Annotated in this window: 43 protein-coding genes, 4 tRNA genes and 1 pseudogene; 27 read left to right on the top strand and 21 right to left on the bottom strand. The window is 59.4% G+C overall.

All coding sequences use genetic code 11. The features are described 5' to 3' along the window. Window positions 1–537 precede the first annotated feature (537 nt). From AC19YQ_RS22350 to AC19YQ_RS22280, 15 genes are all read left to right on the top strand, one after another. Complete coding sequence (locus AC19YQ_RS22350; protein ID WP_339477645.1) at window positions 538–1,548, top strand: aspartate-semialdehyde dehydrogenase; 1,011 nt, start codon at window positions 538–540, stop codon at window positions 1,546–1,548. Window positions 1,549–1,677: 129 nt separating this feature from the next. Next, on the top strand, window positions 1,678–4,062 hold the full coding sequence (locus AC19YQ_RS22345) for a motility hub landmark protein FimV (RefSeq protein WP_500595976.1): 2,385 nt from the start codon (window positions 1,678–1,680) through the stop codon (window positions 4,060–4,062). Between the two features lie 110 nt (window positions 4,063–4,172). Continuing rightward, window positions 4,173–4,997 (top strand): tRNA pseudouridine(38-40) synthase TruA, encoded by an 825-nt coding sequence (gene truA, locus AC19YQ_RS22340; RefSeq protein WP_339477668.1) that lies wholly within the window; start codon window positions 4,173–4,175, stop codon window positions 4,995–4,997. Between the two features lie 56 nt (window positions 4,998–5,053). Beyond that, window positions 5,054–5,677: a phosphoribosylanthranilate isomerase gene (locus tag AC19YQ_RS22335; protein ID WP_500595975.1), complete on the top strand. Its 624-nt coding sequence runs from the start codon at window positions 5,054–5,056 to the stop codon at window positions 5,675–5,677. A 268-nt stretch (window positions 5,678–5,945) separates the two neighbouring features. Next, window positions 5,946–6,866, top strand: coding sequence for an acetyl-CoA carboxylase, carboxyltransferase subunit beta (gene accD / locus AC19YQ_RS22330; protein WP_095028327.1), 921 nt, complete (start codon window positions 5,946–5,948; stop codon window positions 6,864–6,866). Beyond that, a complete protein-coding gene (gene folC, locus AC19YQ_RS22325) occupies window positions 6,863–8,170 on the top strand; it encodes a bifunctional tetrahydrofolate synthase/dihydrofolate synthase (RefSeq protein ID WP_500595974.1) in 1,308 nt (435 codons plus the stop codon). The genes accD and folC overlap by 4 nt, the downstream gene beginning before the upstream one ends. Beyond that, window positions 8,154–8,783: an SPOR domain-containing protein gene (locus AC19YQ_RS22320; protein ID WP_338646885.1), complete on the top strand. Its 630-nt coding sequence runs from the start codon at window positions 8,154–8,156 to the stop codon at window positions 8,781–8,783. Before folC ends, AC19YQ_RS22320 begins: the two co-directional genes overlap by 17 nt. Before the next feature lie 106 nt (window positions 8,784–8,889). Continuing rightward, window positions 8,890–9,447 (top strand): CvpA family protein, encoded by a 558-nt coding sequence (locus AC19YQ_RS22315; protein ID WP_095028330.1) that lies wholly within the window; start codon window positions 8,890–8,892, stop codon window positions 9,445–9,447. A gap of 41 nt (window positions 9,448–9,488) precedes the next feature. Continuing rightward, window positions 9,489–10,994 carry an amidophosphoribosyltransferase gene (gene purF, locus AC19YQ_RS22310; RefSeq protein ID WP_133079406.1) on the top strand — a complete coding sequence of 502 codons (1,506 nt, stop codon included), beginning with the start codon at window positions 9,489–9,491 and terminating at the stop codon, window positions 10,992–10,994. Window positions 10,995–11,061: 67 nt separating this feature from the next. Then, the gene (locus AC19YQ_RS22305; RefSeq protein WP_339477634.1) at window positions 11,062–12,273 is read left to right on the top strand and encodes an O-succinylhomoserine sulfhydrylase; all 1,212 of its coding nucleotides are present in this window, start codon (window positions 11,062–11,064) and stop codon (window positions 12,271–12,273) included. An 8-nt stretch (window positions 12,274–12,281) separates the two neighbouring features. After that, window positions 12,282–13,049 (top strand): SDR family oxidoreductase, encoded by a 768-nt coding sequence (locus AC19YQ_RS22300; RefSeq protein ID WP_500595973.1) that lies wholly within the window; start codon window positions 12,282–12,284, stop codon window positions 13,047–13,049. A 108-nt stretch (window positions 13,050–13,157) separates the two neighbouring features. After that, a tRNA-Val gene (locus AC19YQ_RS22295) sits at window positions 13,158–13,233 on the top strand. 55 nt (window positions 13,234–13,288) lie between these two features. Then, window positions 13,289–13,365, top strand: a tRNA-Asp gene (locus tag AC19YQ_RS22290). A 102-nt stretch (window positions 13,366–13,467) separates the two neighbouring features. Then, window positions 13,468–13,544: transfer RNA gene (locus tag AC19YQ_RS22285), tRNA-Asp, on the top strand. A 166-nt stretch (window positions 13,545–13,710) separates the two neighbouring features. Continuing rightward, window positions 13,711–14,559: a DUF2242 domain-containing protein gene (locus AC19YQ_RS22280; protein WP_500595972.1), complete on the top strand. Its 849-nt coding sequence runs from the start codon at window positions 13,711–13,713 to the stop codon at window positions 14,557–14,559. A 238-nt stretch (window positions 14,560–14,797) separates the two neighbouring features. On the opposite strand, the gene AC19YQ_RS22275 is transcribed toward AC19YQ_RS22280, so the two are convergent. Together AC19YQ_RS22275 and AC19YQ_RS22270 are read right to left on the bottom strand one after the other, a co-directional pair. Then, complete coding sequence (locus tag AC19YQ_RS22275) at window positions 14,798–15,838, bottom strand: AraC family transcriptional regulator (RefSeq protein ID WP_326398172.1); 1,041 nt, start codon at window positions 15,836–15,838, stop codon at window positions 14,798–14,800. Between the two features lie 4 nt (window positions 15,839–15,842). Beyond that, the gene (locus tag AC19YQ_RS22270) at window positions 15,843–16,973 is read right to left on the bottom strand and encodes a carbon-nitrogen hydrolase family protein (RefSeq protein ID WP_500595971.1); all 1,131 of its coding nucleotides are present in this window, start codon (window positions 16,971–16,973) and stop codon (window positions 15,843–15,845) included. A 211-nt stretch (window positions 16,974–17,184) separates the two neighbouring features. On the opposite strand from AC19YQ_RS22270, the gene AC19YQ_RS22265 reads away from it, so the two are divergent. Then, window positions 17,185–19,221 (top strand): oxidoreductase, encoded by a 2,037-nt coding sequence (locus AC19YQ_RS22265; RefSeq protein ID WP_500595970.1) that lies wholly within the window; start codon window positions 17,185–17,187, stop codon window positions 19,219–19,221. A gap of 114 nt (window positions 19,222–19,335) precedes the next feature. Here AC19YQ_RS22265 and AC19YQ_RS22260 read toward each other — a convergent pair whose 3' ends face one another. The 6 genes from AC19YQ_RS22260 to AC19YQ_RS22235 form a co-directional block, all read right to left on the bottom strand. Beyond that, the gene (locus AC19YQ_RS22260; protein ID WP_257622807.1) at window positions 19,336–20,121 is read right to left on the bottom strand and encodes an amino acid ABC transporter ATP-binding protein; all 786 of its coding nucleotides are present in this window, start codon (window positions 20,119–20,121) and stop codon (window positions 19,336–19,338) included. 16 nt (window positions 20,122–20,137) lie between these two features. After that, window positions 20,138–21,379, bottom strand: coding sequence for an NAD(P)/FAD-dependent oxidoreductase (locus tag AC19YQ_RS22255; protein ID WP_219261349.1), 1,242 nt, complete (start codon window positions 21,377–21,379; stop codon window positions 20,138–20,140). A gap of 47 nt (window positions 21,380–21,426) precedes the next feature. Next, window positions 21,427–22,137 (bottom strand): ABC transporter permease, encoded by a 711-nt coding sequence (locus AC19YQ_RS22250; RefSeq protein WP_133079398.1) that lies wholly within the window; start codon window positions 22,135–22,137, stop codon window positions 21,427–21,429. Next, window positions 22,134–22,853 (bottom strand): ABC transporter permease, encoded by a 720-nt coding sequence (locus AC19YQ_RS22245; RefSeq protein WP_046810349.1) that lies wholly within the window; start codon window positions 22,851–22,853, stop codon window positions 22,134–22,136. Before AC19YQ_RS22245 ends, AC19YQ_RS22250 begins: the two co-directional genes overlap by 4 nt. A gap of 103 nt (window positions 22,854–22,956) precedes the next feature. Beyond that, window positions 22,957–23,712 (bottom strand): transporter substrate-binding domain-containing protein, encoded by a 756-nt coding sequence (locus tag AC19YQ_RS22240; protein WP_133079397.1) that lies wholly within the window; start codon window positions 23,710–23,712, stop codon window positions 22,957–22,959. A 13-nt stretch (window positions 23,713–23,725) separates the two neighbouring features. Further along, entirely contained in the window at window positions 23,726–24,601 is an 876-nt protein-coding gene (locus AC19YQ_RS22235; protein ID WP_133079396.1) for a MurR/RpiR family transcriptional regulator, read from the bottom strand. A gap of 131 nt (window positions 24,602–24,732) precedes the next feature. Here AC19YQ_RS22235 and AC19YQ_RS22230 point away from each other — a divergent pair, with 131 nt between their 5' ends. After that, the gene (locus AC19YQ_RS22230) at window positions 24,733–25,743 is read left to right on the top strand and encodes an Ldh family oxidoreductase (protein ID WP_133079395.1); all 1,011 of its coding nucleotides are present in this window, start codon (window positions 24,733–24,735) and stop codon (window positions 25,741–25,743) included. A gap of 140 nt (window positions 25,744–25,883) precedes the next feature. Here the strand turns inward: AC19YQ_RS22230 and AC19YQ_RS22225 are convergent, their stop codons facing one another. After that, complete coding sequence (locus AC19YQ_RS22225) at window positions 25,884–26,918, bottom strand: AraC family transcriptional regulator (protein WP_500595969.1); 1,035 nt, start codon at window positions 26,916–26,918, stop codon at window positions 25,884–25,886. After that, the gene (locus AC19YQ_RS22220) at window positions 26,915–27,835 is read right to left on the bottom strand and encodes a GGDEF domain-containing protein (protein ID WP_500595968.1); all 921 of its coding nucleotides are present in this window, start codon (window positions 27,833–27,835) and stop codon (window positions 26,915–26,917) included. Before AC19YQ_RS22220 ends, AC19YQ_RS22225 begins: the two co-directional genes overlap by 4 nt. Window positions 27,836–28,296: 461 nt before the next feature. Here AC19YQ_RS22220 and AC19YQ_RS22215 point away from each other — a divergent pair, with 461 nt between their 5' ends. From AC19YQ_RS22215 to AC19YQ_RS22190, 6 genes are all read left to right on the top strand, one after another. Next, on the top strand, window positions 28,297–30,831 hold the full coding sequence (locus AC19YQ_RS22215) for a TonB-dependent receptor (protein ID WP_500595967.1): 2,535 nt from the start codon (window positions 28,297–28,299) through the stop codon (window positions 30,829–30,831). Window positions 30,832–30,882: 51 nt separating this feature from the next. After that, the gene (locus tag AC19YQ_RS22210; protein ID WP_500595966.1) at window positions 30,883–32,799 is read left to right on the top strand and encodes a phytase; all 1,917 of its coding nucleotides are present in this window, start codon (window positions 30,883–30,885) and stop codon (window positions 32,797–32,799) included. Between the two features lie 55 nt (window positions 32,800–32,854). Further along, a complete protein-coding gene (tolQ, locus tag AC19YQ_RS22205) occupies window positions 32,855–33,565 on the top strand; it encodes a protein TolQ (RefSeq protein WP_500595965.1) in 711 nt (236 codons plus the stop codon). A gap of 14 nt (window positions 33,566–33,579) precedes the next feature. Continuing rightward, on the top strand, window positions 33,580–34,026 hold the full coding sequence (tolR, locus tag AC19YQ_RS22200) for a protein TolR (RefSeq protein ID WP_095024529.1): 447 nt from the start codon (window positions 33,580–33,582) through the stop codon (window positions 34,024–34,026). After that, window positions 34,023–34,802 (top strand): energy transducer TonB, encoded by a 780-nt coding sequence (locus AC19YQ_RS22195; protein WP_500595964.1) that lies wholly within the window; start codon window positions 34,023–34,025, stop codon window positions 34,800–34,802. The genes tolR and AC19YQ_RS22195 overlap by 4 nt, the downstream gene beginning before the upstream one ends. 255 nt (window positions 34,803–35,057) lie before the next feature. Beyond that, entirely contained in the window at window positions 35,058–36,548 is a 1,491-nt protein-coding gene (locus tag AC19YQ_RS22190; protein ID WP_133079386.1) for a DASS family sodium-coupled anion symporter, read from the top strand. A 93-nt stretch (window positions 36,549–36,641) separates the two neighbouring features. Here AC19YQ_RS22190 and AC19YQ_RS22185 read toward each other — a convergent pair whose 3' ends face one another. The 7 genes from AC19YQ_RS22185 to AC19YQ_RS22155 all read right to left on the bottom strand — a co-directional run bounded on the left by AC19YQ_RS22185 (window position 36,642) and on the right by AC19YQ_RS22155 (window position 43,843). Continuing rightward, window positions 36,642–37,013, bottom strand: a complete 372-nt coding sequence (locus AC19YQ_RS22185; protein WP_169917127.1) for a Na+/H+ antiporter subunit G — start codon at window positions 37,011–37,013, stop codon at window positions 36,642–36,644. Next, entirely contained in the window at window positions 37,010–37,288 is a 279-nt protein-coding gene (locus AC19YQ_RS22180) for a K+/H+ antiporter subunit F (protein WP_016780538.1), read from the bottom strand. The genes AC19YQ_RS22185 and AC19YQ_RS22180 overlap by 4 nt, the downstream gene beginning before the upstream one ends. Next, complete coding sequence (locus AC19YQ_RS22175) at window positions 37,285–37,773, bottom strand: Na+/H+ antiporter subunit E (RefSeq protein ID WP_095024533.1); 489 nt, start codon at window positions 37,771–37,773, stop codon at window positions 37,285–37,287. Before AC19YQ_RS22175 ends, AC19YQ_RS22180 begins: the two co-directional genes overlap by 4 nt. Further along, entirely contained in the window at window positions 37,770–39,452 is a 1,683-nt protein-coding gene (locus AC19YQ_RS22170) for a monovalent cation/H+ antiporter subunit D (RefSeq protein ID WP_095024534.1), read from the bottom strand. The genes AC19YQ_RS22175 and AC19YQ_RS22170 overlap by 4 nt, the downstream gene beginning before the upstream one ends. Next, complete coding sequence (locus AC19YQ_RS22165) at window positions 39,449–39,793, bottom strand: Na+/H+ antiporter subunit C (protein WP_019829081.1); 345 nt, start codon at window positions 39,791–39,793, stop codon at window positions 39,449–39,451. The genes AC19YQ_RS22170 and AC19YQ_RS22165 overlap by 4 nt, the downstream gene beginning before the upstream one ends. After that, window positions 39,793–42,735: a monovalent cation/H+ antiporter subunit A gene (locus tag AC19YQ_RS22160; RefSeq protein ID WP_095024535.1), complete on the bottom strand. Its 2,943-nt coding sequence runs from the start codon at window positions 42,733–42,735 to the stop codon at window positions 39,793–39,795. Before AC19YQ_RS22160 ends, AC19YQ_RS22165 begins: the two co-directional genes overlap by 1 nt. A 178-nt stretch (window positions 42,736–42,913) precedes the next feature. Continuing rightward, entirely contained in the window at window positions 42,914–43,843 is a 930-nt protein-coding gene (locus AC19YQ_RS22155) for a DMT family transporter (protein WP_257622808.1), read from the bottom strand. A gap of 93 nt (window positions 43,844–43,936) precedes the next feature. Here AC19YQ_RS22155 and AC19YQ_RS22150 point away from each other — a divergent pair, with 93 nt between their 5' ends. Further along, the gene (locus tag AC19YQ_RS22150; protein WP_133079383.1) at window positions 43,937–44,500 is read left to right on the top strand and encodes a helix-turn-helix domain-containing protein; all 564 of its coding nucleotides are present in this window, start codon (window positions 43,937–43,939) and stop codon (window positions 44,498–44,500) included. Window positions 44,501–44,692: 192 nt separating this feature from the next. After that, a tRNA-Cys gene (locus tag AC19YQ_RS22145) sits at window positions 44,693–44,766 on the top strand. A 98-nt stretch (window positions 44,767–44,864) separates the two neighbouring features. Here AC19YQ_RS22145 and AC19YQ_RS22140 read toward each other — a convergent pair. The 4 genes and pseudogenes from AC19YQ_RS22140 to AC19YQ_RS22125 all read right to left on the bottom strand — a co-directional run bounded on the left by AC19YQ_RS22140 (window position 44,865) and on the right by AC19YQ_RS22125 (window position 47,221). After that, window positions 44,865–45,914 (bottom strand): tyrosine-type recombinase/integrase, encoded by a 1,050-nt coding sequence (locus tag AC19YQ_RS22140; RefSeq protein ID WP_500595963.1) that lies wholly within the window; start codon window positions 45,912–45,914, stop codon window positions 44,865–44,867. A 1-nt stretch (window position 45,915) separates the two neighbouring features. Then, complete coding sequence (locus tag AC19YQ_RS22135; RefSeq protein ID WP_500595962.1) at window positions 45,916–46,152, bottom strand: DUF4224 domain-containing protein; 237 nt, start codon at window positions 46,150–46,152, stop codon at window positions 45,916–45,918. 45 nt (window positions 46,153–46,197) lie between these two features. Continuing rightward, window positions 46,198–46,645 (bottom strand): annotated as a pseudogene (locus AC19YQ_RS22130) (hypothetical protein). Window positions 46,646–46,711: 66 nt separating this feature from the next. Beyond that, the gene (locus tag AC19YQ_RS22125; RefSeq protein ID WP_500595961.1) at window positions 46,712–47,221 is read right to left on the bottom strand and encodes a hypothetical protein; all 510 of its coding nucleotides are present in this window, start codon (window positions 47,219–47,221) and stop codon (window positions 46,712–46,714) included. A gap of 65 nt (window positions 47,222–47,286) precedes the next feature. On the opposite strand from AC19YQ_RS22125, the gene AC19YQ_RS22120 reads away from it, so the two are divergent. Both AC19YQ_RS22120 and AC19YQ_RS22115 read left to right on the top strand, forming a co-directional pair. Next, window positions 47,287–47,613 carry a hypothetical protein gene (locus AC19YQ_RS22120; RefSeq protein WP_500595960.1) on the top strand — a complete coding sequence of 109 codons (327 nt, stop codon included), beginning with the start codon at window positions 47,287–47,289 and terminating at the stop codon, window positions 47,611–47,613. Window positions 47,614–47,758: 145 nt separating this feature from the next. Beyond that, entirely contained in the window at window positions 47,759–47,944 is a 186-nt protein-coding gene (locus AC19YQ_RS22115; protein WP_500595959.1) for a hypothetical protein, read from the top strand. Window positions 47,945–48,791: the final 847 nt, after the last annotated feature.

Here is a 48,791-nt window from a genome sequence, read left to right as displayed (position 1 = left end):
CCGCCCCACCTCAAGCTCGTTCAGGCATGTGATCAGCCGAGTGAAGCCCTCAAGGTCATTACTGACCTGAAACTGCGGGTAATTTGCAGGAAGAAACCCCACATCCACAGTCGCTTTCGAAACATCGAGACCAACGTAGTAGGAAATCATCGCCAAGTCCTCTTACACTCAAGAAGTGAGAGCACTCTGACCTATCCCTAGCTTGTGATTTCGAGTTTGCCGCTCATCCAACTGTTCGGGCTTCTGGTCAGAGTGAGAGGTGGATGGCGACTTGGCTCCCACTCGTGCTTTAAGCACCGCTGGCTTTCAGTCTGCCATCCACTGCTCTCACCCTTCTGAGTTTAAGAGACCTTGAAGACACAAGCTGGCTTGCCCGCGATAGCATCACCGCGGTTTACCTGGTGAACCGTGTGGGCCCCATCGCGGGCAAGCCCGCTCCCACAGTCAACTTGGCAGGATCAAATATGTCGGTTGCGTTGCCTGTCGCAGTTGCGACCGGTAAAGTGCCGCTCCCCACGTTTCGCCTGAGGTAGACACATGAGCCAGTCCTTTGATATCGCCGTTGTTGGCGCCACCGGCACCGTCGGCGAAACCATCGTACAGATCCTGGAAGAACGGGATTTCCCGGTTGCGGATTTGCACCTGCTGGCCAGCAGTGAGTCAGTTGGGCATTCGGTGCCTTTTCGCGGCAAGAACGTGAGAGTGCGCGAAGTCGACGAGTTCGATTTCAGCAAGGTTCAGTTGGCTTTCTTTGCCGCAGGACCTGGCGTGACCTTGAGCTTTGCCGCCAAAGCCAGCGCAGCCGGCTGCATTGTGATCGATTTGTCAGGTGCACTGCCTTCGGCTCAAGCGCCTCACGTAGTGCCTGAGGCGAATGCGCCGGTTCTGGCAACGTTGCAAAAGCCTGTTCAGGTCAGTAGCCCGAGCCCTTCGGCCACCGCCCTGGCAGTAGCCCTGGCCCCGTTGCGCGGTTTGCTGGACATTCAACAGGTGAGTGTGACCGCGTGCCTGGCAGTGTCTGCTCAGGGGCGTGAAGCGGTTTCCGAGTTGGCGCGCCAAACCACGGCGTTGCTGAACCTGCATCCGCTGGAAACTAGCTTTTTTGATCGCCAGATGGCGTTCAACCTGCTGGCGCAAGTCGGCAAACCAGATGCCCAGGGCCATGTTCCGCTGGAAAAACGCCTGGTGACGGAGTTGCGCGAAGTCTTGGGCATGCCAGCACTGAAAATTTCGGTCACATGCATTCAAGCGCCGGTGTTTTTTGGCGATAGCTTTAGTGTGTCCTTGCAACTGGCCGGTCCGGTGGACTTGGTCGGGGTCAATGCGGCGCTCGAAGCTGGCGATTGTATCGAGCTGGTTGAAGAGGGCGACTACCCTACAGCCGTGGGGGACGCGGTGGGTCAGGACGTGGTGTATGTCGGTCGTGTCCGTCACGGTGTGGACGACACTTCGCAGCTCAATCTGTGGCTGACCTCGGACAACGTGCGCAAGGGTGCTGCGTTGAACGCCGTACAGTTGGCTGAGTTGTTGATAAAAGACCTGCTGTAAAAGATACTTGGCGCCAATTTGTAGCAGGTTGTCACAGGGTTCCAGCGCCGGTCGTCGCAGTCAGGTTGCTTTCAGGCAGCAGCTCTACAGGTCTCGCGGGACGAGGCCTGTACCAATAAGGAAGAGGCTATGGTTCAGGTTCGCAAATTAGTGTTAGCAATCGCCGCCGCTTCGGCGCTGTCATCCGGTATGGCACACGCGCTTGGGCTCGGGGAGCTGACGCTCAAGTCGACCCAGAACCAGCCATTACTTGCAGAAATCGAGCTGCTGGACGTCAAGGATCTGACCGCAGCGCAAGTGGTGCCGAGCCTGGCTCCCGAGCAGGAGTTCAGCAAGGCAGGGGTGCCGCGTCCGGCATTTCTGGATGATCTGCGTTTTACTCCAGTGATCAACGCGGATGGCAAGAGCGTATTGCGCGTCACTTCCAGCCAGCCATTGTCCGAACCTTTCGTAAAGTTCCTGGTGCAGGTGATGTGGCCTAACGGCCGTTTGATGCGCGACTACAGCGTGTTGCTCGACTCTGCAAAGTTCTCGCCTCAGACCGCAGCGGCGGCATCAACCTCTGCGCCTGACTCTGCGCAGCCAGCGCATTACACGACATCGGCCCGTGACACCTTGTGGGAAATCGCGGCCAAGGCACGCAATGGCGGCTCGGTGCAGCAGACCATGCTGGCGATTCAGGCCCTGAACCCTGATGCCTTCATCAACGGCAATATCAACCGCCTTAAAACCGGTCAGGTGCTGCGCTTGCCGGACGCTGGTCAAAGCGTCCAGTTGCCCCAGGCCAAGGCCGTCAACGAAGTAGCCTCGCAAAATGCCGATTGGCGCAATGGCCGTCGCACGGTGCCGCTGGCTCAGCAGCTGGATGCAACCGGGCGCAAGCCTGAATCGACTTCTCCTGCCAAGGCTGTGGCGCGGGACGGTTTGAGCCTGGTGTCGGGCCAGGCGGGCAAGGCGGCAGGCAAAGGTGTTGCAGGGGACGCCAGCAATGTGAGCGACAAGCTGGCGATGACCCAGGAGGGGCTGGACACCAGTCGCCGTGAAAATGCCGAGCTGCAAAGCCGGATGAAAGATTTGCAAAGCCAGTTGGACAAGCTTCAGCGTTTGATCGTGTTGAAGAATGATCAGTTGGCCAAGCTTGAGGCTGAAAAAGGGCTACCTGCCGACCCGGCGGCGGCGATACCGGCACAGATCGTCGCCCAGGCGGCGGACGCGCCTGAAGCGGATATAGCCCCGGCGCTTGAGGGTGTACCCGCTACCGCAGTCCCACCAAGCCCTGTTGAAAGCACTGCACCGCCAAGCGCGGAGCGAAAAATCCAGGATCTGCTGGCAAGCCCGATGGTGCTTGGGCTGATAGGTGGCGGGGCGGTGTTGTTGCTGCTCCTTCTTCTCTTGATGGCGCGTCGGCGTAAAGCGCTGCAGGCAGCCGAAAGGCATGCGCGGATGGCTCGGGAACTCGAAGTAGAGTCCGATTTTTCAGTTGATCTGGACATGCCGCAGAGCAGTTTTGAAGGGTTGGAGACTCCATCGCGCAGCGTCAGGCTCGAGCCGGCACCGGCACCAGTGTCAGTGCCTGAAGCTGAAGTGATAGCGCCCGTGATTGCCCCCGTGTCGTTGGCCAAACCTGCTGCTGATGTGCTGGAACAGGCGGAGCAACTGATCAAGCAACGTCAGTTGACTGAAGCCGCAGCGCTGCTCAAGGCATCGATCGATCAAGCTCCGCAGCGCAGTGATTTGCGTCTCAAGCTGATGCAGGTTTATGGCGAGCTGGGTGAGCGTGAAGCCTTTGTCGCTCAAGAGCGCCAGTTGGTTGCCAATGGCAAGAACCACGCCGAGGTCGAGCAGCTTAAAAAGCGCTATCCGGGCATGCTGGTGGCTGCGGCGGCGGGCATCGCCACGGCGGCCGTGGCAACGCAACTTCAAGCACAATTCGTCCAGGAGATGATGCGTGACGATCGCGAGGTAGAGTCCGAGCCTGTGACTGCTCCTCCTGTAGATGAGTTTGATCACGATTTCGACCTGAGCCTCGACGAGCTTGAGGCCGCGTCACCTGCGGTGGTGTCTGCCGATCTGTCGGGCAAGGACAAGCCTGCGGTCGACAGTTTTGAAGCGGTTCTTGAACAACAGGCTGAAGCTCAGGCTGCCCGTGAAGAACTCTCGGACTTTGATCTGGGCCTGCCGGCGGATTTCGACTTGTCCCTGGCGGATGAAAGCGCCCCGGCGACTGTTGAACCTGACAGCTTTTCTCTGGAGCTGGACAAGGTCAATGCCGAGCTGCATCGACTGTCCCAAAGCCTTGAGCAGTCAACCCTGGCTGAGCCTTTTGCCGATGATGAGCCCGAGTTCGACTTCCTGTCGGGCGCCGACGAAACCGCCACCAAGCTCGATCTGGCCCAGGCCTATATCGACATGGGCGATGACGAAGGTGCGCGGGATATCCTGACTGAAGTCATGGAGGAGGGTAATGCCCAGCAGCAGTCTGAAGCCCTGGAAATGCTGGCGCGGTTGACCTGATTGGGTGAAATGTTTCATGGCGTCTTGCCGGGTGCGCCTTATAATGGCCACCTTTGCGTTTATGAGCAGGCTGTAAGTCCTTGGCAAATATAGATAACCCAGCCGCTGAAATGGCTGCCGACGGTTTTTTCCGAATCGCGCTTGGCGTGGAATACAAAGGCTCGCGCTACAGCGGCTGGCAGCGTCAGGCCAATGGTGTGCTGACTGTCCAGGAAACCCTGGAAAACGCCTTGTCAAAGGTCGCGGCCTCTCCGGTTTCGTTGATGTGCGCCGGGCGAACAGACGCCGGTGTGCATGCCTGCGGGCAAGTCGTGCACTTTGATACCCAGGCCGAGCGCTCGTTGAAAGCCTGGGTCATGGGCGCCAATATCAACTTGCCCCATGACATCAGTGTCAGCTGGGCCAAGGTCATGCCTGCGGATTTTCATGCGCGCTTCAAGGCCATTGCCAGGCGCTACCGCTATGTGATCTACAACGACCAGATCCGCCCCGCGCACTTGAATCAGGAAGTCACCTGGAATCATCGTCCGCTGGACGTAGAGCGCATGGCCGAGGCTGCCCAGTACTTATTGGGTGTGCATGACTTCAGTGCGTTTCGCGCCGGTCAATGCCAGGCCAAGTCCCCGATCAAGGAAATGCACCATTTGCGCGTGACCCGTCACGGGCGAATGATCGTGCTGGATATTCGCGCCAGTGCATTTCTGCATCACATGGTGCGCAACATAGCCGGTGTGCTGATGACCATCGGTACGGGAGAGCGACCGGTAGAGTGGATCAAGGAAGTGCTGGAGAGTCGAACCCGCCGCTCGGGTGGTGTGACGGCACATCCTTATGGCTTGTATCTGGTGCAAGTTGAATACCGCGATGAGTTTCAATTGCCGGAACGTTACATAGGCCCACATTTCTTGACCGGTTTTACCGAACTGGACGGCTGACGCCCGGATAAGCATTTGTTACCATCCGGGGCTTTCGCGTTCGGGGTGTTATCGAGATGTCCGTTGTTCGCAGCAAGATCTGCGGTATTACCCGCATAGAAGATGCTCTGGCTGCGGTCGAGGCCGGAGCTGACGCCTTGGGTTTTGTGTTTTACGCAAAAAGCCCCCGTGCCGTAACGGCGTTCCAAGCGCGAGCCATCATTGCGGCCCTGCCACCTTTTGTGACGACGGTCGGGTTGTTCGTCAACGCCAGTGCCTGTGAGCTCAACGAAACCCTGGATGCCGTACCGCTTGATTTGCTGCAGTTTCATGGCGATGAGACCCCGGAGCAGTGTCAGGGTTATCACCGTCCTTATATCAAGGCATTGCGCGTAAAGGCCGGTGATGACATCGCCGGTGCCTGCAACGCGTATGCAGGCGCCACCGGTATTTTGCTCGATGCCTATGTCGAAGGTGTGCCCGGTGGAACCGGTCAGGCGTTTGACTGGTCTTTGATACCGCAGGGTCTGAGCAAGCCGATTATTTTGGCGGGTGGCCTCACGGTCGAGAACGTTGCAGGAGCCATTGCTCAGGTGCGTCCTTATGCCGTTGATGTCAGTGGCGGAGTAGAAAAGAGCAAGGGCATCAAGGATCACGACAAGATTCGCGCCTTTATGCAGGCAGTGCGTGTAACAAACTGATGCCCGATGTGACGGCTGGCAGTCTGCCGCCGTCCATCATTACCGTTCTGCAAAGCAGGCGGGCCCGGTGGTTTGACGGGCAGAAATTAAAGTGGCGGCCGCTCTGGGGCGTGCTGTCGGGAGGCTGAGGGTTGCAGGGTTTCGCTGGTTTGCCGTGTGCTGACCGCAGTTCTTGCAATCATCGCCACACACCTAATGAATTTAGCTCAAGGGCATACACGGGGCCTGAACTCAACTGTTCTGGCCACCGGTACTGGAGAAAGAAAGCATGAGCAACTGGTTGGTAGACAAGCTGATTCCTTCGATCATGCGTTCCGAGGTCAAAAAGAGCTCGGTACCTGAAGGCCTGTGGCACAAATGCCCGTCTTGCGACGCTGTGCTTTATCGTCCAGAGCTGGAAAAGACCCTGGACGTTTGCCCGAAATGTAATCACCACATGCGCATTGGTGCGCGTGCCCGCATCGATATATTCCTGGATGCCGACGGCCGTGCCGAGTTGGGCGCAGACCTGGAGCCGGTTGACCGTCTCAAGTTCCGTGACAGCAAAAAGTACAAGGATCGTCTGGTCGGCGCGCAAAAGCAGACGGGCGAAAAAGACGCGTTGATCTCCATGAGCGGTACGTTGCTGGGTATGCCGGTGGTTGTGTCTGCCTTTGAATTCTCGTTCATGGGCGGCTCGATGGGCGCCATCGTCGGCGAGCGTTTCGTGCGTGCAGCCAACTACGCGCTGGAAAACCGTTGCCCGATGATCTGCTTTGCAGCCTCCGGCGGTGCGCGGATGCAGGAAGCACTCATCTCCCTGATGCAAATGGCCAAGACCTCTGCGGTGCTGGCGCGTCTGCGTGAAGAAGGTATTCCGTTCATCTCGGTGCTGACCGACCCTGTCTATGGCGGCGTTTCGGCCAGTCTGGCAATGCTGGGCGATGTCATCGTGGCTGAGCCTAAAGCCCTGATCGGCTTTGCCGGTCCGCGTGTTATCGAGCAGACCGTTCGCGAAAAACTGCCAGAAGGCTTCCAGCGCAGCGAGTTCCTGCTGGAGCACGGCGCAATCGACCTGATCATTGCGCGTCAGGAGCTGCGTCCACGCCTGGGCAACCTGCTGGCACAGATGATGGGCTTGCCGACACCTGTGTTCGTCGCGGCACCTGTTGAAACCATCGTTGTTCCACCGGCACCTGCAAACCTATGACCCAGCGCACCCTTGGCGAGTGGCTCGCCTATCTTGAACAGCTGCATCCGGCCGCCATTGATATGGGGCTGGATCGCGCACGCGAGGTAACGAACCGCATGGGGCTGCAAAAGCCCGCGCCTCGGGTGGTGACGGTTACGGGCACCAATGGCAAGGGCTCGACCTGTGCGTTTGTGGCAGCGTTGCTGCAGGCGCAAGGGCTCAAGGTGGGGGTTTACAGTTCGCCCCACTTGCTGCGCTATAACGAGCGTGTACAGATTGACGGGGTTGAAGTCAGCGACGAACTGCTGTGCGAGGCCTTCGCGGCTTTGGACGCGGGGCGGGGCGAGACTTCCCTGACTTATTTTGAAATGGGCACGTTGGCAGCGTTCTGGCTGTTTGAGCGTGCCCAGCTGGATGCCGTAGTGCTGGAAGTCGGCTTGGGCGGACGTCTGGATGCGGTCAATCTGGTGGATGCCGACCTGGCGCTGGTGACCAGCATCGGTGTCGATCATGTCGAGTACCTGGGCAATACCCGCGAATCGGTGGCTTTTGAGAAGGCCGGGATTTTCCGTGCGGGCAAGCCAGCCCTCTGTGGCGACCTCAATCCTCCTCACACCCTGCTCGACAAGGCCAGGGAGCTGGGCTGTCCGCTGTTCTTGCGCGGTCGTGACTTCGATCTGGCCAGTTCAGAGCAGGTGTGGCACTGGCGTGGCCTGGATGCGAAAGGGCAAGTTCTGGAGCTGCGTGACATTGCGCTGCTGGATTTGCCCATGGAAAACGCAGCGCTGGCGGTACAGGCCTATGCGTTGACCGATTTGCCGTGGGAGCCGGCGCGCATCATCAGTGCACTGGTTGGCACTCGCGTCACGGGCCGACTGGATCGCCGTCAATTCAACTGGAAAGGCAAAGCCTTGAATGTGCTGCTGGACGTGGGGCACAACCCCCATGCGGCCGAGTACCTTGAGCGGCGTTTGGCGCAGAGGCCTGTCACTGGCAAGCGCCTGGCCGTGTTCGGTCTGCTGGCAGACAAGGACCTTGATGGCGTAGTGTCACAGCTCGCGTCGTCGGTCGAGCATTGGGCGGTTGCACCGCTGAATACCTCGCGGACACGGTCGGCGGCTGAAGTTCAGGCTGCGCTGCAGGGGCTTGGTGCTTCGGTTTCGGCCCATGACAGTGTGGATGCCGCGCTCGTAGCTCAATGCGAACGGGCGACGCCCGAAGACGAAATCCTGTTGTTCGGATCATTTTATTGTGTCGCGCAAGCGCTCGAGTGGTTGGAGCGGCGTGCCAAGGAGGAGGCTGCAAATGGCTTTGCTGGATAAGGTATTCAAGCAGCGTATGGTAGGCGCCCTGGTATTGGTGGCGTTGGCCGTGATTTTCCTGCCGATGTTGTTCTCGCGTCAGGACGAACAGCGTCAAATCCAGGTGGATGCACCCACGGCGCCACAGATTCCGGTCATGCAGCCGGTTCAGGTCGAGCCGGTTGCCGTGCCGGAGCCGCAAGTCATTGCCCAAGAGCCGGTCCCTGAAGAGTTGCCGGTTGTCGAGCAACAGGTGGCGACGGCTCCTGTCGCGCCTGTGGTTGCAAAGCCTGCAGTTGTTGCCCCAAAGCCACCGGCTGTCACCCCGGCGCAAACGGTTGCCCAGGCACCGGCCAAGCTGGATACCACGCAAAAGCGTGTTGACCCCAACGGCTTGCCGATCAGCTGGTCGGTTCAGTTGGTGAGCCTGTCCAATCGGGCGAGTGCTGACAACCTTCAAAAAACCCTTCGTAATCAAGGGTATAACGCTTACGTTCGATCTTCCGGCGGGATGAATCGGGTTTTTGTCGGTCCGTTGCTTGAGCGTGCAGAAGCCGATCGCCTGCGTGATTTGCTCGGCAAACAGCAAAATCTCAAGGGTTTTGTGGTGCGCTTCCAGCCTGAACGTGGTTGAGCGCGCAAAAAGGTTCAATCTGATTGCTCAAGCACGGATAAATCGCCTTACCTGAGCGGCGGCGCTCTGCTAAAATGCGCCGCCTCATCTGTCTGTAGGCTGAACTGTGCCATTTACCTGGGTTGACTGGGCGATCGTTGCAATTATCGCCATCTCCGCTTTGATCAGCTTGAAGCGCGGCTTTGTAAAAGAAGCATTGTCGCTGTGCACCTGGATCATTGCCGGGGTCGTTGCCTGGATGTTCGGCGGTTCACTGTCTCAATATCTCTCCGGATACATCGAAACACCTTCCGCCCGCGTTATCGTTGGGTGCACCATCATGTTTGTCGCCACCTTGCTGGTAGGCGCAATGATCAATTTTCTTATCGGCGAACTGATTCGCGTCACCGGCTTGTCCGGGACCGATCGTTTTCTCGGCATGGCCTTCGGCGCTGCGCGTGGCGCGTTGCTGGTGGTGACTGCGGTCGGGCTGCTTAGCCTGGGGCCGGTACAGCAAGACTCATGGTGGCAAGAGTCGCGGCTCGTGCCACAATTTCTATTGGTTGCCGACTGGTCCAAAAACCTCATTCTGGGGTGGAGCAGTCAGTGGCTGGCCAGCGGAATCAGCGTACCCGCTGACATTCCGTTCAAGGAGCACCTCTTGCCGGCTACCCAGCCCAAGTGAGCGGTGTTCAGTTCAGATCCATTAAGTAGGGGTTGCGTCGCATGTGTGGCATCGTCGGTATCGTCGGTAAGTCGAACGTCAATCAGGCGCTGTATGACGCGCTAACCGTCCTCCAGCACCGCGGCCAGGATGCTGCCGGTATTGTGACCAGCCATAATGGCCGGTTATTTCTGCGCAAGGACAACGGGCTGGTTCGTGACGTGTTTCATCAGCGTCACATGCAGCGCCTGGTCGGCAACGTGGGCATTGGCCACGTACGCTATCCAACCGCTGGCAGCTCGACTTCAGCTGAAGCTCAGCCGTTTTATGTCAACTCGCCCTATGGCATCACCCTGGCGCATAACGGCAACCTGACCAACGTTGAACAGCTGGCCAAGGAGATTTACGAATCTGACTTGCGTCACGTCAACACCAACTCCGATTCGGAAGTGTTGCTCAACGTCTTCGCCCATGAACTGGCTCAGCGCGGCAAATTGCAGCCGACTGAAGAAGACGTGTTTGCTGCCGTGACAGACGTGCACAACCGCTGCCGTGGCGGTTACGCCGTGGTTGCGATGATCACCGGTTACGGCATCGTCGGTTTCCGCGACCCGAACGGCATTCGCCCGATTGTCTTCGGTCAGCGTCATACAGACGAAGGCGTCGAGTACATGATCGCCTCCGAAAGCGTCTCCCTGGATGTACTGGGCTTTACCCTGATTCGCGACCTTGCGCCGGGTGAAGCGGTTTACATCACTGAAGATGGCAAGCTGCACACCCGTCAGTGCGCGGTGAACCCGCAATTGACCCCGTGCATCTTCGAGCACGTGTACCTGGCTCGTCCGGATTCGATCATCGACGGTGTTTCGGTGTACAAGGCGCGTCTGCGCATGGGTGAGAAGCTCGCCGAGAAGATCCTGCGCGAACGCCCGGATCACGATATCGACGTGGTTATCCCGATTCCGGACACCAGCCGCTGCGCGGCGCTGGAGCTGGCGAACCACTTGGGCGTCAAGTTCCGCGAAGGCTTCGTCAAAAACCGTTACATCGGCCGTACCTTCATCATGCCGGGCCAGGCAGCGCGTAAAAAATCCGTGCGCCAGAAGCTCAACGCCATCGAACTGGAGTTCCGTGGCAAGAACGTGATGCTGGTGGACGACTCGATCGTGCGCGGTACAACGTGCAAGCAGATCATTCAGATGGCCCGCGAAGCCGGCGCCAAGAACGTCTACTTCTGCTCGGCGGCCCCGGCAGTTCGCTACCCGAACGTCTATGGCATCGACATGCCGAGCGCCCACGAGCTGATCGCACACAACCGCAGCACCCAGGAAGTGGCCGAGTTGATCGGTGCTGACTGGTTGATCTACCAGGACTTGCCTGACCTGATCGAAGCAGTCGGTGGTGGCAAGATCAAGATCGACGCGTTCGACTGCGCAGTGTTTGATGGCAAGTACGTCACCGGCGATATCGATGACAACTATCTGGAACGTATCGAGCGTGCGCGCAATGATGCTTCCAAGGTGGTTGCCCAGGGTGTCGGTGCGACGATAGGCTTGTACAACAACTAAGTGTTCACCAAACCGGCCCTGATGGGCCGGTTTGCGTTCATCCAATACAAAGCAAGGAGTGGGCAGCATGAGTCAGGATTGGGATGCGGGTCGGCTGGACAGCGACCTTGAGGGCGTAGCGTTCGACACCTTGGCTGTGCGTGCTGGCCAGCACCGTACGCCCGAGGGCGAGCATGGTGATGCAATGTTCCTGACCTCCAGCTACGTGTTCCGCACGGCGGCTGACGCGGCAGCACGGTTCTCGGGCGAAGTGGCAGGCAACGTTTACTCGCGTTACACCAACCCCACCGTTCGTGCCTTCGAAGAGCGCATTGCGGCCCTTGAAGGCGCCGAGCAGGCCGTGGCAACCGCCACCGGCATGGCGGCCATTTTGTCGGTGGTCATGAGCCTGTGCAGCGCCGGCGATCACATTCTGGTGTCGCGCAGCGTGTTCGGCTCGACCATCAGCCTGTTTGAAAAGTACTTCAAGCGCTTTGGCGTGCAGGTCGATTACGTGCCGTTGGCTGAACTGGCTGGCTGGGACGCGGCGATCAAGCCCAACACCAAATTGCTGTTTGTCGAGTCGCCGTCCAATCCGCTGGCCGAGCTGGTGGACATTGCCGCCCTGGCCGGGATTGCCCACGCCAAGGGCGCGCTGCTGGTGGTCGACAACTGTTTCTGCACGCCTGCCTTGCAGCAGCCGCTGAAGCTGGGCGCGGACATCGTGGTGCATTCGGCCACCAAATTCATCGACGGCCAGGGCCGTTGCATGGGCGGTGTGGTTGCCGGTCGTGGCGAGCTGATGAAAGAAATCGTCGGCTTCTTGCGCACTGCCGGGCCGACCCTGAGCCCGTTCAATGCCTGGATCTTCCTCAAGGGTCTTGAAACCCTGAACCTGCGCATGCGCGCTCACTGCGCCAGTGCCCAAGCGCTGGCCGAGTGGCTGGAGCAGCAGGACGGGGTTGAAAAGGTTCACTACGCCGGCCTCAAGAGCCATCCGCAATATGAGCTGGCCCAGCGTCAGCAGCGCGGTTTTGGTGCGGTGGTCAGCTTTGAGGTCAAGGGTGGGAAAGAGGGCGCCTGGCGCTTTATCGACGCAACCCGCCTGATCTCGATCACCGCTAACCTGGGTGACAGCAAAACCACGATTACCCATCCGGCGACCACGTCCCATGGTCGTCTGGCGCCACAAGAGCGTGAAGCGGCGGGTATTCGCGACAGCCTGATCCGGATCGCGGTCGGTCTGGAAGATGTCGCCGACTTGCAAGCCGACCTCGCACGAGGTCTTGCTGCGCTGTGAGTGACTGGATGGACGAAACTCCGGTTGGCGGCAATGGCCGCGTAGCGCTGGTGACTGGCGCTGCGCGGGGCATTGGCCTGGGGATTGCTGCCTGGCTGGTCAGTGAAGGTTGGCAAGTGGTATTGACCGACATTGACCGTGCCCGGGGTTCCAGGGTGGCCAAGGCGCTGGGCGAGAGTGCCTGGTTCGTGACGATGGATGTTTCGGTCGAGGCCGATGTCATTCAGTGTGTCGCGCAAGTCCTTGGCCAGTTTGGGCGGCTGGACGGGCTGGTGTGCAATGCCGCCATTGCGGATCCGCACAACATGGGCCTTGAAAGCCTCAATCTGGAACACTGGAATCGTGTTCTGGCGGTCAACCTGACCGGGCCCATGTTGTTGGCCAAGCATTGTGCGCCGTACCTGCGTGCGCACAATGGTTCGATCGTCAACCTGGCTTCCACCCGCGCCCGCCAGTCGGAGCCTGATACCGAGGCTTACGTGGCAAGCAAGGGCGGGTTGCTGGCGTTGACCCATGCACTGGCCATCAGCCTTGGGCCGCAGGTTAGGGTCAATGCGGTCAGCCCGGGCTGGATTGATGCCCGGGACCCCTCTGTGAGGCGTGCAGAGCCGCTGACGGACGCCGATCACGCTCAGCACCCGGCTGGCCGGGTAGGGGCCGTGGAGGACGTCGCATCGATGGTTGCCTGGTTATTGTCACGTAATGCCGGGTTTGTGACGGGTCAGGAGTTTGTGGTTGACGGAGGGATGAGCAAAAAGATGATCTATGGCGAGTAGGCCTTGTTGCAGGCTGGCCACTATTTTTGCTTTTTTTGAAAAAAACTCAATCTTGTCCTTGACTTAGCTTCGATAGATGCGTAAATTTCGCGGCCTCAACGAAGCAAAGGGTGATTAGCTCAGCTGGGAGAGCATCTGCCTTACAAGCAGAGGGTCGGCGGTTCGATCCCGTCATCACCCACCACTTCTTGAGATTCTCGCAAGAGAAAGGTCGTTCTGAAAGGAACAACCACCGACGCGCAGCGGTAGTTCAGTCGGTTAGAATACCGGCCTGTCACGCCGGGGGTCGCGGGTTCGAGTCCCGTCCGCTGCGCCATATTTGTACAAATCAGGTTCGCCTGGTTTGCGATTGAAAAGCACCGAAGCTCTTCAGTCACAGGTTTTAAAAGTTTCAAACGGACGCAAGTCCGAGCGATACGCAGCGGTAGTTCAGTCGGTTAGAATACCGGCCTGTCACGCCGGGGGTCGCGGGTTCGAGTCCCGTCCGCTGCGCCATATTTGCTTCAGAGCCCTTGAACTCTCTGAAGCTACAAAGAAAGCGACCTTAGGGTCGCTTTTTTTGTGCCTGAAATTCTACGGCAGCGGCTACACATGGAAACTGCTCCCGCCAAACGCGAACTGATGCACAATACGCCCCGTACCGTTCTCTTCAGGATCTTTAATGCTTATGTCATTCCCCGTGCGTGCCGTGGTAGTCGCCCTAGTGCTGGCTGGACTCGCAGGTTGCTCATCGAAGAAGACAGCGATCTACGAACATGAAAGTTTCGATGATTCCGGTACGTTCTCGCGTAATTACCCGGTAACCGACAAAACCTCCTGTGAGGCCGCGCGTCGCGCGTTGCTCAGCCAGGGCTACATCATCACCAGCAGCGATCCGAAAATCATCAGTGGTCACAAGAGCTTCCAGCAAACGGGCGAAAGCCATCTGGAGATCAGCTTCAACATCGTGTGCGCCGACGATGGCGGTTCACAGCATCACGCCACCATGTTTGCCAATGCCCTGCAGGACCGCTACGCGCTGAAAAAGGTGAACAACTCCGCGAGCCTGGGGGTTGGCGTGCTGGGCTCGGTGTCGATGCCGATTGGCTCGACCGATGACTCGATGGTCAAGGTCGCCAGCGAGACAGTTTCTTCGCCTCAGTTTTACGACCGCTTTTTCACGCTGGTAGAAGCATTTCTACCCAAGCCCAAGGAAGTGGAAAAGGCGGTGCATGCCCCTGAAGCGCCCAAGCTCGACCTGGGAGTGCCCGAGGCAGTGCCTGCCAAGGACGCCGCTGCGCCTGTCATTGAGCCGCCAGCGCCTGCTGTCGAGCCTGTGAGTGAGCCCGTCGTGCCACCGGCAGACGTTGAGCCCATTTCCCCGGTAGAAGTTCAGGCAGCCCCTGCCGCGGCGGTGCCCGAGATCAAGCCTGCAGCCGAACAACCTGAACCGGCCAAGCCCGTCGCGCCACAGGGCGATTCTGCGATCACCCCTGTACCTGTTGCGGTAGAGCCTTCGCCTCCTCAATAACCGTGCGGTAAATCCCAAAAGCTCTGCTACGTTTATAAATGAGTTGTGACAGTGCCCGCGAAGGTGTCATTTTTCCTTCATGGGGGCACTTTATGCTCAGGCATGACTTAAACAAACAGACTGAAAAGGGATGCTGCTATGGACGATTATCAGGAAGAACTGCTTGAGTATCGGGCTTTTGAGCTCGACCCGCTTGAACCTGCTGACGATGCGACCGAGCTTTGAGCTCCAGGCACGTTTACGCAGATTGGCGCTGACGGCGTCGGTATTCCCCCGGCGTCTGCGCATTCCAGCGCTTGAAGGCGCGTTGAAACGCCTCGGCTGAGGCAAACCCCAACAAATAGGCAATCTCGCCAAAGGCCAGTTCCGTATCGCGGATATAGGTCATGGCGAGGTCGCGGCGTGTGTCGTTGAGAATGGCGCGAAACTGCGTGCCTTCCTCCGTGAGCTTGCGCCGCAAGGTCCAGGTCGGCAGCTTCAGGCGAGCCGCCACTTCTTCCAGGTCGGGTTCACGACCACCGTTGAGCAAAGGCCCCAACAGTTGTGTGATGCGTTCGCGCAGGCTGCGGGTGCGGGTCAGTTGTTCCAGTTCGCGTTCGCACAACTGCAGCAGGTAGGTCCAGGTACTTGGACAGTGCTGCGGGTTGCGCAGGTCGAGCGTGGCATGGTTCAGGCGCAGCTGATTGGTCTCGGCGCGAAAATGGACCGTCGAACTGCCGAGCGCGCTGTAGCGCGCCGCGTATTCAGGTTCATTGAACTCAATGTCGATGTGCTCGCAGCTCAGGGGGTGGGCTGCGACCGATGACAGGTGTTGCAGCCAGCCGGCAATGATCGAGTCCACCACAAAGCGGTTGTAGGCGTTGTACGGGCTGATGGAATAAAAACGCAGCCAGGCGCCCCGGGCGTCTTCGTGAAAGCTCGATTGCCCTCGATAGTTGGAGCCATAGAGGGCCTCAAAACGAATCAGGGTGCGTGCTGCTTCCCGAACAGTGGGTGCCTGGGCCGCGGTCACACCGGCCAGTCCGACCTGGTTCAGGCGGCTTAGCTGGCCCATGCGCAAGCCCAGTGCCGGGTCGCCGGTGAGGGCAATTGCCGCGTGCCCCAGGCGCATGTAGCGCGGTATTGACAGGCGCGCCAGCGGCTGGGCGAGACGGGCGGGGTCAAGGCCGAACTGTTCGAGCAGGGGCGCAGGGTCTTTGCCGCAGCTGTGCACGGCATCGGCCAGGGCCTGGACAAACCCCACCGACAGATCGCCCAGGCGCATCGGCAGCGGTTTCATCGTGCTAGAGCCAGACGTTCAACAGCCGCGCACCGGTGCCGGGCTGGTCCGCACTGGTCTGGCCGTTGTGACTGATAAAGCCCAGTCCGGTGCTGTGCTTGTCCCAGAACTTGCCCCGCAAGAAGACGGTAACACCGGCTTGGGCAGTGCTGCTGGGCAGGCTGCTGATCAATGTCAGGCGATGCCAGGCGTCGCCTTCGGTCACTTCGCCGGGCTTGAGGCTGATTTCGCTGGGTGTCGATACGCTTTTGTAGCCGCCCCAGGGTTTGTCCCAGGTGGTTTTGCCAACGATGAACGCGGGCACGGCAATCAGTTGCACACGTTTTTCGTTCAGGGTGCGGTAGTTCTCCGGGTACCAGCTGTCGCTGCCGATCAGGATGCCGAGGCGTCCGGCCGGGGTATCAACCACATTCAATTCATGGTCGGGGCTGGGCTGGATGTAGCTTTGTTCTTCATAGGTAGGTAGCAACTGGCGTTGGGGAGTGCCCAGCGCTGCGCCATCGCTGCCGAAGACCACACTGCTGTTGTACAAGGGGCCCGAGCCGGGCAGCAGCGTGCCGTTCTCGATACGCGGCGAAGGGAGGGCAATGCTCCCGGCCACCAGGGTAACGCCGAACTCTTTGGCCAGGCCGCCAAACAGCGTCTGGTAATCGGCTGCCATGCTGCTGGCCTTCATGCGCAAGTGAGCATCATTGATCCGGCTTTCGCCGTCAGCACGAAGCCAGGCATTGGCAAAGGCCAGCGGGTTGCTCACCGCCAGCCAGCGCATGGCTTCATTCAGGTTGGCTGCCTGGTACAGCTCGCTTTTTTCACCGCGAAACATCAGCCAGGAGCCAATGTGCTCTGGCAGCACCACGACGGTTTTGTCATTGAGCAAACCTGCAGCGCGAGCGGTGTCGAGATAAGCCGCCAGCTTCAGGTGCACCAGCGCCAGGCTTTGATAGTCGCGGGGTGACAGGTCCGGCTCGATACCCAGCAGGTTGCCACGATCATTATTGACACCCTCGTTTATGGCCAGCTCGATGCGCAGGTCAGAGAGGTAATGACCCACATCCCGTTGCGTGGTCCACCAGGCATAGCCGCCGGCAGCGGCGACAAGGGCGATCAATAAGGTGCAGCCAATAAGTTTGCGCATAGAAATAGAACAGACAGCTTTCAGCGGAATTCGACGTCTAGGGTAGGCGGCGCTTGCGGGCTTGCCAAGGGGGGATGTGCATTTGGGTTAATAATTTGTAACTTTGGGTCATTGAGTGGGGCCCATCCAGCCTTTACCTTGGCGGACATTAAACGACGGGAGCCGCAGAGCATCCCGCGTTCCGTGATTTAGACCGTTGTGGAGCTGACTGATGACTGCCACGCACTACCCGCATTTAATGGCCCCGCTGGATCTGGGCTTTACCACGTTGCGCAACCGCACCCTGATGGGGTCAATGCACACCGGCCTCGAAGAAAAGCCCGGTGGCTTTGAGCGTATGGCTGCCTACTTTGCCGAGCGGGCCAAAGGCGGCGTGGGCTTGATCGTGACAGGGGGCATTGCGCCCAACGACGAGGGCGGTGTGTACAGTGGCGCGGCCAAGCTGAGCACCGCCGAAGAGGCGGAAAAGCACGTAGTCGTCACCCGGGCCGTTCACGATGCCGGCGGCAAGATCTGCTTGCAGATCCTCCATGCCGGGCGTTATGCCTACAGCCCGCGCCAGGTTGCGCCGAGTGCGATTCAGGCGCCGATCAATCCGTTCAAGCCCAGGGAGCTGGACGAAGCGGGCATTGAAAAGCAGATTAGCGATTTCGTGACCTGCGCCCAACTTGCCCAGAGCGCCGGGTATGACGGTGTCGAAATCATGGGTTCCGAAGGCTACCTGATTAACCAGTTCCTCGCGGCGCACACCAACCAGCGCACCGACCGCTGGGGCGGTAGCTACGAAAACCGCATGCGCCTGGCGGTAGACATCGTGCGTCGCGTGCGCGAAGCCGTAGGCCCGAACTTCATCATTATTTATCGCCTGTCGATGCTGGACCTGGTGGCAGGCGGCAGCGTGTGGGAAGAAATCGTGCTACTGGCCAAGGCCGTCGAATCGGCCGGTGCGACCTTGATCAACACCGGGATCGGTTGGCATGAAGCGCGCATCCCCACCATTGCTACCAAAGTGCCCCGTGCCGCCTTCAGCAAGGTGACGGCCAAGCTTCGCGGTTCGGTCAGCGTGCCCCTGATTACCACCAACCGCATCAATACCCCGGACATTGCCGAGCAGATCCTGGTCGAAGGTGACGCTGACATGGTGTCCATGGCCCGTCCGTTCCTGGCCGATCCCGAATTCGTCAACAAGGCGGCTGCCGGGCGCAGTGACGAAATCAACACCTGCATCGGCTGCAACCAGGCCTGCCTGGATCACACCTTCGGCGGCAAGCTGACCAGCTGCCTGGTCAACCCCCGCGCCTGCCACGAGACCGAACTGAACTACCTGCCGACCATTGCGGTGAAAAAAATTGCCGTGGTCGGAGCCGGTCCCGCCGGTCTTTCAGCGGCCACGGTGGCGGCAGAGCGCGGGCATGAGGTCACGCTGTTTGACTCGGCGAGCGAGATTGGCGGTCAGTTCAATGTGGCCAAGCGTGTGCCGGGCAAGGAAGAGTTCTTCGAAACCTTGCGCTACTTCAAGCGCAAGCTGCAAACCACCGGTGTCGAGCTGTGCCTGAACACCCGTATGGATGTGCAGCAACTGGTCGACGGTGGCTTTGACGAAATTATCCTGGCCACCGGCATTGCGCCGCGTACGCCTGCCATTCCAGGTATCGACAACCCCAAGGTGCTGAGCTACCTGGACGTGATCCTGCAACGCAAGCCGGTGGGCGCCAAAGTGGCAGTGATTGGCGCAGGCGGTATCGGCTTTGATGTATCCGAGTTTCTCGTGCATCAGGGCGTGTCCACCAGCCAGGACCGTGACGCGTTCTGGAAAGAATGGGGCATCGACAGTGCGCTTGAAGCCCGGGGAGGTGTTGCCGGTATAAAGCCAGAAGTCCACGCACCTGCTCGCCAAGTGTTCCTGTTGCAGCGCAAAGCCAGCAAGGTGGGCGACGGGCTGGGCAAAACCACTGGCTGGATCCACCGCGCGGGCCTGAAAAACAAACAGGTGCACATGCTCAACAGCGTTGAATACCTGAACATCGACGATGCAGGGCTGCACATTCGCATTGGCGAGGGTGAGCCGCAGGTGTTGCCGGTCGACAACATTGTGATTTGCGCCGGGCAAGACCCGTTGCGGGAGCTGCACGACGGCCTGGTCGCGGCCGGGCAGAGCGTGCATTTGATCGGGGGTGCCGACGTGGCGGCCGAGCTGGATGCCAAGCGCGCCATTGATCAGGGTTCGCGCCTGGCGGCGCAGCTCTAGACTCCCGCCTGTGCCCTTTGTGGGAGCGGGCTTGCTCGCGATTGGATCGACGCGGTTCAACTTCAATACCGCGGCGCCTTGATCGCGAGCAAGCCCGCTCCCACAGGGTGGTGTCTAGTGCACGATCTGCGCTAAAAACGCCTTGGCCCTTGGGCTTTTCGGGGCGTTGAAAAACTCTTCCGGTGGCGAGTCCTCGATCACCATCCCGCCATCCAGGAACAACACCCGCTCGGCCACCTGACGGGCAAAGCCCATTTCGTGGGTCACGCACAGCATCGTCATGCCGCTGCCGGCCAGGTTGACCATGACGTCCAGCACTTCGCTGACCATTTCCGGGTCCAGCGCCGAAGTGGGCTCATCGAACAGCATGATTTTCGGCTCCATGCACAGCGCCCGGGCAATGGCGACGCGTTGCTGCTGGCCGCCCGACAGCTGGCTCGGGTACTTGTCGGCCTGGCTGGCAATCCCTACCTTGGTCAAAAAATGCTGCGCCAGTTCGATCGCCTTCTTGCGCGACAACCCGCGCACCGACATCGGCGCCAGGATGCAGTTGTCGATCACGCTCATGTGCGGGAACAGGTTGAAGTGCTGAAACACCATGCCGATTTCGCTGCGCACCTTGCTCGCTTCGCGCGTGGGCAGTGACAGGTCGGTGTCGTTGATCAGGATGCGGCCCTGTTCGGCGATTTCCAGACGGTTGATACAGCGGATCAAGGTCGATTTGCCGGAGCCGGAAGGGCCGCACAGTACGATGCGTTCGCCTTCGCGCACTTTCAGGTCAATGCCCTTGAGTACGTGAAAGGCGCTGTAGTACTTGTTCAGCCCGGCGATATCCACCACTACCTTGCGGGTATCAGTGACTGGCGACACAGGGTGAACGTAAGCAGGTTGTGCGTGCATGGTGTGTCTCCAGTGATCAGTGAAAACGTTCGGCGCTGTAGGGCGCAGGGTCGGTGAAAGGCTTTTCGCCGGTCATCATCTCGGCCAACAGGCGCCCGCTGACCGGGCCCAGGGTCAGGCCGTGGTGGGCGTGGCCAAAGTTGAACCACAGGCCCTTGTGGCGACTGCCAGGCCCGATGACCGGGCACATGTCCGGCAGGCACGGGCGTCGGCCGAGCCAGGGCTCGGCATCCACACGTTCACCCAATGGATACAGGCGCTGGGCCCGTTCTTCGCAGCGGCGCAACTGGATCTCGTTGATCGGGTCATCGCTGTCGGCGAACTCGATGCCAGTGGTCAGGCGGATGCCGCCCACCATCGGCGCCAGCACGTAACCCCCTACCGAATCGAGGATCGGATGCTGCATGGTCTGGCCGTCCCTGGCCGCGTAATGCATGTGGTAGCCGCGCTTGATCGCCAAAGGAATGCGATAGCCCAGGGGCTCGAAGATGTCCCGTGCCTGTGGGCCGAGTGCAACCACCACTTCATTGCCGACGATCAGCCCTTTCTGGCTTTCAACCTGCCATTGCCCTGCCGTTGCCCGCAGGCTGGTGGCATTGCCGGTCACAAAGGTGCCGCCGCGCTTGATGAACAGTTCGGCGTAGCCACGGGTCAGGCCACCCGGATCGCTGACGGTCTTGGGGTCCAGCCAGTGAATGCCGCCGATGACATCGGTGTGCAGGCCCGGCTCCAGGGCGTGGACTTGCTGCTCGCCAAGCACCCGATAGTTGAGCTGGTATTCGCTCAGGGCGGCGGCGTCACGCTGGGCTTTGTCGAAGTCGGCCTGGGTGCGATACACCTCGATCCAGCCGCTGTCGTCAATCAGCTCGGTCATACCCGCCGGCTCAGCCAGCAGGTCGTGCTCGGTCACACATTTTTCAATCAGCGGCAGCATGGCCCGGGTGGCCTTGGCCAGTTCCTTGGGACCGGACTGCTGCCAGTATTTCAACAGCCACGGTCCGGCCTTTGGCAGGTGCTTGAGGCTGTAGCGCACATCGGATTGCTGATTGAGGCCATAGCGCAGCAAGCGCGAAATTTCACGGGGGAACGAGTAGGGGATAACGCTGGCGCGCTCGATCAGCCCGGCATTGCCGTGGCTGGTGCCGCTGCCAGGCGCTGCGCGGTCGAGCAGCACGACGCTGCGCCCGCGGGCCTGGAGTTGCAACGCGGTACTGACGCCGACGATGCCGGCCCCCAGAACGATAGTGTCGCAGTGCATAAACAAATCCTTAAACAGGGGCCGTGTTCGCAGCCCGAACAATGGGCTTACTGCAAATGGCGGCCGAGACGGCCTTCGATCAGCTTCAGGCTGCGTCGCACCACTTCTACGATCAGCAGATACAGCACGGCGGCCCACAGATAGATCTGGAAGTCGAAGCTGCGCGAAAACGCCATTTTGGTGACACCCATCAAATCGTAAATGGTCACCAGGGAGGCAATGGCACTGGCCTTGATCATCAGGATCAGCTCATTGCCCAAGGGGCCGATGGCCACCAGCAGCGATTGCGGCAGGATGATCTTGCGAAAGGCCGTCCATCGCGACAGGTTCAGCGCCTTGCAGGCTTCACGCTGGCCCTGGGCAACGGACAGGATGCTGCCGCGCAGGATTTCGGCCTGGTACGCCGCCGTGTTGAGGGTGAAGGCCAGCAGGGTGCAGAACCAGGCATCGCGGAAAAACCACCACAAGCCCACGTCTTGCCAGAAGCCCTTGAACGAGCCCAGGCCGTAATACAGCAAAAACAGTTGGGCCAGCAGCGGCGAGCCACGGAAGAAGTACACGTAGGCGCCGGTAAAGCTGCGCAAAAAGCGGTTGCTGGACAAGCGCCCCAGGGCAATCAGCAAGCCAAGCAAGGCACCCAGGGTGAACGAAATCGCCACCAGCTTGCCCGTCACCAGCAGCCCGTCGATAAAGCGCGGGCCGTAGCGTTCAAGCAGGTCGGGGTTGAGAAACATGTTTTGCAGATCCGCCAGACTCATGGCTGCGCGCTCCGTTGATGGCGGCTGAAGTAGCGTTCAAGGAAGGCAAACAGCCGCCCGGAAATCGCCGAGAAAAACAGATAGCCCAGGCACGCGACGCTGTAGAACAGCATAGGGTCTTTGGTCACGCTGACCGCCAGGTTGGTCTGGCGCATCAGGTCCACCAGGGAGATGGTCGACACCAGCGAGGTGTCCTTGAGCAGTGACAGCCAGTTGTTGGACAGGCCGGGCAGGGCGATGCGCGCCAGTTGTGGCAGCACCACTTTGCGAAAGGTGGTGAATTTGCTCAGGCCCAGTGCCGATGCGGCTTCGAACTGGCCCTTGGGGATGGTTTTGAACGCACCCAGCCAGATCTCGCTGGAGAAGGCGGCAAACACCAGGCTGAAGGCGACCATCGCGGCCACGAAGGTATTGATCGTGACCTGCGCGTCGTAGCCCATCATGGCGAGGATCTTTTGCGCGGCGATCTGGCAGCCGTAGTAAATGATCAGCAGTGTCAGCAATTCCGGCAAACCACGAAAAACCGTGGAGAACGTGGTTGCCCACGCCCGCACCCAGCGGTTTTTGGAACGTGCCGCCACGGCCACGGCCAGGCCCAGTGGCAAACCGATAGGCAGGCAGCTCAGGGCCAGGGCAATGGTCACCATGGCGCCTGCGAGCAGGGCCGAGCCCCAGCCGCCACTGGCGAAAGAAAGAAGTGAGAGTTGATCGAGCATGCTCGAATCCCCGGGCAAAATTGGGCCGAAATTCAGCCGCCGCGCACGTCAGGTGCGCGGGGCAGGGTCATTGGCAGGGAGCCCTCAAACGAAGGCGGGCGACTCAGTAAATGTCGAAGTCGAAGTACTTGCTGGAGATCTTTTTATACGTGCCGTCGGCCACGATTTCGTCCAGCGCCTTGTTGAAGCGCTCGCGCAGGACGTTGTCGTTCTGGCGCACGGCAATTGCCGCGTCGGCATTGGTGCCGTCAACGTCACCGATGATTTTGCAGCAGTCGTCGCTGGCCTTGTTGATCCATTCCAGCAGCGGGAATTTGTCGGCAATGACGGCATCGACGCGGCCGTTTTTCAGTTCGGCGTTGGCTTCGTCAAGCGTGGGGTACAGGTTGAGTTTGGCGCCGGCTTTCTCGTAGTGATCCTCGGCGTAGATGCCTTGGGTCGCTGCGCCCTGGGCACCGATGGTGCGGCCCTTGAAGTTGATCTGGGCATCGGTGATGTCAGAGTCTTTTGGCACGGCAATCGACAGCGGGGTGCGGTAGTAGTGATTGGTAAACGCAATTTTCTTTTTGCGTTCATCGGTCACGATCATCGACGCCACGATGGCATCGTACTTTTTAGCCATCAGCCCCGGAATGATGCCGTCCCAATCCTGGGCCACGATCTTGCACTGGGCATTCATGCGTTCGCACAGGGCGTTGGTGATGTCGACGTCAAAGCCCGACACCGTGCCGTCCGAATTAGTGGTGTTGAAGGGAGGGTAGGCGCCTTCCGTGGCGATAGTCAGCGTGTCGGCGTGCGCGTTTGCTGCAACGGCGGCCACCAGTGCACATGCACTTGCAAAGCGAATGACGTATTTCATCTAGCACCTCGTTTTATTGTTTTGATCCGGGTGAGGATGTGTAGCCCACGAACTCATTGTGTAAGGCCGCGGTAGCCTCAAGACGCTTCTCAACGTCCGGCCCCAGTTGTTTGCACACTTCATTGATCAGCAGATGCACCAGCGACAGCATGGCCGCGGTGGATTCCCAGAACAGGTTGAACTCGGTGGGCACGCGAAACACTTCATTGGCGCTCTGGTCGGCCCAGTCGCAGAAGGTATCGGTGACCAGCGTGACCTCGATCCCGGCCTCACGTGCCTTGCGGCACAACAGCTGGGCGTGGCGCGAGTAGCGTCGGGCTTCAAACACCACCAGGGCACAGTCTGCGGGCGGGCACAGCAGCACGTCGGCGTAATGCCCGGCGGCGCCATCGACCAGTTGCACGCCATCGCGCAGGTATTGCAGCAAATGCACCATGGAGGCGGCGATCCCGCGCTCGGTCTGGAACCCTGCGACAAACACTTTGCGCCGCGTGGCCAGGCGCTGACTGACCGCACGCCACTGCGGCGTGAGGCTGTATTCGTAGACCTTGACCAGCGCGCCGACTTCCAGCTCGAAACTGCGCGGCAACGCCTGGGGGCTCTGGCTCGACTGCTGGCGGAATTCTTGCAAGCGATCACCGACCAACCACGGGCCATCGCCCAGGTCGTCCTTGAGATCGTTTTTCAAATCCTTGAAATGGCTGTATCCCAGCGAGCGGCAAAAACGCCCGACACTGGATTCGCTGACCCCCAGTTTGCTGGCGATGTCGGCGGCAGTCTGAAACGGCAGTTCGTAAAGATTGGCCAGCATGTAGCTGGCAATCGCCCGACCCGAAGGTGCGGCGGTTGACAGACTGCTTTCAAGGCGTTGTTTAATCGGCTGGCTCACGACTGCTTCCTGTTTTTATTTCAGCGCGTTGCAGAAAGTGAATGTTTTCTGTCATTAAGTCAACAATTGACAGAGAACTGTCACCCAGGATAGTTTGCCACAGACAAAAATAATCAGATTGGAGCGCCAGAATGTCTTCTACGCAGTCGCTTTCCCTGGTCGAACTGACCGCCTTGCTGCAACGGATTTTCGAGCGTCATGGCACCTCGCCGCAGGTTGCTCGGGTGTTGGCTGACAACTGCGCACGGGCTCAGCGCGATGGTTCTTATAGCCACGGGGTATTCCGCATTCCGGGCTACCTGTCTTCGCTGGCCAGTAATTGGGTCGATGGCCAGGCTGTTCCGGTCGTAGAGGATGTAGCCTCGGGCTTTATCCGCGTGGACGCTGCCGGTGGCTTTGCCCAGCCTGCATTGGCTGCTGCCCGTCAGTTGCTGGTCGAGAAAGCCCGCAACGCCGGGATTGCGGTACTGGCGATTCGCAACTCGCATCACTTTGCTGCGCTTTGGCCGGATGTGGAACCGTTTGCCGAAGAAGGTCTGGTGGCGTTGAGCGTGGTGAACAGCATGACCTGCGTGGTGCCCCACGGTGCGCAAAAGCCCTTGTTTGGCACCAACCCGATTGCCTTTGCGGCACCCCGCGCCGAGGGTCATCCGATCGTATTCGACCTGGCTACCAGCGCCATTGCCCACGGCGATGTGCAAATTGCCGCGCGCAAGGGTCATCAGTTGCCTGCCGGTATGGGGGTAGATAAACAGGGTGAGCCGACTCAAGACCCGAAAGCGATTCTTGACGGCGGTGCCTTGCTGCCATTTGGCGGGCACAAGGGTTCGGCGCTGTCGATGATGGTCGAATTGCTGGCGGCGGCGCTGACGGGTGGCAACTTCTCGTTTGAGTTCGACTGGTCGAAACACCCGGGTGCGCAAACCCCGTGGACGGGCCAATTGCTGATCGTGATCGACCCGAGCAAATCCGGCGGCGACAGCTTTGCCCAGCGCAGCGCAGAACTGGTACGTCAGATGCACGCCGTGGGCCTGGAGCGCATGCCCGGCGACCGTCGCTTTATCGAACGTGCGAAATCGTTGGACGAAGGCATCCCGCTGGGCGCTGAAGAGTTGGCCAGGTTGCGTGAGCTGGCGGGGTAACTGCGCGAAGGATCCGATTACCTGTGGGGCGGGATTGCTCGCGATAGCATCCCCGAGGTTTGCCTGAAACCCCGCGTGGCCTGCATCGCGAGCAAGCCCGCTCCCACAATCCACCTGCGCGCATCAAGTTGGGTGGTGGCTTACAGCGTCAGAAACTGCCGGATCAGATTGGGCGTACACCCCGTCCAGCGCTTCAACGCCCGGCGAAAGTTTGCCGGGTCGCTGAAGTTGAGGTGCTCGGCCACGGCCTCGTTACTCAGCCCCTTGATCTGGTACAGGTACAGCGCCATGTGTTTGCGCGCTTGATCCTGCTGGGCCTGAAAGTGCGTGCCATGCTTGTTCAGTTTGCGCTTGAGGGTGGCCTGGCTCATTGAAAAGTGCTGCGCCGCCTGCTCAAGGCTCGGGGCGTGTTGCGCATTGTTGCGCAAGTACACATACAACCGATCCAGCAGGCTGGCGCTGAAGCCCAGGCTGTGCAATTGCTCCTGGGCCTGCTGGTACGCCACCTGCCGGGCAATGGCCGAGCCGTTGGGCCAGGGCCGCGTCAGGTATTCGCGGGGCAGGCGCATCATGTCCAGCTGGCAGCCGAACTGGGTGTTTTCCCCCAGATGCACCCAGTATTGCTCCACATAGCGCGGCTCTGGATGACTGAAGCTGCACTCCCACGGCAGGCGTTCGCCGCTGAGCCACTGACTCATCGCCATCAGCGCCGTCATGCTGGCCTCCAGCACAAAACGCAATTGCTCCCGGGCCCCGCAATTGTCGAGCCAGTACACGTAGGCGTACTTGTCGTCCAGCAACAGGCGCGGCGTCAGCAGCGGGCTGAGCAGGGCGCGGTGATGGATCAGGGTTTCCAGGGCCTGATGCAGATTCTGCGCCTGTTGCAGGGCGTGGCTGGCCGGGCCGTAGTGCCCCGGCCACAGGCGTTGGCCAAACAGAAAGCTGCTGTCATCGGCTTCGAGCAAGCGCTGGGCGTTGGCAATCAGGCCAAAGCACTGCTGGGGACTGAGGCGGGTGTGGCCGGCCACAATATCGTCGTAGAACAGCCCGGTACCGCGCAGCAGGCGATGGCTGTCGATGTCCCGTGATAGCGCCAGATCAATCAGTGTGGCGGGTTGGTAATGCCCGGCAATAAAACGGCTGTCCGTTTCGTACCAGCGGGCATGGAGCGTCATGCGCGTTTGCTCCGTGGCGGCTTGGCGCGCACCAGCGCCAGATTCAGCCGCTTGAGCAATTCATCGGGTGCGTCATCAAGGGCCATCACCACGGCGGTGCTGGCCGACAAATAGACCCGCTCGCCATGTTGCCGGGTTTTGTGGGCCAGGCTTTGAACCGCCTGTTGCAACTCAAGGGCCAGCAACCGGGCCTGACTTTCTCCGGTGTCGGGCAGCAGCACGACAAAGCGGTCCCCGGCCAATCGGCAGAGCAGGTCGTGGCGGCGCAGGTTGAGCAGGAGCAATTGGCTGAGGGCTTGCAGCACGGCATCACCTTCGGGGTGCCCGTAGTGCCGGTTGATCGCGGTAAAGTCGTCGATATCCAGCGCCAGCAGTGACAGCGGCTGTTGCTGTTCAAGGCTTTGCACGAGGCATTCGCTGACTTGGCGCTTGAGGTATTCGGCACCGCCCAGGGGAGTCAGTTTGTCGAACAGCCGATGCTCGCGAAACACCCGTTCGCGTTTCTCCATGTGCTGGTTGATCGCCTGTTGTTCACGGTGCCAGTGGAACAGGCCGATGGTCAGCAAAATCATGCCGATGGGCATTGGCCCCGATTCCAGCCAGTGATCCCAGCCGATGTGCTTGGGCAGGCGGACAAACTCGTCCAGCACGTCCATCCACCAGGAAAAAAACATGAAGCACAGACCGTAGGCCAGGTAGTTGGTGACCCGTCCGGTGGGCCGGCTTTTAAGCACCAGCCCCAGCCAGAACAGCATGAACAGGGCTGTTCCCCCTTCGCCGATGATGTCCAGCCAATGCCACTCGCTGAAGGCTTTGGGCGTACCAAAAGCCAGATTCAGCAGTACGGCAAGATTGGCCGCCAACAGGAGCAGGCCGAGCTTGTAGCGGTGGTGTTTAAGGACGTTTAACCAAGTCATTTCAGTTCTGCCAAAACGTATTGCCGGTCAGCAGAACAGAGGTGTGTGACAGCGGTGTGACGGGGCGTGCGGGTCGAATCAGCTCAGGTGTGCTGTGCAACAAAAGTTAAATGCAAGCTCGTGGTTGCCCCCGATTTTGTAGCAGCTGCCGAAGGAACGAGGCTGCGTTCGGCGACGTAGTCGCCGCAAAATCACACACTGCGGTGTGCTAGTTAAAGCGGGGGCTTAGGGTTTACGACGACTGCGTCGCCGAACGCAGCCTCGTTCCTTCGGCAGCTGCTACCAGCCGGTGCAGTGGAGTCAAATCAGCTCATTTACTCCTTTATCACCGCTAAAAACCCTCTGTTTCGGGGTTTTAGCCAAACACTGTCACAGCGTTGTCATCCACCAACCCTAGCTTTCGCTCCCAAGTTGTCGGGCCATTTGCCCGGCCTGATGGGCGATTTTGGGGGAGGACAAACATGTACAAGTGTCGCAGCAAGGCGCAGTGGGTCGGCTTTACCGTCAGTGCATTGGCCCTGGCAATTGCCAGTGAGCGCCTGAGCGCCGCCGAGGCATCGAGTATCGGCGCCACCGAACACGTTGAAGTGGTCGGGCAGGCCGTCAGCCTGGACAAGGCGCTCAAGCAGCAGCGCAATTCGGACAACATTGAAAGCGTGGTGCATGCCGATGGCGTGGCGCAGTTACCGGACGCCAACGTCGCCGAGGCCGTGCAACGCCTGCCCGGTATCAGCATTGAACGGGATCAGGGCGAAGGCCGTTTCGTCAGCGTGCGGGGCCTGGGGCCGGACCTGAACAGTGTGACCATCAACGGCACGCTGGTGCCGTCCCCGGAAAGCGCCCGCCGTGCCGTGGCCCTGGACGTTCTACCCTCGGAGCTGGTGCAGTCGCTGTCGGTGATCAAGACCCTGACCCCGGACATGGACGCCAACTCCCTGGGTGGCACGGTGGACGTCCAGAGCCTGTCCGCGTTCGACCACAAGGGCCTGTTCTACACGGGCAGCACAGAGGCCGGGTACAACAAGAACAGCCACAAGACCAGCCCCAAGGTGTCGGGGGCCATCAGTGACCGTTTCAGCCTGGGCGACGGCGTCGACAACTTTGGTGTCGCCGCAGCGCTGAGCTGGAACAAGCGCGACTTTCGCTCTGACAACGTCGAGACCGGCGGCGACTGGGACTTCAGCGAGGGTGCACGACTGAACAGCTTCGAGCAGCGGGTGTATGAGATCAGCCGCGAGCGCACCGGTGGCGGCCTCAACTTCGACTACAAGCCCGACGACGACACCAGCCTGTACCTGCGCACGCTGTACAGCCGCTTCGAAGACAACGAAACCCGCAACTCCACCAGTTTTGAATTTTCCGACCCTCAGGCCGAAGGCGAAGTGGGCCCGACCAAGACCAAGCGCAAGCTCAAACAGCGCGAAGAAACCCAGGAAGTCCAGTCCTACGTGTTCGGCGGCGAACGCATGATGGGCCTGTGGACCCTGAGCGGGCAGGCCGGTTACAGCGAATCCAGCGAAGACAATCCGGGCGGCATTGCCGGGGCCACCTTCAAAGGCAATTCCGGCATCGGTGAAGGGGGGTTCTACGACACCGAAAAGCCCCGGCCCATCATTGGCGCAGGCTTTTATGACCCGGCCAATTTCAGCCTCGACAAGGTGGACTGGCAAGAGCAACACACCAAGTACACCGAGAAAAATATCCGCCTGGACCTGGCCCGCGACTACGACGTGCAGGGCTATGCCTCCCAGGTCAAATTCGGCGGCAAGGTCAGCCGTCGCAACAAGGACAATGACCTCAATGCCTGGACCTACAAGGACTTTTCGGATCTGGGTTTCAGTGACGAGCAACTCAGCCTCGAGCAGTTCAACAAGGGCAACCTGCACTACAACCTCGGCCGGTTCGGACCAGGCATCAGCGGCGGTGCGATCAAGGATCTGATTGGCGGCTTGAACCGCAACGATTTCTACAACGAGCAAGACTCGCGGGCCAATGACTTCACCATGCGCGAAGACATCAACGCGGCTTACCTGATGAACACCGTCGATATCGATGACTGGCGCTTTATTGCCGGCATGCGCTACGAAGGCACCGAGTTCGAAGCCAAGGGCACCGGTGTGCGTGATGGCGTTTTCGAAGATCAGGACACCCAGCGTGATTACCACCACTGGTTGCCCGGCCTGCATGCCCGCTATCAATTGGCGAAAAACACCCAGGTGCGTGCGGCCTGGACCAACACCGTGGTGCGTCCGACCTTCGGCCAGCTGGCCCCGGGTTTTGTTATCGAGGATGACAAGGCCGAGTTCGGCAACCCCAACCTCAAGCCGCTGGAGTCGAGCAACTTCGACCTGGGCATTGAGCACTTCATGGGGCAGGCGGGCACGGTGTCGGCGTTCCTCTTCTACAAAGACATCAAGAACTTCGTCTACAACAACGACCTGGCCGGCAGTGGCGAGTGGGTCGACTTCACTGAGGCCCACAGCTATGCCAACGGCGACAGCGCCAAGCTCTACGGCCTGGAACTGGCCTACTCGCAAAAATTCGACTGGCTGCCAGCGCCCTGGAACGGCGTGATCCTGGGTGCCAACAGCACGTTCAGCCGCTCCAGCGCCAGCATCAAGGGCGTTGATGCAGCCACCGGAGCAAGCCTCAAGCGCGATATTGATTTGCCGAACCAGTCCAACACCGTCGGCAACCTGATGCTCGGCTGGGAAGACGACAAGCTGAGCCTGCGCCTGTCGGCCAACTACAAGTCGGACTACCTCTACGAACTGGCGGGGGTTAACGACAAGGCCCATGACACCCATGTCGATGCCCAGACGTTTGTCGACTTCAGCGCCCGCTACTCGCTGACCAAAAACCTGCAAATCAAGTTCGACGCCCAGAACCTTACGGACCAGCCGTACTTCGTCTACAGCGGCAACAGTCGCTACAACAACCAGTACGAAGAATACGGCCCCACCTACTCCGTAGGCCTGACCTTCACCCATTTCTAAGCGCTGGGCAGACCAGGCTTTAACCCCATTTTCTTATGGATTGCATGACCCATGACCCATGTATTCAAACGCACACCCCGACTACTGCCATTGCTGGTGTGCCTGGGCGCAGGCAGCGTGCAGGCGGCTACCGAAGTGGCCGCCCCGGCATTGCAGCAATGGTCCACCAGCAAGGCCCAGGCCCTGAGTTACTTGCCGAATGGCACCGGGGACGAACGCCTGGCCGTCAGCAAGCGTGAGGGTGTGTTGCTGCTCGACAAACAGGGCAAAACCCTGAGCCGGGTACCGGGGGCTTTTGCCGGGCTGGACAGCCGTGCACTGGGGGATCAGGTCCTGGTAGCCAGTCACGACAAGGACAGGCAGCAAGTGGCGCTGTTCAGCCTCGACCCCAAGAGCCATCAATGGCAACCCCCGACGTACTTGCCCGCCCGTGACTATGGGGTTGAAGGGGTGTGCCTGTACCAGGATGACGCACGCAATATCTACCTGTTCACCGTGGGCGAAGAAGGCAAGGGCGAGCAGTGGCTGGTAGCTGCCGACAGCCAGCGCTTGCCCGCGCCAAGGCTGGTGCGCAGCCTGCCGTTGCCGCCACAGGCGAAGTTTTGTCAGGTGGACGATGGCGCGCAGAACCTGTTCGTCAACGAAGAAAATGTCGGCTGGTGGGCTTACCCGGCGCACGCAGAAGCCGATGTTGAGCGCGTACCCGTGGCGATGGTCGAGCCCTTCGGCAATGTGAAGAAAAGTGCAGGGGCCATGGCGCTGGTACCGGGCGGGATGCTCGGTCTTGACCCGCAAGCGGCGCAGTTGAATCTGTATCAGCAGCAGGGCAAACGCTGGTCGCCTGTAGCCAGCCTGGCGCTGAACGGGATGATTGAGCCTGAACACCTGGCCCTGCGCCAGACGCCCCAGGGTCTGCAACTGCTGGTGCAGGACGGCGCCAGCAGCAAATTGTACGAAGGCGCACTGGCCTGGAAAGCCACACCGGCCAGCCGGCCCCCTGTGCTGGTCAGCGTAAAATCTGCGGTGCAAACCGAGGTGGTGATGAGTCAGGGCGATGCGGCGGATGACCCGGCGATCTGGGTTCACCCGCAAACACCGGCCCTCAGCCGTGTGCTGGGCACCAATAAGCAGCAGGGCCTTGAGGTGTACGACCTGCAGGGCAAGCGTGTGCAGCATCTGCCGGTCGGGCGGCTGAATAACGTCGATGTGCGCCCGGGCTTCGAGCTGGGCGGGCGCACCGTGGATCTGGCCGTGGCGACCAATCGCGATCACAACAGCCTGAGCGTGTTCAGCATCGACCGCGCCACTGGCACCTTGCAGGAGGCGGGCGAGATCGCTACGCCGGTTTCGGACATCTACGGCCTGTGCCTGTTCAAGGCGCCCTCGGGGGAAATCTACAGCTTTGCCAACGACAAGGACGGCACCTTTGTGCAGCACCGTCTGGTCGCCAGAGGCAACACGGTCGAGGGCGAACTGGTGCGCCAGTTCAAGGTGCAAACCCAGCCCGAAGGTTGCGTGGCGGACGACCGTAATCAACGGCTGTTCCTCGGTGAAGAAGATGTGGCGGTGTGGGCGGTGGATGCCCGTCCCGATCAGCCGGCAACGCTCACCAGCGTGATCAGGGTGGGTGAGCAGGTGCATGACGACATCGAGGGGATGGGCCTGTATCAGACCGAAAAAGACAACTACCTGGTGATCTCCAGCCAGGGCAACGACAGCTATGTGGTGGTGGATGCCGAGCCGCCTTACGCCCTGCGTGGCGCCTTTCGGGTTGGGGTGAATGCTGTAGCGGGCATCGATGGCGCGTCGGAAACCGATGGCCTGGATGTGACGTCCGCCAACCTCGGAGGCCCCTGGAGCAAAGGCATGCTGGTGGTGCAGGACGGCCGCAAACGCATGCCCGAGCAAGCCCAGAACTTCAAGTACATCCCCTGGAGCGATGTGGCCAATGCGTTGCACTTGCCATAACCCGGTCATCTGAATGCTTTTCAATCCTTCAATCGCGGATCAATGGAGTAACAACATGCACGCAACCATGGAACACATGACGATCTGGGGCCTGATCAGCGACGCGAGTCTGCTGGTCAAAGGTGTAATGCTGACCCTCTTGCTGGCCTCGCTGTTGAGCTGGTTTCTGATTGTGCGGCGTAGCGCCATTTTGCGTCGCAGCGAGCGCGACATGGACAGCTTTGCGCAACGGCTAAGGGCTCAGGGTGAGCTGAATGCGCTGTACCGCGAAAGCCGCGATGTCAGCCATGAAGATGCGGGCGCCGAGCAGGTATTTGTCGCCGCTTACACGGAGTACGCCCAACTCAGGCAGCAGCCCGCCGTGGATGCCGAAGGGGTGATGCAAGGGGTTGAGCGTGCGTTGTATGTGGCCATCAGCGAGCAGGAAATCCGCCTGGAAAAAGGCCTGCAGTTTTTGGCGACCGTTGGCTCGGTGAGCCCCTACATCGGGCTGTTTGGCACCGTGTGGGGGATCATGAATTCCTTTATCGGCCTGTCGCAGGTGCAACAGGCGACGTTGTCCACCGTGGCCCCCGGCATTGCCGAAGCCCTGATCGCCACGGCCATCGGCCTGTTTGCAGCCATTCCGGCGGTGATTGCCTATAACCGCTTCTCGGCCCGTGGCCAGACCCTGCTGACCCGTTATTACAGCCTGGGCAACGAAGTGCAGATGCGCTTGTACCGCAGCTTGCATGCCGGTTCGCGGAACATGTCCGCCGTCGCTTGAAAGGGAGTTTGAACATGCTTGCTCGACCACAGCGCAAACACGGGCCCAAGGCCGAAATGAACGTGGTGCCTTACATCGATGTGATGCTGGTGCTGCTGGTGATTTTTATGGTGACCGCGCCCATGTTGACCCAGGGGGTAAAAATCGAACTGCCCAAAGTCGCCAGCGAAGCCCTGGTCAATGACAGCCAGCAAAAAATCCTCACGCTGTCAGTCAAGGCCGAGGGCGGTTACTACTGGAATCTGGGCAGTGAACTGGACACCAAAAACCAGACCGACAGTGCCGTCAGTCTTGAAGAGCTGCAAGCCAAGATCGGTCAGGTGGTGGCGCAAAACAGCGACACCCAGGTGTATATCCGTGCCGACAACGAAGCGGGTTACGGCAGCGTGGTCAAGGCGATGGCGGCCCTGCAGCAAGGTGGCGTGAGCAACCTGGGGCTGGTGACCGAGGCGCCGCAATGAGTGCCGCGTTGATGCATGGCGCGCTGGCGCCCGCTCCGCCGTTGCCCTGGACCCGGCTGTGGCACAACAGCCAGGCCGTGGTGGTGAGTGTTGCCCTGCACAGCGCCGTGGTGGCTTTTCTGGTGCTGGGCTGGAGCATGGAGCAATCATTGCCGGAACCCGCCCCGTCGACCCTGAAAACCCGGCTGGTGATGCTGCCCGCCGAAATGCCTGCGGCACCACCTGCGCCCGAGCCGCTGCCGGTGGTAGCCCCTGCGCCGGTGGTTGAGGCAAAACCCGAGGTGGTAAAGCCTAAAGTGGACCCGCAGTTACAGGCGCGCAAACTGGAACAGGCGGCGCTTGCGCGCAAACGTGTGGAGGAGCAGAAACAGGCGCAAGTGGAACAACAAAAAGCCGCGCAGGTTGAGGTTCAGCGCCAGCGAGCGCTGGCCGAAGCGTCGGAGCAGCAGGCCCGTGTGGCAGCAGATAACGCCAGGCGAGCGCAACAGGCGGCAGCGGCATCGGATGTGCGCCAATACCTGCCCATCAGCAAGCAAGCCCCGGATTACCCGCAGCGGGCACTGGACAAGGGCATTGAGGGTGATTGCACGGTCGAGTATTCGGTGACCCCGCAAGGCAAGGTCGACAACCCCAAAGTGGTGGGCAACTGCCATCCCGCGTTTATCCGACCGTCACTGGTGGCGGCGGCGACATTCCGTTATCAACCGCGGTTGATTGATGGTCAGGCCGTGACCGTACCGGGGGTGCGCAATACCTTTCACTACAAGATCCAGTAACGTGTGCAGGAAGTATTCGTAGCAGCTGCCGAAGGAACGAGGCTGCGTCCGGCGGCGAAGCCGTCGTAAAGTCGGACTCATCCTTGTGTCAGGCAGACCTGATGTTTCGGGTTTGCGATTGCTTCGCAATCGGACGCAGCCTCGTTCCTTCGGCAGCTGCTACAAGGTTACCTACCCTGGGCCTTGACAGGCATCAAGGCCCATCGCTTGTTCCTGGCCTATGCTCCACGGGTTTTCCAGCACAAGGAACTGGCCATGAATGCACCTGCAACCACCCCCACGCCTGCTACGGCAAAAGCCAAACTGCCCATAGGCCTGGTGATTGCGGTCCTGGTGATGATCGGCATTTTGCTGCTGCCATTGCCCGCCGACTTGCCGGTGGCCGGCCATCGCATGCTGGCGATTCTGGCGTTTGCCGTGGTGGTGTGGATCACCGAAGCGGTGTCGTACGAAGCCAGCGCCATCATGATCACGTCCTTGATGGCGTTTTTGATCGGCATGGCGCCCACCCTGGCAGACCCCTCAAAGCTCTACGGCACATCGGCCGGTATCACCATGGCCCTGACCGGTTTTTCCAATGCCGCCCTGGCGTTGGTAGCGGGCGCGTTGTTTATCGCCGCAGCCATGACCCATACCGGCCTGGACCGGCGCATTGCCCTGGTGACGCTGTCGCGCATCGGCACCAGCACCCGGCGCATTCTGTTGGGCGCGATTGCGGTCACCATTCTGCTCAGCCTGGTGGTGCCCAGCGCCACGGCCCGCAGTGCATGCGTGGTACCGATCATGATGGGGGTGATCCTGGCGTTTGGTGTGGACAAGCGCTCCAACATTGCGGCCGGGATCATGATTGTCGTGGCCCAGGGCACCAGTATCTGGAACGTGGGGATTCAAACGGCCGCCGCGCAAAACCTGCTGACCGTGGGGTTTATGGACAAAATGCTGGGCGCCCGGGTGAACTGGCTCGACTGGCTGATCGCCGGTGCGCCGTGGGCCATCATCATGTCGGCAGTGTTGCTGTTTGTGGTGCTTAAACTGCTGCCACCGGAAAGCGACAGCATTCCCGGCGGCAAGGAGGCGGTCGAACAATCACTGGCAGAGCTGGGCCCAATGACCGGGCCGCAAAAGCGCCTGATGGGGGTCTCGATTGCATTGCTGCTGGCCTGGGCCACCGAGGGCAAACTGCACAGTTTTGATACTACGTCGACCACCTACGCCGGCCTGGTGTTTTTGCTGTTGCCGCGATTTGGTGTCATGACCTGGAAGGATGTGCAGTCACGTATTCCGTGGGGCACTGTGATCGTATTCGGGGTCGGGATCAGCCTGGGGACCGCGCTGCTGACCACCCAGGCCGGGCAATGGCTGGGCACGCAGGTGGTGGCGAACACCGGTCTGGATCAGGTCGGTCCGGTGGGGATTTTTGCAATCTTGGGGGCTTTCCTGATCCTCATTCACCTGGGGTTTGCCAGTGCTACAGCGTTGACCTCGGCGCTATTGCCGATCTTGATCGCCGTGCTGCAAACCTTACCGGGTGAATTCAACCGCCTGGGCATGACCATGTTGCTGGGCTTTGTGGTCAGCTACGGGTTTATCCTGCCGATCAACGCGCCGCAAAACATGGTGTGCCTGGGCACCCAGACCTTCACGGCCAAGCAGTTTGCCAAGGTCGGTTTGATAGTGACGGCGGTGGGGTACTTGCTGATGCTGCTGTTTGCCGCAACGTACTGGAGCTGGTTGGGCTGGATGTAAGTGTGTGGGAGCGGGCTTGCTCGCGATGGGATCAACGCGGTTCAGCTGACGAATCGCGTCGCCTGAATCGCGAGCAAGCCCGCTCCCACAAGATCAGCTGCCGCTTTCGCTGCGCCCGCCGCTGCTGACTTCAGCCGGTACGTCTTCACCCGCCATGCGTTTGCGGAACAACGAGGTCCGGGCCAGAAGCAGGGTGGTCACCGGAACCGTGATGGACAGCAGGATCGGCATCAGCCAGGCATGCAAGACCGGGGTCGATTTAAGTGCGGAGAAGTACAGGATCGATGCCAGTGCAACACCCCATGCGCCAATGGTCGAAGCCAGAGCGGGTGGGTGCATGCGCTGGAAAAACTCCTTGAGGCGCAGCAGCCCGATGGCCCCGCACAAGGCAAACAGACTGCTGAGTACCAGCAGCAGGGCCACCGGTATTTCGATCCAGAGCGACAACTCGCTGACGCTATTCATTCGATCACCTCGCCACGCAGCAGGAATTTGGCCAGCGCAAAAGAGCCGACAAAGCCAAACAGGGCAATCAGCAGCGCGCCTTCAAAGTAAGTGTCACTGGCATAACGGATGCCCAGCACCAGCATCATCAACATGGCCAGGATGTACAGGTAGTCCAGTGCCAGAACCCGGTCCTGGGCCGACGGGCCCTTGAACAGGCGGATCACGGTCAGGACCATTGCCAGGCTGAAGATAAACAGGCTGAGCAGGATGGCATTGGAGAGCAGGGCACTCATTCAAAGATCTCCATCAATGGGCGTTCGTAGGCCGTCTTGAAGTGCTCGATAAACTGCGCTTCGTCCTCCAGGTCGAACACGTGCAGCAACAGCACGCTGCGATCCAGCGCCAGTTCCGACCAGATGGTGCCGGGCACTACGGTGGTGATCATCGACAAGGCCGCCAGGCCGTTGGCATCACGCAGATCCAGAGGGATTTTCACAAACCGCGAGCGTGGCGGTTGTTTGCCAGCCCGCAGTACGCCCCAGGCCACGGCAATGTTGGACAGCACCACATCGCGGCCCACCAGAAAGAACAGCTTGATGATCACCCGTGGGTGACGAATGCGCACAGGCAACGGTCGCAACGGCGCGAACATCAGTGGCGCCAGAATGGCCAGCGCGGCCCCCAGCAGCAGATTGCCAGCACTCAGGGACAGGTTGAGCAGCAGCCACAGCGCCAACAGCGCCAGGGACAGCCAGGGAGCAGGGAACAGACGCTTCATGGTTGTACCTCCTGTGCTGCCGCCTTGGCTTGCGGGCTTGGCACCGGACGGGTGCCGATCACGGCCATCACGTAACGCTCCGGGTTGTTCAGGGTGTCGGCGGCGGCCTGGGTATAACGCATGACCGGCTCGGCCTTGAACGTCAGCACAACACACAGCCCGAGCAGCAACACGATGGGCAGGCACTCGATGCGGCGCAGTATCGGTGACTCACGCTCAAGGGGCGTCCAGAAGCGCTGGATACCCATGCGCGAAAAGGCAATCAATGACGCCAGCCCCGAGAGAATCAACAACGCCAGCAGGCTCCAGGCCGCCGTCGAAATGGGCGCATCCGATGAGTTGCCCAGGCCCAGGGGGTTGAGCAGGGCGTTGAGCAAGCCGAGTTTGCCGATAAACCCGGACAGCGGCGGCATGCCGATAATCAGCAGGGCGCAGGCAATGAAACTCAGCCCCAAGAAGGCCATGGTCCAGGGGATGATCTGGCCGACAACGACTTTTTGCTCATCGTCCAGGTTACTGCCGCGCGGCGGCGGGGTGGCGGTCAGGCTCGGTTGTGGTTCGGCATCGTCTTCGAGGACCAGATCGGCCGAGGAGCGCGAACGCTCGATCAGCTCGGCCAGCAGGAACAGCGCACTCAGGGCCAGGGTGGAGCTGATCAGATAGAACAACGCGGCGGCGGTCAGGTTGGGCTGGGCGAAACCCACGGCCGACAACAGGATACCGGCAGAAACCAGGATGCTCAGGCTGGCCATGCGCTCCAGTCGCTGGGCGGCGAGGATGGCAATGGCTGCGCAGACAATGGTCGCCATGCCGCCGTAGATCAGCCAGTCGCCTGCAAAGTACGCCGAGGCTCCGGCCTGCCCGGAAAACAGCAGGGTCCACAAGCGCAATACGGTGTAGATCCCGACTTTGGTCATGATTGCGAACAGGGCTGCCACCGGCGCACTGGCCGAGGAATAAGCAGGCACCAGCCAGAAATTCAGCGGCCACATGCCCGCCTTGGCCAAAAAGGCCACAGCCAGAATGGCAGCGCCCGCATGCAGCAATCCGCGATCCGCTTCAGGCACCAGGGGAATCTTCAGCGCCAGATCGGCCATGTTCAACGTGCCGGTGACGCCATAGATCAAGGCCGCGCCGATCAGGAACAGGGAAGAAGCCAGCAAGTTGATCGAGATGTAATGCAGCCCCGCAGACACCCGGGTTTTGCCCGAGCCGTGGAGCATCAAGCCGTACGAAGCGGCCAGCAGCACTTCGAAAAATACGAACAGGTTGAACAGGTCGGCGGTCAGGAAGGCCCCGTACAGGCCCATCAGCTGGATCTGGAACAGCGCGTGGAAACTGGCTCCTGCGCGGTCCCAGCGGGCCATGGCGAACAGCAGGGCGCTGATGGCGATGATGCCGGTCAGCACCAGCATCAAGGCGCTCAAGTGATCAACCACCAGGGCTATCCCGAAGGGCACTTCCCAGTTGCTGGGCAGGTAAACGCCAATCGAAGCTGGAATGGCTTGCTGGCGGGTCCAAAGCAACAACATCACGGAGATGCCCAGGCCGAGCAGGGTCGAGATCAGATTGATCCGTGCCTTGAGCGGTCGGTGTTTCTCGCCCAGCATCAGCATGCAGGCTGCGGTGAGCAGTGGCAGCAAAATGGGGGCGACGATCAGGTGCGGCATCAAATTCATTCTTTAGGCTCCCGGCCATCTACGTGGTCGGTACCGGTTAGGCCCCGAGAGGCCAGCAAGACCACCAGAAACAGCGCGGTCATGGCGAAACTGATGACGATAGCGGTCAGCACCAGAGCCTGGGGCAATGGGTCTGTGTAGTTGAGCAAGTCCTGAGGGACGCCGTTCTTGATCACCGGCTCCTTGCCGATAAACAGGCTGCCCATGCTGAAGATGAACAGGTTGACACCGTAGGACAGCAGGCACAGGCCCATGACCACCTGGAAGGTTCGCGGACGCAGAACCAGCCAGGTGCCCGATGCGGCCAATACTCCGATAGCAATGGCGATGACTTCTTCCATCAGGCGGCTCCTTCTTTGGTGGCAAGCGCGGATTGAAGGGCAGGCAGCGGGGCAAGCTGATTGCTCGGGCGATGGGCCCGTACGGACTGGTGAGCCAGTGCCGTGAGGATCAGCAGGGTTGCGCCGACGACGACCGCATACACGCCGATATCGAAGAACAGGGCGCTGGCCACATGGATATCGCCCAACAGCGGCACGCTGAAATGGAAGGTGTGGGTGGTCAGGAACGGGTAGCCCAAGGGAATTGCGCCCAGCCCGGTCAATGTTGCAAACAACAGCCCGGTGCCCATCCAGCGCAACGGCCGCAGGCTCATCTGTGCCTCGACCCACTGTGTGCCGGCAACCATGTATTGCAGGATAAACGCCACCGACATCACCAGACCTGCGACGAAGCCGCCGCCCGGCTGGTTATGACCGCGCATGAACAGGTACATGGACACCACAAAGGCAATCGGCAGCAGCAAGCGCACCAGCACGGCCGGCACCATCATAAAGCCCAATGCGGTATCGCTGGCGCTACGCGGGTTGACCAGGTCAGTCATCACGTCCTTGGCCAGTAGTCGCTGCTGGGCAGGTAGCTGCATGCTTTCCTTGGAGGGGCGGAAGCGACGCAGCAGGGCAAACACGGTCAGCGCAACGGCGGCCAGAACAGTGATTTCACCCAGGGTGTCGAAGCCCCGGAAATCCACCAGCATCACATTCACCACATTGCTGCCGCCGCCTTCCGGCAATGCCCGGCTGAGGTAGAACGAAGAAATGTCGTTGGGGGTCTGGCGTGTCAGCATCGCGTAAGACAGCAACGCCATGCCGCCACCCACTGCCGTGGAGAGCAGCAAGTCGCGCAAACGACGGATCTGCGCCTTGCGCAAAGTACCCGGCAGTGGCGAGACCTCTTCGATACGCCGTGGCAGCCAGCGCAGGCCAAGCAGGATCAGCACGGTGGTCACGACTTCGACCACCAGTTGGGTCAAGGCCAGGTCCGGCGCCGAGAACCATACAAAGGTGACGCAGGTCATCAGGCCGCACACGCTGACCATCGTCAGGGCTGCAAGACGGTGGTACTTGGCTTGCCAGGCGGCGCCGAGTGCGCAGGCAATCGCCAGCAGCCACAGGGTGATAAAGACAATCGAGCCCGGTATTTTCGGTCGATCGCCCCAGCTCAGGCCGCTGTAGAACATCGGGATCAGCCCGGCGATAACGGCAACCAGAATCAACAGGAACAGCTGGGTTTGCAGGCGCTGGGTGCTGATGCGTCGTTCAAGCCGGCGCGCGCCGCGCATGATCACCACCAGGCTGCGCTCGAAGAAGCGTTTGCCATTGAAGTACTTGATCAGCGGCGGGTACGGGAAACGATCGAGCTTGAGCTGTTTGCGCAACAGCACATACAGCAGGATACCGCCGGACATGGCGATCAGGCTCATGATCATCGGCGCATTGAGCCCGTGCCAGATGGCCAGGCTGTACTCGGGTAACTCGCCGCCCACGACCGGCTGTGCAGCGGCGGCGAGCAGCGGGCCGACGGTTTGTGCCGGGAAAATCCCCACCATCAGGCAGGTGAACACCAGCAGCTCGACCGGGGCGCGCATCCAGCGTGGAGGCTCGTGCGGGGTGTGTGGCAGGTTGGTCGCAGGCGGGCCGAAGAACACATCCACGGTAAAGCGAAGGGCGTAGGCCACGCTGAACGTGCCGGCGATGGTCGCAATGACTGGCAGGGCTATTTCAACCCAGGCCGTGGAATTGATGAACACGGTTTCGGCAAAGAACATTTCTTTGGACAGGAACCCGTTCAGCAGCGGCACCCCGGCCATCGAGGCACTGGCCACCATGGCCAGGGTCGCGGTGTAGGGCATGAGCTTGAACAGGCCGCTGAGCTTGCGAATGTCCCGTGTGCCGCTCTCGTGGTCAATGATCCCGGCAGCCATGAACAGAGACGCTTTGAACGTTGCATGGTTGAGGATGTGAAACACCGCAGCCACGGCGGCCAGCGGGCTGTTGAGGCCCAGCAGCAGGGTAATCAGCCCCAGGTGGCTGATGGTCGAATAGGCCAGCAGGCCTTTAAGGTCATTTTGAAACATCGCGCAGTAAGCGCCCAGCACCAGGGTGCAGGCACCGGCGCCGCTGACAATCCAGAACCATTCTTCGCTGCCCGACAGGGAAGGCCAGAGACGAGCCAGGAGAAAGACCCCGGCCTTGACCATCGTTGCCGAGTGCAGATAAGCCGATACAGGGGTTGGCGCCGCCATCGCATGGGGCAGCCAGAAGTGAAACGGGAATTGCGCACTCTTGCTCAGGGCGCCGATCAGGATGAGGGGTAGCAGGATTGGATACAGGCTGTGGGCGCGGATCTTGTCGCCCGCCGCGAGCACGGCATCCAGATCATAGCTGCCGACGACATGGCCAAGCAGCATGACCCCCGCCAGCAGACACAACCCCCCGGCGCCCGTGACCATCAGCGCCATATAAGCGCCGCGTCGGGCATCCGAGCGGTGGTGCCAATAACCAATCAGCAAGAATGAAAAGAGGCTGGTGAGCTCCCAGAAAAACACGATCTGAATCAGATTGCCCGACAGTACCAGGCCGAGCATGGCCCCCATAAACGCCAGGAAAAACGCAAAGAAGCGCGGAACCGGGTCTTCGGGGGACATGTAATAACGGGCGTACAGCGACACCAGCGTGCCGATGCCAAGCACCAGAATCGAGAACAGCCAGGCGAATCCGTCCAGGCGCAGGACAAAATTCAAGCCGAGACTGGGCAGCCACATGAACTCTTCACGAATGACGCCACCATGGGCGATTTGTGGATAGAGCATGGCTACTTGAACAGTGCCGATCAAAGCAATAAGACCGGCCAGCAGTGATTCACTGTTACGTGCGTTGTGCGGCAAAACAGCCGCCAGACAGCTGCCGACGAAGGGCAGAAGCAGTAGAACTATCAGGGACATAGGCTTCTAATCTGCAGGAGTTTGTAAGCGATCATACGTGGCGAGTTGCAGATCACCAACAGTGAACCTGTGGCTGAATCCTACAAAGTCTGTCGATAACCGGTTGGGTTTCCTACAGTTCTCTCCTCGTGTAAGCGCTTCTAAGTAAAAAATCGTACTGCGTCTTAGGCTTGCAGTTTTAATCGCAGGCTTGGTCGCCTTGCTTTTGCTCAAGCTCTTCGAGCTTCTTACCCTTTGTTTTTAACTCACTCACGATCACCGCTGCAACAATCAATGCCGCGCCAAGCAGCGCAATGCCGGGCAAGCGCTCACCTGCAAGACGCCCCGCAATGCCAGCCCAGACCGGTTCACCTGCATAGATAAGAGTGGCGCGGGTAGGCGAAACGCTTTTCTGGGCCCAATTCATCGCGACCTGAATCGCCGCACTGGCAGCGCCCAAGCCAACCGCACTGGCTAACAATAGCCATGAAAAGTCAGGAATGGCTTCTTGTGTCGGCACAATCATCAAAAACGCCAGAATTGACGCCGTGCTGAGCTGAACGACGGTTACCCGGCGAACATCGACTTTGCCTGCGTAAGCACTGATCAGAATGATCTCGGCAGCGATGGCAATGGCGCTGATCAGTGTGGCGATCTCCCCGGGGCTGAAATCCAGGGACGCGCCGCTTGGGCCGGACAACAACATCAGCCCGGTAAAGGCCAGCATGATCCCCAGGCTCGGCATCAAACCGGGCCTGCGTCCCAGCACCAGCCACTGCAACAGCGGTACAAAGGGTACGTAAAGCGCGGTAATGAAGGCGGACTGGCTACTTGGGATGGTCTGCAGGCCAATGGTTTGCAAGCCGTAGCCGAGCATGATCGAGACACCGATAAACATGCCCGCCTTGAGCTCGAACAGCGTAATGCCGCGCAGGCTGCGAATGGAAAAAAGAGCGACAATGCCGGCCGCCGCGGCAAAGCGCAGCCCCACAAAAAACATAGGCCCGCTCGCTGTCAGTGCATGCTGCACCAACAGAAAGGTGATGCCCCACACCATCGTAATCAGAATCAGCACGCATTCCGCTTTACTGAAGCGAGAGGTCAAAGGCAGCAATCGGGTAAATTTCATTGGCGTCGCAACCTTGCGTGCTACAGGAATGGAGACGCACAATGCGTCAAAGCTGGGCAGTATACTGCGCAGTCCCACAAGGTGAGCAATATAGTGCCCAAAGAAAATTCACAACGTGCGTCGGTTTTGCAGCACGTCAGTCAGAACGTACGGCGCCTTAGATTGCTGGCGCACCTTAGCCAGAGCACCTTGGCCGAACTGTCCGGTGTGAGTCGGCGAATGCTGGTGGCTATAGAGGCTGGCGAAAAGAACGTCAGCCTGAGCACCCTTGACCGAGTTGCAGAGGCATTGAACGTAGCCTTCAGTGATTTGATCCAGGCCCCGGGCTCACCTGACCCGAGTCGCATCAACGAAGTGGCCTGGACGGGTGCGAAGGCGGGGAGCAAAGCCGTCCTGCTGTCCAAAGCCACCGCCACCCGCGAAGTCGAGTTGTGGGAATGGACCCTGGAGCCGGGAGAGGAATACCACTCCCAGGCAGATGCCGAAGGCTGGAGCGAGCAGCTCTACGTATTCGAAGGTTGTTTGACCCTGGTCATGGACGAACAGGTACTGCGATTTAGCGCGGGAGAGTTCTATATGTACGCCAGCAACCGACCCCATGCCTACCGTAACGAAGGCGAGGGGACATTGCGGTTTGTACGCAATGTCGTGATCTGAAAACCCGTGGCAGAAAAATAACTAAAAATTATTAGAATTCAGGGGGTTGCCAGCTTCAGCCTTCTAGTACATAATGCGCGCCATCAGCCCGGGGCAACTACCTGAAGTGCTGAAGAATCAAATGGTTGTAGCGACAAGTCGCAGTAACAAACTCTTGTTTTTGATGTTTCTCGCGAAGCTTCAAGCACAATTGGCCGAATAGCAAAATGGTTATGCAGCGGATTGCAAATCCGCCCACGCCGGTTCGATTCCGGCTTCGGCCTCCACATTCGAAAGCCCCGTAGATCAAGGTCTACGGGGTTTTTTATTGGGCGCAGGAAAGTGAAGTGTTCCATTACTTTGGGCATGGTGTTCCATAACTAATTCACTTTGTGGGCTTGGCGATGGCTCCGACACGCCTGTAAACCCGCTCCGTAATCCCTTCTTTTGAGTGCCCGAGAAGTGCGCTCGCCTCCGAAATATCTGCAATTTCCGACGCGGCTTTTGGCCGGATGTCTCGAAATTGAAATTGCATGATCCGCTTTGCGTCCTCTTCTGATCCCGATGCTCTTGCCCTGTCTGCGGCAAGCAAGCGAGTGGCGTCCCAGCGGTTGCGCATCATTTGCCAGGAAACCCGCGCACCGCTTTTGCTGAGAATGAAATAAGGCGAGGTGTGAGAAGCATTGCGCTGCATGATTTGGTCAAGCAACAGCCCGAGACTGCTGCGGCCGATACTGGTGTTCAAGTGAATGCGCAGGCGCTTGCCGGTCTTGCCTTGGCGTACCAGCAGAAAATCCCCCATCATATCGTCGCGGCGCATCGCCAAAACATCTGCCGGGCGTTGCCCTGTCAGATAGGCCAAGTCCATTGCGTCCTGAACTTCTTGTGGTGCGCAGCCATACACGGCTGCCCACACGTCGTCATTGGCGTAATAGTCCCTTGGCTTCTCTTTGTTCTTGCGAACACCAAGGCACGGATTCTCCTGTCGAGTTAATCCCCACTCCCTGGCAATGTTGAATACATGCGAGAGCAAAGCGAGTTCTCTATTGGCTCGAGTCTTCGCAGATCGGGCATCGCGGTATTGGGCGACCATAGACGGCGATATCGCATCAATAGGGGCATCATCAAATACCGCTCTCAGTTGGCGAAGTTCGGCGGCATTGTCTTTTTGCGTCCTTGGGGCCTTCTTTGGAATGATGTCTCTGGCGTATCGATCAAATATCCCTCTCATTACAAGCAGGCCTAAAGGTTTTTCTTTCGACTCCAGTTCGGCCCACTTCATACGGGCCTGGTTAATATCCTTACCCAGCGGAATGTCATGGCCCGTTGCATCGCGGTAATAGTAAGCCGTCCACACTTTCCCGTTTTTACGCAGGCGCGTGCGCTGATACATCCTTGGCGGCAGGTGTTGGTTTTCGGTTTTGCGAGGGCGCATTTCAACTTACTCGGGAAAAGTCAGGGGTCCAGGCAGGGGCTGGTGGTGGCTGGGTTGCCAGCGTTGGCGACATGACTCCGAGCTTCATGCGGGCGAACATCCGGCCAACTAGAGGGCGGCCACCGCGACTTTCGATAAAGACCCAGTTCCGAGACTTGAGCCATTGGCGCTGGTAGCCCCGGTGTTTGTAGCCTGTGAGGTCGGCCAGCTCTTCTTCTGAGAGGATTTCAGTTTCCATGGGGGTGTCTCCATGCCGCCGCGCTGGGCGGCAGAAGGTGAGTTATTAGAGTTTTTGTTTACTGATAAGCTCTGAGGCGGCCACGAGTGCGCTTCCAGCTTTCGCTGCTGATACTTCGCCACTGGTGAGCGCCTTGCTTAGGCAGTCGGTGACTAATTCCAGCGCCGATACCAGCTCTTCGGTATTTGAAGCTGAGCCCCGTCCCATGTCCCAAAACATCTGAGCCCAATGACCCTCCGGTGGCGGACATCGGTCTTGCGTCGCAGAGGTCGCGCTTGTAGGCATTGTCGCCGTCGATGCTCAGGCCGCGTCGGCGCAGGGCACTGACTACTTCGTTGTCATCGAGCCCCTGATCCTTGAGGATGATGTCTTCCTCGGGCTTGCCTGGGGTGTAGATCACCAGTGCTATCTTGGCGCCGGGCAGGCAGTGAGCGCTGATATTTACGAGTGCATCATTCGCTACCTGATGGAATCGCTGAAGGATTGCAGACATGGGAATACCTCGCCCGCCGATCGCTGGCAGGCTTATAGAATTTTGGTAGTGGAAACCTAAGAGCGACTAAATGGTTAGTTCGTGACCGAACGGAACGCGAAACCCTGAAGCGTTGCGGTGACCGCCGCCTCCGTACTGGCTGGCGATTTCCGAAACGTCCATTCCTTCGTCAGTGCTGCGCAGACTGAACACTCGCCCGGTCGGCGTATCCCAATAACAGGCTGCGAATGGTTCGCCCTGCGCCATCAAGTGACCGGCGTCGCTGGTCAATGTGTACGGCAGGGATGCAACCGGCACGTTGATGCCTCCGATCACCAATCGCCGCTTCGTCACACCCACCAGCTCTGCGACATCCTTGTAGTGCTTGCGCTCAATTGCGGCTCCATCGGATACCAGGGTGAGAACGTCAGCGGCCATCAACTGATCCCACACCTCAAAGTCGTAGGGGTAACTGAACAGGTTTGCTTGGATTTCTCGCGTGCCTTCAAGCTTGAACAGCCAAAGGTCACGGTCCTCGATGTGCCGAAGTAGCTGGGGAGGCTCTTGGTCGGGGAAGTAGTGGTCCCATGCGAGCATTGCCCACTTCGGTTCATATCGAAACAGCAGGCGATCGATGGACCGTTTTGGGAGTTTGCCATGGTGTGCGCTGTTCTCCAGCCGAGCAATGGAGTGCCGTCATCGCGACGAGTATCTTCTTCAATGCCTGCGTGGAATTGCTCAAAGCGCCCCAGGTCTTCTGCAGCGCTTTTGTGATGGTCGAGCACGATTATGCTCTTCGCCCTCCATGCCAGCTCCGCCAGTACGTCGTACTTGTAGCTGAAGTCGACGAGAACAACGTCTTTGCCAGCTACATCCGGCGGTTCTTGGCCGTAGACGCCAGGCACAAACTCGACATTGGCGCCAAGGGCTTTGCGTACAACCCAAGCAGCACCAAAACCATCAGCGCAGTTGCCGTGATAGATGCATAGGGTCTTCGATTTATTTTCAGGCATGACTTCGTCCTTGCCGCTCTAGCGGCTGACTTTGAATTGAAGGGAGGGCGAACTGGCAGGGCTAGTAATGTGAATGTATTTTGTTATGTTGGATGGCTACACATATAAGGAATGTATCACCATGAGTTACAGAATATTTTCGGTGCTCGGAGGCTTTTTTTTAATGTCGGTATTGACGGCATGTAACCAGCCTCAGCCTGTTGGCGGTGCAACTGAATCCCAAGCACTTAAAGCAGACTTGCCCCAAAAAAACGAGTCGAAAGAAACCAGTAAAAAGTTTGTCGCAAGAGGTAATGAGCCGTTCTGAACGATCAAAGCCAATGAAGAGACATTGACTTGGATAACGCCTGAAAACTTACAGGGTAGGCAGCTAAAAGTTGACAAGGTTATTTCTGCAGATAACGTTAAATACATCGGTGTAGACGGTAATAATGACTTTAGTTTGCTCATCATCCAAGCACCCTGCGTCGACACGATGTCGGGTGAAGTCTTCGACTTCGAATCTGTTTGGACTCATGGCTGGGAAAGGAATGTGGGCTGCGCTGCAAGTGGTAGTTGAGCGATAAACGTCGGCAAAACAGGCGTTTAAGCGCTTCTAGGAAGCGCAAGCTTGAGTAGTTTGATCGCCGGTAGTCATGCGCTCAAGCAGCGCAGTAGCTTTGCCGTGTTGCATGCTTTGCAGCCTGAATATTTTGAACTGTATGCTCATGGGTTATGAGCGGCAGGAAAAGTCCAGTAAGGAGTTTCTCCAGTTTCAGCGCTACATGCTCCTCAAGATCGGTAATTTTGCCTTTTGAGCTAAGTGATCGGTGGATTTTTCCGTTGGGGATTTCTAGTGCGACAAGAAATCCATCAATGAAACCGTCAATGTACCCGTCTAGTCGCTCACATTGAGTAAGACGTGCCAGCCCTCCTGGGGCTCCTTGATAGTCCCAGGAGACCTCAAACTGTCCGCCGATTTTTTTATCTTTATGCAGTTAAAAGGGTCTGAAAGGGAACTCATACTTTATTCTCCATAACAACGCATTGTAGTGGTCAACTCATCCCGGACACGGTTTTGAGTTTTTCTTCCGTTTTCGCTGGGGCCAATCCATCGTTAAATTGATGAGGTCGGATCCAGTTGTAGTGATGCATCAGGTACTGGCTAATATCTC

This window comes from Pseudomonas sp. MF06569, assembly GCF_059862735.1.
Note: the sequence above shows the minus strand (reverse complement) of the source record. Positions and strands in the feature narration are given on the sequence as shown.

Bases quoted from the DNA above. Each gene is read 5' to 3' on its own strand.
- AC19YQ_RS22350 (WP_339477645.1), top strand. From the start codon at position 538: ATGAGCCAGTCCTTTGATATCGCCGTTGTTGGCGCCACCGGCACCGTC.
- AC19YQ_RS22345 (WP_500595976.1), top strand. From the start codon at position 1,678: ATGGTTCAGGTTCGCAAATTAGTGTTAGCAATCGCCGCCGCTTCGGCG.
- truA (WP_339477668.1), top strand. From the start codon at position 4,173: ATGGCTGCCGACGGTTTTTTCCGAATCGCGCTTGGCGTGGAATACAAA.
- AC19YQ_RS22335 (WP_500595975.1), top strand. From the start codon at position 5,054: ATGTCCGTTGTTCGCAGCAAGATCTGCGGTATTACCCGCATAGAAGAT.
- accD (WP_095028327.1), top strand. From the start codon at position 5,946: ATGAGCAACTGGTTGGTAGACAAGCTGATTCCTTCGATCATGCGTTCC.
- folC (WP_500595974.1), top strand. From the start codon at position 6,863: ATGACCCAGCGCACCCTTGGCGAGTGGCTCGCCTATCTTGAACAGCTG.
- AC19YQ_RS22320 (WP_338646885.1), top strand. From the start codon at position 8,154: ATGGCTTTGCTGGATAAGGTATTCAAGCAGCGTATGGTAGGCGCCCTG.
- purF (WP_133079406.1), top strand. From the start codon at position 9,489: ATGTGTGGCATCGTCGGTATCGTCGGTAAGTCGAACGTCAATCAGGCG.
- AC19YQ_RS22305 (WP_339477634.1), top strand. From the start codon at position 11,062: ATGAGTCAGGATTGGGATGCGGGTCGGCTGGACAGCGACCTTGAGGGC.
- AC19YQ_RS22300 (WP_500595973.1), top strand. From the start codon at position 12,282: ATGGACGAAACTCCGGTTGGCGGCAATGGCCGCGTAGCGCTGGTGACT.
- AC19YQ_RS22280 (WP_500595972.1), top strand. From the start codon at position 13,711: ATGCTTATGTCATTCCCCGTGCGTGCCGTGGTAGTCGCCCTAGTGCTG.
- AC19YQ_RS22275 (WP_326398172.1), bottom strand. From the start codon at position 15,838: ATGAAACCGCTGCCGATGCGCCTGGGCGATCTGTCGGTGGGGTTTGTC.
- AC19YQ_RS22270 (WP_500595971.1), bottom strand. From the start codon at position 16,973: ATGCGCAAACTTATTGGCTGCACCTTATTGATCGCCCTTGTCGCCGCT.
- AC19YQ_RS22265 (WP_500595970.1), top strand. From the start codon at position 17,185: ATGACTGCCACGCACTACCCGCATTTAATGGCCCCGCTGGATCTGGGC.
- AC19YQ_RS22260 (WP_257622807.1), bottom strand. From the start codon at position 20,121: ATGCACGCACAACCTGCTTACGTTCACCCTGTGTCGCCAGTCACTGAT.
- AC19YQ_RS22255 (WP_219261349.1), bottom strand. From the start codon at position 21,379: ATGCACTGCGACACTATCGTTCTGGGGGCCGGCATCGTCGGCGTCAGT.
- AC19YQ_RS22250 (WP_133079398.1), bottom strand. From the start codon at position 22,137: ATGAGTCTGGCGGATCTGCAAAACATGTTTCTCAACCCCGACCTGCTT.
- AC19YQ_RS22245 (WP_046810349.1), bottom strand. From the start codon at position 22,853: ATGCTCGATCAACTCTCACTTCTTTCTTTCGCCAGTGGCGGCTGGGGC.
- AC19YQ_RS22240 (WP_133079397.1), bottom strand. From the start codon at position 23,712: ATGAAATACGTCATTCGCTTTGCAAGTGCATGTGCACTGGTGGCCGCC.
- AC19YQ_RS22230 (WP_133079395.1), top strand. From the start codon at position 24,733: ATGTCTTCTACGCAGTCGCTTTCCCTGGTCGAACTGACCGCCTTGCTG.
- AC19YQ_RS22225 (WP_500595969.1), bottom strand. From the start codon at position 26,918: ATGACGCTCCATGCCCGCTGGTACGAAACGGACAGCCGTTTTATTGCC.
- AC19YQ_RS22220 (WP_500595968.1), bottom strand. From the start codon at position 27,835: ATGACTTGGTTAAACGTCCTTAAACACCACCGCTACAAGCTCGGCCTG.
- AC19YQ_RS22215 (WP_500595967.1), top strand. From the start codon at position 28,297: ATGTACAAGTGTCGCAGCAAGGCGCAGTGGGTCGGCTTTACCGTCAGT.
- AC19YQ_RS22210 (WP_500595966.1), top strand. From the start codon at position 30,883: ATGACCCATGTATTCAAACGCACACCCCGACTACTGCCATTGCTGGTG.
- tolQ (WP_500595965.1), top strand. From the start codon at position 32,855: ATGCACGCAACCATGGAACACATGACGATCTGGGGCCTGATCAGCGAC.
- tolR (WP_095024529.1), top strand. From the start codon at position 33,580: ATGCTTGCTCGACCACAGCGCAAACACGGGCCCAAGGCCGAAATGAAC.
- AC19YQ_RS22195 (WP_500595964.1), top strand. From the start codon at position 34,023: ATGAGTGCCGCGTTGATGCATGGCGCGCTGGCGCCCGCTCCGCCGTTG.
- AC19YQ_RS22190 (WP_133079386.1), top strand. From the start codon at position 35,058: ATGAATGCACCTGCAACCACCCCCACGCCTGCTACGGCAAAAGCCAAA.
- AC19YQ_RS22185 (WP_169917127.1), bottom strand. From the start codon at position 37,013: ATGAATAGCGTCAGCGAGTTGTCGCTCTGGATCGAAATACCGGTGGCC.
- AC19YQ_RS22180 (WP_016780538.1), bottom strand. From the start codon at position 37,288: ATGAGTGCCCTGCTCTCCAATGCCATCCTGCTCAGCCTGTTTATCTTC.
- AC19YQ_RS22175 (WP_095024533.1), bottom strand. From the start codon at position 37,773: ATGAAGCGTCTGTTCCCTGCTCCCTGGCTGTCCCTGGCGCTGTTGGCG.
- AC19YQ_RS22170 (WP_095024534.1), bottom strand. From the start codon at position 39,452: ATGAATTTGATGCCGCACCTGATCGTCGCCCCCATTTTGCTGCCACTG.
- AC19YQ_RS22165 (WP_019829081.1), bottom strand. From the start codon at position 39,793: ATGGAAGAAGTCATCGCCATTGCTATCGGAGTATTGGCCGCATCGGGC.
- AC19YQ_RS22160 (WP_095024535.1), bottom strand. From the start codon at position 42,735: ATGTCCCTGATAGTTCTACTGCTTCTGCCCTTCGTCGGCAGCTGTCTG.
- AC19YQ_RS22155 (WP_257622808.1), bottom strand. From the start codon at position 43,843: ATGAAATTTACCCGATTGCTGCCTTTGACCTCTCGCTTCAGTAAAGCG.
- AC19YQ_RS22140 (WP_500595963.1), bottom strand. From the start codon at position 45,914: ATGCGCCCTCGCAAAACCGAAAACCAACACCTGCCGCCAAGGATGTAT.
- AC19YQ_RS22135 (WP_500595962.1), bottom strand. From the start codon at position 46,152: ATGGAAACTGAAATCCTCTCAGAAGAAGAGCTGGCCGACCTCACAGGC.
- AC19YQ_RS22125 (WP_500595961.1), bottom strand. From the start codon at position 47,221: ATGCTCGCATGGGACCACTACTTCCCCGACCAAGAGCCTCCCCAGCTA.
- AC19YQ_RS22115 (WP_500595959.1), top strand. From the start codon at position 47,759: ATGAGTTACAGAATATTTTCGGTGCTCGGAGGCTTTTTTTTAATGTCG.